At 66.3% G+C, this 55,634-nt stretch carries 56 protein-coding genes, 2 tRNA genes and 2 pseudogenes; 31 read left to right on the top strand and 29 right to left on the bottom strand.

Translation table 11 applies throughout. The features are described 5' to 3' along the window. The 8 genes from AB0J71_RS43640 to AB0J71_RS43675 form a co-directional block, all read left to right on the top strand. On the top strand, nt 1-560 hold a 560-nt coding region (locus AB0J71_RS43640; RefSeq protein ID WP_364420062.1), incomplete at its 5' end, for an FtsK/SpoIIIE domain-containing protein. Nucleotides 561-564: 4 nt separating this feature from the next. Then, the gene (locus AB0J71_RS43645) at nt 565-1,257 is read left to right on the top strand and encodes a DUF2637 domain-containing protein (protein ID WP_364420064.1); all 693 of its coding nucleotides are present in this window, start codon (nt 565-567) and stop codon (nt 1,255-1,257) included. Nucleotides 1,258-1,270: 13 nt separating this feature from the next. Then, nucleotides 1,271-1,603, top strand: coding sequence for a hypothetical protein (locus tag AB0J71_RS43650; RefSeq protein ID WP_364420066.1), 333 nt, complete (start codon nt 1,271-1,273; stop codon nt 1,601-1,603). A 9-nt stretch (nt 1,604-1,612) separates the two neighbouring features. Continuing rightward, nucleotides 1,613-1,774 (top strand): hypothetical protein, encoded by a 162-nt coding sequence (locus AB0J71_RS43655; protein WP_364420068.1) that lies wholly within the window; start codon nt 1,613-1,615, stop codon nt 1,772-1,774. 2 nt (nt 1,775-1,776) lie between these two features. Next, on the top strand, nt 1,777-1,935 hold the full coding sequence (locus tag AB0J71_RS43660; protein WP_364420070.1) for a hypothetical protein: 159 nt from the start codon (nt 1,777-1,779) through the stop codon (nt 1,933-1,935). Between the two features lie 121 nt (nt 1,936-2,056). After that, the gene (locus tag AB0J71_RS43665; protein ID WP_364420072.1) at nt 2,057-3,388 is read left to right on the top strand and encodes a replication initiator; all 1,332 of its coding nucleotides are present in this window, start codon (nt 2,057-2,059) and stop codon (nt 3,386-3,388) included. After that, nucleotides 3,385-3,576: a helix-turn-helix domain-containing protein gene (locus AB0J71_RS43670; RefSeq protein WP_364420074.1), complete on the top strand. Its 192-nt coding sequence runs from the start codon at nt 3,385-3,387 to the stop codon at nt 3,574-3,576. Before AB0J71_RS43665 ends, AB0J71_RS43670 begins: the two co-directional genes overlap by 4 nt. Continuing rightward, a complete protein-coding gene (locus tag AB0J71_RS43675; RefSeq protein WP_364420076.1) occupies nt 3,573-4,937 on the top strand; it encodes a tyrosine-type recombinase/integrase in 1,365 nt (454 codons plus the stop codon). The genes AB0J71_RS43670 and AB0J71_RS43675 overlap by 4 nt, the downstream gene beginning before the upstream one ends. Before the next feature lie 129 nt (nt 4,938-5,066). On the opposite strand, the gene AB0J71_RS43680 is transcribed toward AB0J71_RS43675, so the two are convergent. From AB0J71_RS43680 to AB0J71_RS43690, 3 genes are read right to left on the bottom strand one after another with little or no spacing between them, the layout of a single operon-like run. Beyond that, nucleotides 5,067-5,882, bottom strand: coding sequence for a PfkB family carbohydrate kinase (locus tag AB0J71_RS43680; RefSeq protein ID WP_364420078.1), 816 nt, complete (start codon nt 5,880-5,882; stop codon nt 5,067-5,069). Beyond that, nucleotides 5,875-9,522, bottom strand: a complete 3,648-nt coding sequence (locus AB0J71_RS43685; protein WP_364420080.1) for an ADP-ribosylglycohydrolase family protein — start codon at nt 9,520-9,522, stop codon at nt 5,875-5,877. The genes AB0J71_RS43680 and AB0J71_RS43685 overlap by 8 nt, the downstream gene beginning before the upstream one ends. 39 nt (nt 9,523-9,561) lie before the next feature. Further along, nucleotides 9,562-11,430 carry a DNA/RNA helicase domain-containing protein gene (locus AB0J71_RS43690; protein WP_364420082.1) on the bottom strand — a complete coding sequence of 623 codons (1,869 nt, stop codon included), beginning with the start codon at nt 11,428-11,430 and terminating at the stop codon, nt 9,562-9,564. 361 nt (nt 11,431-11,791) lie between these two features. Here AB0J71_RS43690 and AB0J71_RS43695 point away from each other — a divergent pair, with 361 nt between their 5' ends. The 3 genes from AB0J71_RS43695 to AB0J71_RS43705 all read left to right on the top strand — a co-directional run bounded on the left by AB0J71_RS43695 (nt 11,792) and on the right by AB0J71_RS43705 (nt 14,607). Continuing rightward, nucleotides 11,792-13,717, top strand: coding sequence for a DUF6571 family protein (locus AB0J71_RS43695; RefSeq protein WP_364420084.1), 1,926 nt, complete (start codon nt 11,792-11,794; stop codon nt 13,715-13,717). Nucleotides 13,718-13,994: 277 nt separating this feature from the next. Then, complete coding sequence (locus AB0J71_RS43700) at nt 13,995-14,303, top strand: hypothetical protein (protein WP_364420086.1); 309 nt, start codon at nt 13,995-13,997, stop codon at nt 14,301-14,303. A 4-nt stretch (nt 14,304-14,307) separates the two neighbouring features. Further along, a complete protein-coding gene (locus tag AB0J71_RS43705; RefSeq protein WP_364420088.1) occupies nt 14,308-14,607 on the top strand; it encodes a hypothetical protein in 300 nt (99 codons plus the stop codon). A 123-nt stretch (nt 14,608-14,730) separates the two neighbouring features. On the opposite strand, the gene AB0J71_RS43710 is transcribed toward AB0J71_RS43705, so the two are convergent. After that, nucleotides 14,731-15,075 (bottom strand): nucleoside triphosphate pyrophosphohydrolase, encoded by a 345-nt coding sequence (locus AB0J71_RS43710; RefSeq protein ID WP_364420090.1) that lies wholly within the window; start codon nt 15,073-15,075, stop codon nt 14,731-14,733. A 31-nt stretch (nt 15,076-15,106) separates the two neighbouring features. Here AB0J71_RS43710 and AB0J71_RS43715 point away from each other — a divergent pair, with 31 nt between their 5' ends. Next, entirely contained in the window at nt 15,107-16,123 is a 1,017-nt protein-coding gene (locus AB0J71_RS43715) for an HNH endonuclease signature motif containing protein (protein ID WP_364420092.1), read from the top strand. A gap of 32 nt (nt 16,124-16,155) precedes the next feature. Here AB0J71_RS43715 and AB0J71_RS43720 read toward each other — a convergent pair whose 3' ends face one another. From AB0J71_RS43720 to AB0J71_RS43735, 4 genes are all read right to left on the bottom strand, one after another. After that, nucleotides 16,156-17,229 carry a DUF3883 domain-containing protein gene (locus tag AB0J71_RS43720; protein ID WP_364420095.1) on the bottom strand — a complete coding sequence of 358 codons (1,074 nt, stop codon included), beginning with the start codon at nt 17,227-17,229 and terminating at the stop codon, nt 16,156-16,158. A gap of 186 nt (nt 17,230-17,415) precedes the next feature. Continuing rightward, nucleotides 17,416-17,991 carry a dihydrofolate reductase family protein gene (locus AB0J71_RS43725; RefSeq protein WP_364420097.1) on the bottom strand — a complete coding sequence of 192 codons (576 nt, stop codon included), beginning with the start codon at nt 17,989-17,991 and terminating at the stop codon, nt 17,416-17,418. Between the two features lie 621 nt (nt 17,992-18,612). Further along, nucleotides 18,613-20,508 carry a DUF2075 domain-containing protein gene (locus AB0J71_RS43730; RefSeq protein ID WP_364420099.1) on the bottom strand — a complete coding sequence of 632 codons (1,896 nt, stop codon included), beginning with the start codon at nt 20,506-20,508 and terminating at the stop codon, nt 18,613-18,615. 690 nt (nt 20,509-21,198) lie between these two features. Next, a tRNA-Arg gene (locus AB0J71_RS43735) sits at nt 21,199-21,271 on the bottom strand. A gap of 192 nt (nt 21,272-21,463) precedes the next feature. Between AB0J71_RS43735 and AB0J71_RS43740 the strand changes: the two genes are divergently transcribed. Beyond that, nucleotides 21,464-21,889 (top strand): hypothetical protein, encoded by a 426-nt coding sequence (locus AB0J71_RS43740; protein ID WP_352326228.1) that lies wholly within the window; start codon nt 21,464-21,466, stop codon nt 21,887-21,889. A gap of 1,086 nt (nt 21,890-22,975) precedes the next feature. Further along, nucleotides 22,976-24,004, top strand: coding sequence for a D-alanyl-D-alanine carboxypeptidase family protein (locus tag AB0J71_RS43745; protein ID WP_352326226.1), 1,029 nt, complete (start codon nt 22,976-22,978; stop codon nt 24,002-24,004). Here the strand turns inward: AB0J71_RS43745 and mscL are convergent. From mscL to AB0J71_RS43760, 3 genes are read right to left on the bottom strand one after another with little or no spacing between them, the layout of a single operon-like run. Further along, nucleotides 24,001-24,399 carry a large conductance mechanosensitive channel protein MscL gene (gene mscL / locus AB0J71_RS43750; protein ID WP_352326225.1) on the bottom strand — a complete coding sequence of 133 codons (399 nt, stop codon included), beginning with the start codon at nt 24,397-24,399 and terminating at the stop codon, nt 24,001-24,003. The genes AB0J71_RS43745 and mscL overlap by 4 nt on opposite strands. Nucleotides 24,400-24,432: 33 nt before the next feature. Further along, entirely contained in the window at nt 24,433-25,014 is a 582-nt protein-coding gene (locus AB0J71_RS43755) for an RcpC/CpaB family pilus assembly protein (protein WP_352326224.1), read from the bottom strand. Next, nucleotides 25,011-25,820: an S-methyl-5'-thioadenosine phosphorylase gene (locus AB0J71_RS43760; protein ID WP_364420101.1), complete on the bottom strand. Its 810-nt coding sequence runs from the start codon at nt 25,818-25,820 to the stop codon at nt 25,011-25,013. The genes AB0J71_RS43755 and AB0J71_RS43760 overlap by 4 nt, the downstream gene beginning before the upstream one ends. 133 nt (nt 25,821-25,953) lie before the next feature. Between AB0J71_RS43760 and AB0J71_RS43765 the strand changes: the two genes are divergently transcribed. Next, nucleotides 25,954-27,921, top strand: a complete 1,968-nt coding sequence (locus AB0J71_RS43765) for an MFS transporter (protein WP_352326221.1) — start codon at nt 25,954-25,956, stop codon at nt 27,919-27,921. A 31-nt stretch (nt 27,922-27,952) separates the two neighbouring features. Here the strand turns inward: AB0J71_RS43765 and AB0J71_RS43770 are convergent, their stop codons facing one another. From AB0J71_RS43770 to AB0J71_RS43780, 3 genes are all read right to left on the bottom strand, one after another. Further along, on the bottom strand, nt 27,953-28,249 hold the full coding sequence (locus AB0J71_RS43770; protein WP_352326220.1) for an FmdB family zinc ribbon protein: 297 nt from the start codon (nt 28,247-28,249) through the stop codon (nt 27,953-27,955). 69 nt (nt 28,250-28,318) lie between these two features. After that, complete coding sequence (locus tag AB0J71_RS43775) at nt 28,319-29,824, bottom strand: potassium/proton antiporter (protein WP_364420103.1); 1,506 nt, start codon at nt 29,822-29,824, stop codon at nt 28,319-28,321. 23 nt (nt 29,825-29,847) lie between these two features. Next, entirely contained in the window at nt 29,848-30,417 is a 570-nt protein-coding gene (locus tag AB0J71_RS43780) for a 5-formyltetrahydrofolate cyclo-ligase (protein ID WP_358301060.1), read from the bottom strand. 24 nt (nt 30,418-30,441) lie between these two features. On the opposite strand from AB0J71_RS43780, the gene galU reads away from it, so the two are divergent. The 7 genes from galU (at nt 30,442) to AB0J71_RS43815 (ending at nt 34,990) form a co-directional block, all read left to right on the top strand. Continuing rightward, on the top strand, nt 30,442-31,344 hold the full coding sequence (gene galU / locus AB0J71_RS43785; RefSeq protein ID WP_352325742.1) for a UTP--glucose-1-phosphate uridylyltransferase GalU: 903 nt from the start codon (nt 30,442-30,444) through the stop codon (nt 31,342-31,344). Then, nucleotides 31,331-32,506, top strand: coding sequence for a gephyrin-like molybdotransferase Glp (glp, locus tag AB0J71_RS43790; protein WP_364420105.1), 1,176 nt, complete (start codon nt 31,331-31,333; stop codon nt 32,504-32,506). The genes galU and glp overlap by 14 nt, the downstream gene beginning before the upstream one ends. Next, entirely contained in the window at nt 32,503-32,979 is a 477-nt protein-coding gene (gene moaC / locus AB0J71_RS43795; protein ID WP_352325744.1) for a cyclic pyranopterin monophosphate synthase MoaC, read from the top strand. The genes glp and moaC overlap by 4 nt, the downstream gene beginning before the upstream one ends. Then, the gene (locus tag AB0J71_RS43800; protein ID WP_352325746.1) at nt 32,976-33,455 is read left to right on the top strand and encodes a MogA/MoaB family molybdenum cofactor biosynthesis protein; all 480 of its coding nucleotides are present in this window, start codon (nt 32,976-32,978) and stop codon (nt 33,453-33,455) included. Before moaC ends, AB0J71_RS43800 begins: the two co-directional genes overlap by 4 nt. 58 nt (nt 33,456-33,513) lie before the next feature. Next, complete coding sequence (locus AB0J71_RS43805; protein ID WP_364420134.1) at nt 33,514-34,167, top strand: GNAT family protein; 654 nt, start codon at nt 33,514-33,516, stop codon at nt 34,165-34,167. 124 nt (nt 34,168-34,291) lie between these two features. Next, nucleotides 34,292-34,864, top strand: a complete 573-nt coding sequence (locus tag AB0J71_RS43810; RefSeq protein ID WP_352325747.1) for a hypothetical protein — start codon at nt 34,292-34,294, stop codon at nt 34,862-34,864. A 49-nt stretch (nt 34,865-34,913) separates the two neighbouring features. Next, nucleotides 34,914-34,990, top strand: a tRNA-Ala gene (locus tag AB0J71_RS43815). A 101-nt stretch (nt 34,991-35,091) separates the two neighbouring features. Here the strand turns inward: AB0J71_RS43815 and AB0J71_RS43820 are convergent. From AB0J71_RS43820 to AB0J71_RS43845, 6 genes are all read right to left on the bottom strand, one after another. Continuing rightward, nucleotides 35,092-36,273, bottom strand: coding sequence for a site-specific integrase (locus AB0J71_RS43820; protein ID WP_364420107.1), 1,182 nt, complete (start codon nt 36,271-36,273; stop codon nt 35,092-35,094). Between the two features lie 4 nt (nt 36,274-36,277). Next, a complete protein-coding gene (locus AB0J71_RS43825) occupies nt 36,278-36,430 on the bottom strand; it encodes a ribbon-helix-helix domain-containing protein (RefSeq protein WP_347624618.1) in 153 nt (50 codons plus the stop codon). A 101-nt stretch (nt 36,431-36,531) separates the two neighbouring features. Then, complete coding sequence (locus AB0J71_RS43830) at nt 36,532-36,708, bottom strand: helix-turn-helix domain-containing protein (RefSeq protein WP_364420109.1); 177 nt, start codon at nt 36,706-36,708, stop codon at nt 36,532-36,534. A 133-nt stretch (nt 36,709-36,841) separates the two neighbouring features. After that, complete coding sequence (locus AB0J71_RS43835; RefSeq protein WP_364420111.1) at nt 36,842-38,668, bottom strand: cell division protein FtsK; 1,827 nt, start codon at nt 38,666-38,668, stop codon at nt 36,842-36,844. Continuing rightward, entirely contained in the window at nt 38,665-38,994 is a 330-nt protein-coding gene (locus tag AB0J71_RS43840) for a hypothetical protein (protein ID WP_364420113.1), read from the bottom strand. Before AB0J71_RS43840 ends, AB0J71_RS43835 begins: the two co-directional genes overlap by 4 nt. A gap of 31 nt (nt 38,995-39,025) precedes the next feature. Next, nucleotides 39,026-39,214 carry a hypothetical protein gene (locus tag AB0J71_RS43845; protein WP_357999186.1) on the bottom strand — a complete coding sequence of 63 codons (189 nt, stop codon included), beginning with the start codon at nt 39,212-39,214 and terminating at the stop codon, nt 39,026-39,028. A 461-nt stretch (nt 39,215-39,675) separates the two neighbouring features. On the opposite strand from AB0J71_RS43845, the gene AB0J71_RS43850 reads away from it, so the two are divergent. Together AB0J71_RS43850 and AB0J71_RS43855 are read left to right on the top strand one after the other, a co-directional pair. Next, on the top strand, nt 39,676-41,277 hold the full coding sequence (locus tag AB0J71_RS43850; protein ID WP_364420115.1) for a DUF262 domain-containing protein: 1,602 nt from the start codon (nt 39,676-39,678) through the stop codon (nt 41,275-41,277). Next, on the top strand, nt 41,277-42,518 hold the full coding sequence (locus tag AB0J71_RS43855; protein ID WP_364420117.1) for a type II toxin-antitoxin system HipA family toxin: 1,242 nt from the start codon (nt 41,277-41,279) through the stop codon (nt 42,516-42,518). Before AB0J71_RS43850 ends, AB0J71_RS43855 begins: the two co-directional genes overlap by 1 nt. 794 nt (nt 42,519-43,312) lie before the next feature. On the opposite strand, the gene AB0J71_RS43860 is transcribed toward AB0J71_RS43855, so the two are convergent. Further along, the gene (locus AB0J71_RS43860) at nt 43,313-44,035 is read right to left on the bottom strand and encodes a hypothetical protein (RefSeq protein WP_364420119.1); all 723 of its coding nucleotides are present in this window, start codon (nt 44,033-44,035) and stop codon (nt 43,313-43,315) included. 25 nt (nt 44,036-44,060) lie between these two features. On the opposite strand from AB0J71_RS43860, the gene AB0J71_RS43865 reads away from it, so the two are divergent. From AB0J71_RS43865 to AB0J71_RS43875, 3 genes are read left to right on the top strand one after another with little or no spacing between them, the layout of a single operon-like run. After that, complete coding sequence (locus AB0J71_RS43865) at nt 44,061-44,747, top strand: Tn3 family transposase (RefSeq protein WP_364420121.1); 687 nt, start codon at nt 44,061-44,063, stop codon at nt 44,745-44,747. Continuing rightward, nucleotides 44,699-45,019 carry a Tn3 family transposase gene (locus AB0J71_RS43870; protein ID WP_364420136.1) on the top strand — a complete coding sequence of 107 codons (321 nt, stop codon included), beginning with the start codon at nt 44,699-44,701 and terminating at the stop codon, nt 45,017-45,019. The genes AB0J71_RS43865 and AB0J71_RS43870 overlap by 49 nt, the downstream gene beginning before the upstream one ends. 31 nt (nt 45,020-45,050) lie before the next feature. Further along, nucleotides 45,051-45,185: a hypothetical protein gene (locus AB0J71_RS43875; protein ID WP_364393327.1), complete on the top strand. Its 135-nt coding sequence runs from the start codon at nt 45,051-45,053 to the stop codon at nt 45,183-45,185. 229 nt (nt 45,186-45,414) lie between these two features. On the opposite strand, the gene AB0J71_RS43880 is transcribed toward AB0J71_RS43875, so the two are convergent. Beyond that, complete coding sequence (locus tag AB0J71_RS43880) at nt 45,415-46,602, bottom strand: aminotransferase class V-fold PLP-dependent enzyme (protein ID WP_364420123.1); 1,188 nt, start codon at nt 46,600-46,602, stop codon at nt 45,415-45,417. 56 nt (nt 46,603-46,658) lie between these two features. On the opposite strand from AB0J71_RS43880, the gene AB0J71_RS43885 reads away from it, so the two are divergent. The 3 genes and pseudogenes from AB0J71_RS43885 to AB0J71_RS43895 all read left to right on the top strand — a co-directional run. Continuing rightward, the gene (locus AB0J71_RS43885; RefSeq protein ID WP_352325753.1) at nt 46,659-47,312 is read left to right on the top strand and encodes a GntR family transcriptional regulator; all 654 of its coding nucleotides are present in this window, start codon (nt 46,659-46,661) and stop codon (nt 47,310-47,312) included. A 23-nt stretch (nt 47,313-47,335) separates the two neighbouring features. Continuing rightward, nucleotides 47,336-47,698 (top strand): annotated as a pseudogene (locus AB0J71_RS43890) (SDR family NAD(P)-dependent oxidoreductase); the annotation flags it as partial. 61 nt (nt 47,699-47,759) lie between these two features. Beyond that, nucleotides 47,760-47,879: pseudogene (locus AB0J71_RS43895) on the top strand (helix-turn-helix domain-containing protein); the annotation flags it as partial. Nucleotides 47,880-48,342: 463 nt separating this feature from the next. On the opposite strand, the gene AB0J71_RS43900 reads toward AB0J71_RS43895, so the two are convergent. The 4 genes from AB0J71_RS43900 to AB0J71_RS43915 form a co-directional block, all read right to left on the bottom strand. Then, nucleotides 48,343-48,924, bottom strand: a complete 582-nt coding sequence (locus AB0J71_RS43900) for a recombinase family protein (RefSeq protein WP_364420138.1) — start codon at nt 48,922-48,924, stop codon at nt 48,343-48,345. 74 nt (nt 48,925-48,998) lie between these two features. Next, a complete protein-coding gene (locus AB0J71_RS43905; RefSeq protein ID WP_352325754.1) occupies nt 48,999-49,436 on the bottom strand; it encodes a DUF6640 family protein in 438 nt (145 codons plus the stop codon). Continuing rightward, nucleotides 49,436-50,539: an FAD-dependent monooxygenase gene (locus AB0J71_RS43910; protein WP_364420125.1), complete on the bottom strand. Its 1,104-nt coding sequence runs from the start codon at nt 50,537-50,539 to the stop codon at nt 49,436-49,438. The genes AB0J71_RS43905 and AB0J71_RS43910 overlap by 1 nt, the downstream gene beginning before the upstream one ends. A gap of 19 nt (nt 50,540-50,558) precedes the next feature. Then, a complete protein-coding gene (locus tag AB0J71_RS43915) occupies nt 50,559-51,302 on the bottom strand; it encodes a siderophore-interacting protein (protein ID WP_364420127.1) in 744 nt (247 codons plus the stop codon). 167 nt (nt 51,303-51,469) lie between these two features. Between AB0J71_RS43915 and AB0J71_RS43920 the strand changes: the two genes are divergently transcribed. Continuing rightward, the gene (locus AB0J71_RS43920) at nt 51,470-52,201 is read left to right on the top strand and encodes a WHG domain-containing protein (protein WP_364393333.1); all 732 of its coding nucleotides are present in this window, start codon (nt 51,470-51,472) and stop codon (nt 52,199-52,201) included. A gap of 655 nt (nt 52,202-52,856) precedes the next feature. On the opposite strand, the gene AB0J71_RS43925 is transcribed toward AB0J71_RS43920, so the two are convergent. From AB0J71_RS43925 to AB0J71_RS43935, 3 genes are all read right to left on the bottom strand, one after another. After that, complete coding sequence (locus AB0J71_RS43925; RefSeq protein WP_364420129.1) at nt 52,857-53,240, bottom strand: hypothetical protein; 384 nt, start codon at nt 53,238-53,240, stop codon at nt 52,857-52,859. Between the two features lie 81 nt (nt 53,241-53,321). Continuing rightward, the gene (locus tag AB0J71_RS43930) at nt 53,322-54,467 is read right to left on the bottom strand and encodes an aminotransferase class I/II-fold pyridoxal phosphate-dependent enzyme (protein WP_364420132.1); all 1,146 of its coding nucleotides are present in this window, start codon (nt 54,465-54,467) and stop codon (nt 53,322-53,324) included. A gap of 165 nt (nt 54,468-54,632) precedes the next feature. After that, nucleotides 54,633-55,610, bottom strand: a complete 978-nt coding sequence (locus AB0J71_RS43935) for an aldo/keto reductase (protein WP_364420140.1) — start codon at nt 55,608-55,610, stop codon at nt 54,633-54,635. Between the last annotated feature and the right edge of the window lie 24 nt (nt 55,611-55,634).

The following is a 55,634-nucleotide window of genomic DNA, read 5'->3' on the forward strand; positions in this document are numbered from 1 at the left end:
CTCGCAACATCTGGCAGTTGGTGGACGAGCAACGGCCTGTGCCCATCGTTGTCCTGGTCGACGAGTTGGCCGAGCTGTACCTCATGGCCGACAAGAGCGAGAAGGACGAGATCGCGAAGACCTCGACCGCGCTGCTCAGGGTCGCGCAGCTCGGGCGGGCGTTCGGGATCTACCTGTTCTGCTGTGGTCAACGGATCGGCTCCGACCTAGGTCCTGGGGTCACCGCTCTTCGTGCTCAGTGCTCAGGGCGGATCTGCCACCGGGTCAACGATCCCGAGACCGCCACCATGACCCTTGGCGACCTCGACCCCGCTGCCCTCGCCTCGGCGCGGGCCATCCCCGCCGAGACGCCGGGCGTCGCGATCGTCGCTTCCCAGGACGGCCAGTGGTATCGGGCCCGCTCCTTCTACGTCAGTGAACAGGCCGCTGAACATGCCGCCACCACATACGCCGACCGAACGCCGCCCTGGGAGAACGTCATCTCCGGTCATCCCTCGCCGATGACCGACGCCGACCTCGCCGAGCTCCTCGAGTCCATCCCGGACCCGCGAAAGGCTTGAACCGATGCGCTGCCTCGCCCGCTGGCTGCTCGACACCGGCCCTGTCCTCGTCCTGGCCTTCATCGCCGGAGCCGGGTCCTTCACCCACATCCGCGAGACCGCCATTGATCACGGACAGTCGGGCTGGATGGCCTGGGCGATCGCCGTCTGCGTCGACCTCACCTGTGTCATGGCCGCCCGTGAACGCCAGCGTGACAAGAAGGCCGGCCGTCAGCGACGCGGACTGGTCTCCTGGCCCGTCCTTGTCCTGTCTGGAGGCGTCGTCCTGTCCCTGGCGGCCAACCTCGAACAAGCCGACCCAACCGTCTGGGGGTGGATCACCGCGGCGACTCCGGCGGCGGCATTCCTCGTCGCGGTCTCGATGCTTGAACGCCGCACCTCCTGCCCCCGTCCTGATCCGTCCCCAGAAGCCTTCAAAGTGTGCCCGATCGACGTCCCGCCGCGTCCTCGCCCCGCCGAAACGCCGGCCGTACCGGCTGGTGATCGTCCAGCACTCGTCCCGCCCGAGGACGACCAGGACGACAGACCAGGACCGTCCCCAGCTCTGATCGACTACGCCCGCCGCGTGGCTGATGAACATCACGCGAGGCATGGCAAGCCCATCACCCGCGACGTTCTTCGCGCTCGCCTGGGCGTCTCCGACCAGCTTGCTTCCGATCTACTCCGCAACCTGCGAACCATCTCAGAAGTCACTTGAAAGGCAAATCGTCATGCAGAACGACAGAGACGCCCTTATCGCCGGACTCATCGCCATGGCGGGCTTCCTCAAGGCCAACTCCCAGATACCGATCTCCATGGCACCCGTCATCATCCGCGCCTTTCCCAGCAGCGGCCCTGACGACCAGATGTGCGCTGAGGTGGACCAGGTCGCCGCGCTGCTCGGTACGGAGATCGACCCCGACAACGTGCTCCATGGCCACTACATGACCTGCATCGACTTCGGGCCGGTCCGCTACGAGTTCATCGCCATCCTCGCCGCTGCCCGCATTCGCCACGCCGCCGTGCACAGCTACCGCGACTGCATACAGACCGACAACACCTAGGAGAAACACATGCGCATCCGCCTCGAAGGCAACCGCGCCGAACTCACCCTCGGCATGATCGGCCTACGTCAGCACTTCACCGTCACGTCCATGTCGCGAGCCTTCCCTGACCGAAACCATCCGCGGCGCTACCGCCTCTATCTCACGATCACGCCACGCAAGGGCTGCTGACGATGAACCCCGAAGAGCCTTGGGCCGGCTGGCCCGAAATTCTCGCCGCCGTTCCGTTCGCCCATGGCTGTTGCTGCACCTGCAATGGCTCCGGTCTCGACGGAGACCGCGCAACCTGCCGCGACTGCCACGGCATCGGCATCGACAACCACGGCGAATAGCCGAGATCCCCTCACCTGGCCACACAACCGCCAAGTTCCGCGCCAGGTGAGGGGCCATCCCACCCAGAGCACATCCGGATAGGACGGATCCATCTTGCACCACCCACACGCCATAGCCGGGATGATCTCCCGTCTCCATGACCCCGACTACGACCGCTGGGCTTGCCAGATCAAGCGCACCGGCGGCTGTCGTCAACCCATTCACCTGCGGGGCAAGGTCGAACACTACGACCAAGCAACCGGACACCTTCTGCATCGCTACAGCACCAGCATCGAGCCCAACGGCATCCTTCGCGTGCCGTGCAAGACCCGCCGCGCTTCCCGCTGCCCTGCCTGCGCGGAGGTCTACCGTGCCGACACCTACCAACTCGTTCGTGCCGGTCTCGTCGGTGGCAAGGGCGTACCAGAGACGGTCAGCTCGCATCCGTGCCTGTTCGTCACGCTCACCGCACCGTCCTTCGGAGTCGTTCATGCGCGGCGGGAGAAGAACGGCAAGGTCCTGCCCTGCCACCCTCGTCGCGACGCTCAGACCTGCCCGCACGGGCGGGCGATGTCGTGCACCGATCACCACAGCGCGGACGATCCCCAGCTAGGGGAGCCGCTGTGCCCTGAGTGCTACGACTACGACGGTTCGGTCCTGTTCAATGCCATCAGCCCGGAGCTGTGGCGCCGGTTCACCCTCGCCCTGCGTCGCCGCTTCGCCCGGCTCAACGGCCTGACCGTCAAGGCGCTGCGCGAGCACGCCGGCATCGCCTTCGCCAAGGTCGCCGAGTACCAGCGCCGCGGCGTCGTCCACTTTCACGCCGTCATCCGCCTCGACGGACCCGACGGTCCGAACTCGCCCCCACCACCATGGGCCACGACTGAGGCTCTGACCGATGCCGTCGACCACGCAGCCACGGCGGTGACCGCTCAGATCAAGACTCTGGAGCGGACCTTCCGATGGGGCACGCAACTCGACATCCGTTGCATCACCATGGACGGCGACCTCACCGAACAGGCCGTCGCCGGCTACGTCGCCAAGTACGCCACCAAGGCCGCCGAATGCACCGGCACTCTGGATCGGCGCATTCAACCCTTGGACAACCTCGACGCGCTGCCCATCCGTGATCACGCCCGACGTCTGATCGGCGCATGCATGCGCCTGGGCAGCCAGCCCAGCCTGGCCGAGCTCCGGCTCACTCACTGGGCTCACATGCTCGGTTTCCGCGGCCACTTCTCGACCAAGAGCCGCCGCTACTCCACCACCCTCGGCGAGCTCCGCGCCGCCCGCGAAGAGCACATGCGCACTGAAGATTTCTCCACTGGGCGCCTTCCCCTGTTCAAGGAGGACACCGTCCTTGTCGTCGCTCACTGGCAGTACGCCGGACAAGGGCTCTCCATAGGAGAACAGTTCCTCGCCGCGGCCCTCACCGGCGTCCGACTTCCAACGATCAGCGGTGATCCTCGATGAGCAGAAGCGACGAGCTGCTGACCGTTCCTCAGGTTCTCGCCGAACTCGGCGGAGTCTCCCGTCGCACCTTCTACCGCTGGCGTGAGCTCGGCCGCGCGCCGGTCTGCGTCCAGCTGCCCAACCTCGAACTCCGCGTGTGGCGGAGCGACCTCATCGCCTGGCTCAACTCTCGACGGGAGGCTGCGTGAACACCACCTACGACGTCAAGTTCAGCCAGATCCAGCAGCGCTCCAACCGCGGTACGCCGGTGTACGTCGCGCGCTGGAGGGTTGCCGGCAAGGAGAAGTCCAAGAGCTTTCGGACCAAGGGATTGGCCAACGCCTTCATATCCGATCTTCGGCAGGCGGCCAAGACGGGGGAGGAGTTCGACGTCGCCACGGGGCTGCCGGTGTCGATGCTGGCCCCGGAATCCCGCGGACCGACCTTTCTGGAGTTCGCCCAGGAGTACGTTCTCCGCCGGTGGAGCACGTCCGCGGAGCGTACCCGAGAGACGGATGCTTACGCGCTCTTGTCGCTGATCCCTGCCTTGGTGGCGGACGTGCCGCGCCGTCCCTCTGATGGGGACCTGCGGGAGGTGCTCAGAGTCCATGCGCTGCTTCCGGAGAAGCGGCGAGTGACACTGACCTCGGCACAAGCCGCAGCGCTGAGCTGGCTGGAAAGGGCTTCTCTTCCGCTGACAGCCCTGGGAGAGGCTCACATCCTCCGTACGGCCCTCGCATCCATCTCGGTCACCTTCGCTGGTACACCCGCAGGCGCCAATACGGTGCGACGTAAGCGCGCCATACTGCACCACCTGCTGGAACACGCGGTGGAGCAGAAAGCCTTCAGCAGTAACCCGCTGGACGGGATCAAGTGGACTGTGCCCAAGGCTGTGACGGCCGTCGATCCTCGTACGGTGGTCAACCCGGTCCAAGCACGGCAGCTTCTCGACGCCGTTCCCAAGGTCGGGCGCAAACGCGGTCAGCGACTCAAGGCATTGTTCGCATGTATCTACTACGCCGCCCTCCGACCGGAAGAGGCAGCCGACCTACGGCTGAAGAACTGCACTCTGCCGGAGTCGGGCTGGGGTCTCATCGTCCTGGAGAAGGCGCGCCCCCAAGGGACGAAGCGCTGGACCAACTCGGGTGAAACCCACGAGCCACGCAGCCTGAAGCACCGTGCGGACAAGGAGACGCGGGAGATCCCCATTCCGCCCGTGCTGGTCGCCATGCTCCGCGAGCATGTCGCCGACTATGGCACTGCCGAGGACGGCAGGATCTTCGCAACAGGCACCGGCGGCACCTACTCCAGCTCCGCGCACTCCTATGTCTGGCAGGAAGCCCGCAAGCTTGCGCTCACTCCGGAACAGATCGCCTCGTCGCTAGCTGCTCGCCCGTATGACCTCCGCCACGCGGCGGTCTCGCTCTGGCTGAATGCCGGGGTCCCGGCCGTCGAAGTCGCCAAGCGCGCCGGACACAGTGTGGACGTCCTGCTCCGGGTCTATGCCAAGTGCATGGACGGCCAGCAAGAGCAGATCAACAACAAGATCAACGATGCCTTGAGCGATTAGTCGACGCCCATCCACTCTCGGCCCCGGATCTCTCCGGGGCCGTTTTTACATCGTGCTTCACGTTGATGTCGCTGGAGACCTCGGGCGCTCAACATCGGCCGGGGGAGCACGGGCGTTGCCAGGTGGGTCCTATGCCTTCGGGTCCCTGCTCCCCGGCCGGCGCGGCTGCGTTCTGGCGGGCATGGAGGATTTTGCTTGGACAGCGGCAGCCGCCCAGGCAAGCCCGAGCTGCACACCGTCGACGAGGGACTGTCCCTTGCCGATCTCCCAGAGCAGGCCGGCGGCGAAGGCATCCCCAGCCCCCGTCGCGTCGACCGCATCTGTCGGAAGGGCAGGGAAGTGATCGCTTCGGCCTTCCGCATGGACAGTGACGCCCTCGGCGCCTTCGGTCACGATGGCGGTCGTTCTTCCGGGAATGGTGGTGAAGTCATTCTTGGACCCGATCAGATACTTCATGGCCGGGATTGTCCCTGGTGGAACGCCGGTAACCAGTGCTCCAGCGGCGGCCATGGCTTGCGCGGCAGGAACGAAGGCGTCGTGCCAGGCGGCGAAGTAGACCACGTCACCTGGTGCCACCGCTGCGACTGGGATTGTGACGGTGTGCAGCAGGTCAGGATGGATGCCAATGATCGTGCGCTCACCATCGGGTTCGATGAGCAGAACCACAGAAGACGTACGGCCGGGTAGGACCTGAACGTAGTCAACGTCTACGCCGGCCGTGGCCAGCGCTTCGGTCATGTTCCGTCCTGCGGCGTCGGCACCCACGTAGCCGACCATGTGGACGCATCCGCCGGCATGGCTTAATGCGGTGGCGACATTCGCGCCGGTTCCACCCGGACGCTCGACGCTCTCCGTGGCTTGGACGAAGTTGCCACTTGCAGGGATGCGGTCGACGTATAGGGCGAGGTCCCAGGCTATGGGGCCGATGATCCAGAAGTCAGGCATACGTCGCCTGTCGCATTGCTCTCAGTCCGCGCGCAATCGTGTACAAGGATGCGGGGAGAACGACTTGCGGAGCCCAGGGGATGTTCACGGTGTCTTGGCGGCAGCTCAGGATGCCTCCGACGATTGCAGCCACGGTGTCAGTGTCACCGCCAAGGCTGACCGCATACCGCATGGCGTCGACCGGGTTCTGGTGACGGCTGAGCACGTGCAGGACCGCTCCCAATGTGTCCATGACGTCCAGAGATACTCCGGTGGTGCTGAGAGCCCATCCTTCGGTGCGGGGAACGCCGAAGTGATCGAGTTCCTCGTTGGCGGTAGCGATCAGTTCTTCGGGGGCACATGTCTCAAGCGCCCATGAGCCCATCGCGGCCACCGCGCAGGCGGTGGCGATGGCCTTCACGTCGGCATGGGTGGTCTTGGTCATGCGCACGACCAGTTCGCGGCGGCGTTCGGTCGCGGTTGCGGGCAGGGCCCAACCGAGTGGAAGTACGCGCATCATGGCGCCATTGGTCGCGCCTCCATCGGCAGCGAGCGATCCGGTCGCCTCGAACCGAGCTACTGCTCGTCGAGTGGTGGGGCCGGCGCCGCGCATGGTTGGCAGTGCCCTGGCGAGGGCGGTCAAGAAGGTCTGTTCCGTGCCTCCGTTGTCGATCAGATCTGCCGCGAGCAGGATGAGTTGTTCGGTGTCGTCCGAGGTACTGCCAGTCGGCCACTGCTCGCGCGCGCTCAGCGTGTCTGTGAGCGCAATGTCCTGAGGAGGCTTTCCCTCCCACGGCACTCCGAGTGCGTCACCACAGCAAAAACCGATGAGCCCATTGTGGATCCGGTCCGCAGAGGGGACGGCCTGCTCAGGGAACAACCGGTTCAGGACACCAAATCCACCTTGGGCAATGGCACGCCGTCCACGGTCGGCAAAGCGAACCCGCTCCCGACCACCCGCGAGCCGCGCGATCGAGAGGCACGCGGACGCCACGTCATAGGGAGTGCCGTGGTGCTCGAACTCCGTCAGCGCCTGATGAGTCAGTCGCCATGCACCGGCGTGATCGCCGTTGGCCTGGCGTGCGTCGGCTTCACTGTGGGTGACCTTCGCCGCCAGCAAGCCGTCGCCGAGATCCCGAGCGATGCGGCCAGCTTCGGACAAGGTGTGAACAGCCTCCTTCAGCAGACCGAGCCCGCATTGGGCCTTGCCAAGCCCGTGGAGAGACTGGGCGATCCCGCGGACGTCTTCAGACGCCTTGCGGATGGCGAGTGCCTTGTTCTGGCTGGTCAGCGCTATTTCCCAGGCGCCGTTGGCCTCGGCAACGAGCGCGGCGTCCTGCAGCAGGCCGGCGTACAACGCCTGGTCCTGCACCTGGATGGGGCGGGTAGCGACGTCCTGCAGGGCCTGGTTGATGAGCGCATGCGCACGGTCAACGTTCCCGGAGAAGTACTCGATTTCGCCCAGCAACTTCAGCCAGGGCGCCTGGTCGGTCGCGTTGGTCATGCCTTCGGTGGCGTGCCGACGCCCGTCGGCGAAGCGTCCTTGATACAGCTCGATCTCCGCCAGCCGGAACAGGAACCCTTCCCGGGCATCTCCTTCCGCGAGATCCAACGCCGTCCGCGCCAGGTGCTCGGCGCGGTCGAAGTCGCCTCTGCAGAACGCCACCTCAGCACGTACGAGTTCAGCATGTGCTGACTGTTGAGGTAGGCCGTTCAGGAGGTTCTCCGCTTGGCTCCAGCGACCCAGACCGAGGTACGCGCGGGCCACCCGATACAGGCAACGACCTCTGTCTTCGTCGCGGTCGATTCGTAGTTCGCCGAGCAGGCCCGCGAGAGCGCGGCACTGGTCGAAGCGGCCTGTGGCCAAACCGCGGTCCATGAGCGCCACCCAGGCAGCCACGCCTTGCGCTGGGTTCAGATGGTTCAGGTGGTAAGCAGCATCCAACTCGGCGGTGAATTCCTTGCGCCCGCCGTAGTACTGCGCCAGCAACTCGTGAGCTCTGCGGACCTCCGACGGGCGGACGTTCTGGAGTGATCGGCGCAGGATGTTGTGCATCGTGTACGCGCCGGAGCCACTGGCCGTACCGCCGCGCAGCGGAGCGATGAAGGAGAAGGCCGTCAGCCTGCTGAACGCGCTGCGGTCGCAGGGGAAGTCGAGCGCCTGGCCCAGATGACGAAAGGTCTCGGCTGTGAAGGCGCGGCACGCGCTGACCGCCAGTATGCCGTACTCGGCCTCGGCCGGCGTCCACTGCAGCAGCCGGTGCGCCAGATCGCGTTCCTTGTCCACCAAAGTGGTGAAGTCCCCGGGAGTCAGACGCGGTCCTGCGGCCAGTGCGACATCGGCGCACAGGCCCAGGAAGTAGGGGTGCACTTCGTCGGGCGCGGTGGAGGCGTACTCCACCAGGGCCGCGCGCATGGATCGATCGGCAATGCCCGCCAGGGTGAGGTACTGGCTCGCGTCGGCGTTCGTAAGATGCCCGACCAGCCGGAGGTCGATATAGCGCTCAGGGATCGGGAGGACGGGAGCGGCTGACCACGGAGGGCGAGTACGGCCTGCCACGATGGCGACTATCCCGGTTCCCAGATCGAGGTGGCCCAGGAGGCAACGCAGCCACTCGTCGCGCATCAGCTTGTCCGCGTGAATCAAGCTGTCAGCATCGCCGATGGCCTCGCCAAAGAACGCCTCGTGGGTGTCGAAGAGCAGCACGATCCGAGCATGCTCACCGGCAGCGTCGTTCAGATCTTTGGCGAACAGCCGGGGCAGCGCATGCAGGAGGTCCGGTTCGGGCACCAGTGTGAGGATCTGCTCGGCGTCCTCCTGCGGCACTCGGCGCTGCATCCGCCTGCGGGTGAACACTTTGTCCATCCGCGAGTTGACCAGCTGGAAGAGTTGCTGCCCCACCCGCAGAACGGGCAGCGTGAGCACGGCATCGGCGAGATCCATCGCGATGCTGATCTCGCCTCGGGGGAACAGCTCGGGCACCCGATGGGCGATGTCGAACCCGAGCTTGTGGAGATAGGTGATGGCGGCGAAGTCGAAGCGCGGGGTTGCGATCCCGTAGTGAGAGAGCTGGCGCTTGAGCATGAACAGTCCCGAGAACGCCTCTTGTGGGCGGTTCTCTCCCGCAGGTCGCGCTCCGAAGTCGATCCTGGCCATCGGCACCTGCTGGCCCTGTTCAGTCAGCTGCTCCAGCAGCTCGGCGTCAGAGGCGTTGCGGACGGTCTCCCACTGGTTCGTACGCAGGCAGCAACGCGTCTCCAGGTGCCGAAGCAGCAACGACTTGCCGTTGCCGCCCAAACCGTGCAGGTAGAGGATCCGCTCAGCGGGAGGGTCCTCGTTGATGAGCGAGACGACGTGCCGGGTCAGCTCGAAGCGGTTCGCGAACAGATCCAGCGATCGATCAGGCGCCACCACGGACCTGGTTGGCCCCTCGTTGAAGATCGGCACTGTCAGCCCTGCATGGGCGTACATCGCATGTGGTTCTCCCAATGACGAGCTCGCGACGACTCGCGATGGTTGCCGGGTGTCGTAGATCGCGTTAAGCGCAGCCGTCGTCATCGGTTCTACACCGAGTTGTTGTTCGCTTCCACCTTGTAGGTCGAGGTGGTAAGGCAACCACAGAATGTTGTGCTGTTTGTCCGGAGCCATGGCGATCGACAACTGCCATGGCTCGGCTCTTGCCAATAAGCTCGAGGCGCCTTAAGTCCTTGCAGTGCGCATCAAGCCGGCGAGGTGATTCCGCAGCTCGGGATCGACCGCGTAGATCACCGTTCCTCGCATACCTCTTGTAAGTAGGACTTTGTACACGTTACGCACAAGCTGGTCGAAATCGCTATCAGGAACGGATTTACGGCTCCTGAATGCAGGGTCCTTGTTCTCCTCGCGCACAGTAGCCAGCTGCCCATCGCGGACTGTGAGGTCCGGTCCCAGGATGACGCCGTTCCAGTCGTACTCGAAGCCCTGGGCGGTATAGACGCAGCCCACCTGCCCGAACCCGTTCGGCTCGCTGGCCCACAGCGCGCTCGGCGGGTAGTCGCCGACAGCCCGGTCGTTCTTGACGTTCCACGGCCGTGCCCAGTCGCCGATGACGACGTCGTTCACGAGCGTGTCATCGGGGCGCGGGTCGCTCCATCGCCAGCAATAGCCCGCGGTCATGCGCGCGGTTCCGGTCTTGGTGCTCAGGTAGGCCTCAAGGTCTTGCGGTGACTCAGCGAGTTGTACCTCGAAGTCCTGATCTCCGTCCCACTCCAGCGGCCCTCCGTCGGCCAGGCCCAGCAGCCGGAGCACCCACTGCTCGTACTTCCGGCTGCCCCCGCATCGAAACTGCTCATCAAGCGATACGAGCCGTACGTCGTGCCCCTTGGCACGTGCGTAGCTCTCGATGCTGTGCACTGTGCCGAGTTCGCCGGGCCGTACCACCTGATGCTGGTCAAGGAGAAAGACCGGGACCCGGGCCGCGGACAGCAGCTCGTCGAGCTGACTGCGTCCCGTCCGCTTCGGGGCGGGGGTGAAGCGGTTGGTGGACGTCTCACGGATGCGATGGGCTTCATCGCAGATCAGTACGTCCATACCGTTCTGCTCGGCGTCGGTGAAGCTGTTGAAGTACTTGAACAGGTTCTTGATCCGGGAATTGCCGCGGCCGGGGTAGCGGCGCATGGACTTGGTGAAGGACTGCGAGCCGGTGGCGTGCAGGGCCGAGCGGCCTTGCCTGTACAGCTCGCCGAGCAACGACAGGGCGATGACACTCTTCCCGCTGCCTGGGCCACCTGTGACGATGACGACCTGCTTGGAGTCCGCCCGTCGTGCCTTCTCGACAGCCCCCATGACGAGCTCGTACGCGACCTGCTGCTTGTCCAGCAACGTGAACTGCTCGCGTTCGCGAATCTCTTGGGAAGCGTAGGTCATGAGCTGCTTGCTCGGAGCAACTGTGCTTCGTAGGAGTCGGTCGGCGGCGTCGGCACCTGGCTTGTCGGACAGCCGCTCACTCAGGTACCGAAGGAACTCGCCGCGCCGTTGCTTGGTGAACAGTCGGCTGCGCTGGTCCTGGACCTGCTCCGACAGGCCGTCGACGTCCAGGTCCATGGCGTTGTGCAGGTACGCGGCTCCATACACGGCATTCGGCTTGCCGTTGAGCACGCCGAGGAAGTCGCACATGTACTCGCAGTACCGGCGTACCTGCTCGGCCGGGTGCAGCGTCTCGCCGCCCGGCATGCCTTCCACGATGACCAGATGCTCGCCCGACTCGGATGGCTCGGCACGGCTCCACTGCTTGAGCTCGACGACGACATAGGAGTCTTCGCCGGTACGCGGATGCACGCCGGCGAGGACCACGTCCACACGCCGGCTGGTCAGGGGGAGCTTGTACTCCACGAGCATCTCCACCCTGTGCAGCCCGGCGTCGGCAAGGTCGCGAGCGAGGACCGGCAAGCTGCGCTGCCAGGACCTGAACTCGGAGGGGGAAGGGCGGCGTCCCGTGCTCGCCCGCACGTGTTCAGCGATCGCTTCCGCCAGAACGGCCTCGTTCGGAGAGGTGAGCAGGTTGTCGACAGACAGCCGCAGAGCCGTCACGGATTGTCCCCCAGGCAGCACGATTGAACTCGTGCGGGTGGGGGCCTATCCGCTCCGGCCGAAGCCGTACGACTGCGGAAGCCCGTCGGGCCGCATCACATGGTCACCGAAAGCGTAGCGGGGAGGTCACGTCGGCGGAATCATAGACGGACCTTTACCTGCTCGCAGGCAGAAGCTACAGGACTTGCATGTGTGCGTGCTCGCCGCCCAGTGGTTGAACCGAAGGTGGGCCGACATGCGTACTCCTGGTCGGAAACGGCATTCGCCATATCGGTACTGCAGGGATCCTTAGACAAATGTCAGGCTGAGGCTAGGCTGATTGGCGGTCCGAACGTGTTCCCCCGAGATCTCGGAAACGCTTATGACCCAGCCGACCGATCTACCATCGAAGCCGTTCGACGATGGGTACTCCGGAATCAATCCATCATGGATGGATCAGTTCGAGAAGGCGCTTGGCCGGGCCGGAGACCTGTTCCGGAGGAACGAGCCGCTGGTCCGGCGTGTCATGGAGAAGCTCGAGCTGGACGTCTCGGGACTGGGCGCCATGCGGGAGGCGGGGAGCTGGATCCACGCCAAAACTCCTGAGCTTCGTCGTCGGAACGATGCGATCCAGGCGGTGAATGAAATCTGGGGACCCAAGGGGGCGGGCGCACTGATTGAGCTCGACGAGGAGATACACAAGAAGGTCTCCTACGACCCTGATGCTTATGCGGCGGCGGCGTACCTCAACGGGGCGGCGGATGCTGAGGAAGTCGACGACAAGACGCTTGACCAGCTGGAGAAGCATGCGGGAGACGCGAGTTTCGCGCTCAAACTGATGAACGCCATGGGCCCGGAGCGAGTCCGGCGACTCCTCGCCAGGACCGACCGTCAGGGCAAGAAGCCTCAACGGCTGCAAGGGGCCCTGGGCAAGGTGCTAGGTAGTGCCAGCGCACAGCTGAGCACGCAGTGGCGTAACGACCTGACGACTAATCTCGCACGCACCACCCAGGCGGGGATTGCCGCGGCACTGAAACACGGGACCTTCAACAGCTCTTTCCTGCTGGAGGTAGCCAGGAAGCTGGATGACGCCGAGCGGAAGCAGGCGATGCACCACGGCGTCGAACGCCATCCGATGGCGGACGTGATGGAGGCGTTGAGCAAAAATCCGGAGGCCGCTCAGGGCTTCTTCGCCGACAACGACAGACTGAAGTACTACACGACCACACTTCCCTTGGGAGATGGTGGCGTGGCGGTGGGCAAAGCGTTGGAAGCGGCCACGATGTCCCTCCGGGACCGCGCGGGGTCGGCCGCGCAACCGTCGTCCGGATACCGATCGGCTGATCTGGCTTCAACCCTCATACATCTCGAATTCGACCAGATCAACGCCGGCAGACCGCAGGAGTCATTCGTCGCTCCAGCCTCTATCGGACGGATCCTGGCAGCCTACATTCCTGATGTCGACCGGGCCGCGACGGGGCAGTTCGCCAAACCTGGCGTATATCAAGAAGACCATCCAGGCATGCCCGGGAAGGAGCCATGGGGAGCGAAGTTCGACCGTGAAGAACTGAGCGCGGTGATGAAGGACGTCTTCACCAAGGACGACAAAGCGTTCGGAGTCGTCATGGCGGCGCAGACGGCCTGGAGCGGTGCCCTGTTCGATCACGGTGCCGCCCGCATCGCGGCGACTCGCAACAAGGGCACCCTGATCACTGCAGCGACTGAGGCGGGAACTGCCTTCGGGATGCTCGTGCACGCCGCTGGAATCGGAAAAATCGAGGAGGGGCGCGAACTGGATGAGACCCAGAAGCGCAACATGAAGATCCTCATGGCGGTCGTCAACACGGGTCTGTCCTTCCCCCAGACGGGAGCATGGCCAATCACGGCGGGCGTCGTTGGCGCGTGGGGAGGGCTGATTGAGGACAGTGTCCAGGGCGCAGCGGAGAAGCAGGCTGTGTCGTCCGCCAACTTCACGTCTCGACAAACTCGCGAACTGGTTCGTCAGCTTGGAGTACAGGCCATGTTCAACCATGGCATGTTCGGCTCCTCGGATCCGCCGGCGAAATCGCACCCCTGGGCGTCATTGACTGATTTAGCGCCCGGTGCGGATCCTCGCAACGCGTCGAACAATTTCGTCGAGGACGACGGCAAAACACTGAAGACGCTGGGAGAGATGATGAAATCAGATCAGCGACCATACAATGCCTATAACGCATGGTTACGACGCCCGGAGAATAACCCCTGGGTAGATCTTGAGGTAGGGCAGAGCCTCGACCAGGCTTTCGACAACGGTTTCCCGGACTTCTAGTCGCATGAGGACATCTGTCGGGCGAGCGGCTGCCCTGCTCATGTGTGCACTGACCTTCACAGCGGGGTGCCAGGAGACTCCTTCAGCGATCGACACGGCCCCACTGCCGTCGGTCGCGTCGTCTCCCTACCTTTGCGGGCATATTCCAGCAACTGCTGCCAAGCTGATGACCGGCTTGAGTGACCCGATCGTGAACGGCTCGCTCAAACCGTGGCAGGGTGGTGAGGGTTGGGGAAACTGTGCGTTATATAGGTCCGGCGGAGAGAGTCGACAGCAAGTGCTGCATGTCATCCTCGACTCCGGTGGAGTCCGTGGCCAGGTGGATGAATATCTCAAGGACGGGGGGAAGCTGCTTCCTGAGATCGTACCGGGCGGCTACGGCGCTTACATGGTGGACTTCGATAAGACGAGTCGCGTGGGGGCAATTATGGTCATGGGGAAAGGTCGCCTACTAGTCGAGCTCGTGCAAGGCGTTCAAGGGCGAGACAACGCCGCCGACATGGTGGCTTTCATGAAGCTGATAGCACCGAGACTCCTCGTTGGCGACTCGCCGTCCCCCACTCCGTCTCAGAAAGAGGAGGGATGAAGCGATGCCCGACATGGTGTCCAATCCCTTACGTGAGGCGCTGCAGAACGCGCTGAAGACGATAGAGCCGTTGATTCACGATATGCAGGACGCGCTCAACACTCCTGCCAAGAACTTCCACACTGGCAGGGTCTGGACGGGCCCGGTCGCCAAGACCTTCGACGGAGAGCTCGATCGGCACAACGGGCGAGTCCAGCACGCGGGTGAAACCATCCTGAACGATCTACGCTGGCAGATTACCCGTACCGCGGTTGAGGTCACTGAGCAACAGGCGCTGGAGATAAGCCGCCGGTACGACCTGTAACCGGTCCAGCAGTGCTGCCGGCCTCGGCCTTCTCGTGAGGGACATCTCGGGGCGGCCTCGTCGAGGATCGATGGCGCTGGCCTGGGAGGCACCGGAAGTCGGCTGAGCACCATCTACCTCGCATCACCGTTCGGCTGATCTCACCTCGTCCAGCCAGAGCCGGCGTCTGAAGCCGCCTCGCTGGGTGCGCTTGTGACGTGCGGCCTCCTTGACTTCCTCGTCGGAGTGTCCAAGCGCTTCGGTCAAGGCCATCAGAACCTCGTAGATATCGGCGAGCTCTTCCAGGCGATCATGCGGTTCGGCACGGCGCAGCTCCTCGGCCTCCTCAGCGAGCTTGGCCGTCAAGGCGGGCAGCACCTCGGACTCGTCAAGCACACGCACCGTGGCCTTCCCGCCATCGGCCTCGATGACCTGTGGGATCTGATCACGGACCAGCTTGCCGTAGACGATCCTCTGTTCCTCGCCCAAAATTGTCGCCCCCTTCGCCGATACTGCTCACATGGACTTCCGCCGCGGTGTGGTCACCGGTGAAAGCGTATGGCGAGCCATCGTGTTGTACGGCGCCAACTCGGCCACCTACAAGTTCGCCTTCGGCGCGACGCTGCTGGAGATCGCTGCCACCGGCCGTGACCGCGTCGCGCTCGAAGAACTGGCACCGCGGTACTCGGAACTCCTGTGTGAGGCCCTTCAACGTCAGCCCCGACAGGGAACCTCGGCCCGAAGTAAGTTCCTGGACGCCTGCCGCGCCTTCAACGCCGGCGAGCTCGACCGTGACACGCTCCACCGGCGAACCGTCCAGCTTGGCTTCAACAATGTCATCGACGCGTTCCCCAAGCTGGGTGGCGACCAGGCGCCGGTCAGGTATTACGAGGATCAGCGCAAGAACTTCACCGCTCCCGGCCTCGTGTTGCGCGACGAATTACTCGAACTCGCCCGATCGGTGCACGCTCAGGACCTGGACGCGGAAACCGTCGCCCGTTGGCGGCTGGTGGAGACAGCGTGGGCCACTGGCATATCCGACGGAGTCCTGGGCCCCTCCCTTGTTTACGACCCTGACAAGCAGGCCCTGGTCCTCCAGTCCAAGCAGCGTCGGCGAAGCGTGACCGGGGTGGTCGCCGCCCTCAACGGATATCAGGATGGCCGCTGCGCCTACTGCAACGAGCTCATGACGCAGAACGCAGGCTCTGGACCCATTGTCGAGCACGTTCTGCCCTGGAAGCTGCTCACTCGTCTTTGGCGTGGCCCCGACGTCGATGCCATCTGGAATCTCGTCCTGGCCTGCTGGTCCTGCAACAGCGCCAAAGGCGGCCGTGCTCCGCACGAGACGTGGATGCCGTGGCTCGAACAACGAAACAACGACCTCATCGAATCACGTCATCCGCTTCGCGAAGTGCTCATGGCCCAGACCGGCGCCACCGTGGCCGAGCGGCATGACACTCTCAAGCATGCGTACCGAAGGGCGACAGAGCTCCTACCTGCGGTCTGGACGCCGCCTGTAGCTGGCTACCTCGCATAGACATGGTTGCGGCACACGTCACGATCCGCTCGTCAGTCCGTCGATACCTCGGCAATACCAGACAGCCGGTACTTGTACCCGATAGGCGACAGCAGACTTTGATCTAGGGACCAGGGGCGGAAGATTGAGGATTCGCCCCCGCTCGTAGCGATCTCACCCTGGTCGTCGCGACTAACGGTGATGTTGCTGAGCACGAACAGGGCCACGTGTGGGTACTCCTTGGCGTGCTGGACTTCGTTCGGCGTAAGGAGAATCTCCTGCGGGTCGCCGGTCGTCCCCTTCACCTCGACATGCCAAGCGACCCCTTCGATCTCGACCACATAGTCAAAGCTCTCGGTACGAGAGGTGTCCGTGACCTTGCCGAGGCTGCTGTAGTGGAGAAGGGCCTCGTTCATCGCGTAAGTCTCGACCGCTACCTTCACCTGCTGGTCCACGGAGAAACCTTGGCCCTTGTGGGATTTTCGCGGGCGACCAGCGGCGGCGACGACCTGACGTTCGGCCTCCTCGACGCTATCCCGGGAGAGGACCGTAGGAGACTGCTGTCCGATGAGTGCGTCCACGGCTTCCTTCACCTCAGGAAGCACGTCAAGCACTGCTTTCGGGCACTTGGCGAGGTAGGTCTGCCAGGTTCGTAAGGAGTCCTGGTACTGGATCCACGGGAAGTAGAGCCGTTGTCCTGGGAACTCTGCCTGCAGGGCATCTCGGACTGCGAACAGGGCTAATCGGCGCTGACGGAGTACCGCCAAGGGCAGTGGCTCGGTCAGAGGGTGATAGTCCGCCAGCGCAATGACGAGGCCAGGAAGCCATCCAGGCTTGGCGCCGGCCCTTCTCGCGTAGGAGCCACGTGCGACCCACCAGATCGGCTCGTTGAAGCGCTCACCTGTCGCGCGGCTCACGCCTACAATCTGCTCTGCCGCACTGTCGTAATGAATGATGAGGCTGTTCGCCTGGACCGCGCTGACCAGCGCGTAGCCTGGCGTGCTCACACCGCCTCTTGCGGCGAGGGGCGCCTTGAGGTCGCCGCTGATGTCGTCCCGTCGCGTGATCTCCATGAATAGGTTCTCGTCGGACCGCTGTGACCACCAGTGCGCGACCATGGCGTCCATCCTGCCGCAGCTAGATCTTGGACTCCATAGGACCATGCTGGGCCGCTGAACTTAGTGCTCTTGGTGCCGGGCGTTTTTGTGCTACCTCGTCTTCGGTCTTGTGGGCGTCAGGAGCGCAGCGCGGCACACCACGCATGCGGCGGGGATGAGGAGCCCGGGATGGGTTTCGACGCCGCCCGTCTCCGATTAGCCGTGTCGGGTTGGCCGATAGGTCAGCACCTGCGTGTGGCCATCGAAGGTCCGGGCCCTGAGCAGCTCAAGGTCGAAGTCGTCCGCGCCGTCGAAGATTCGGTCCACACCGGTCTTCCCGGAGATCACTGGGAAGACCGTCACCTCGATGGTGTCGATCAGGCCGGCGTTCAGCAGTGCCCGGTTTAGCGTCAAACTGCCGTGGGAGCGCAGCGGCACATCGGATTCGGCCTTGAGGCGCTTGACCACCTCGACAGGATCGCCGAGCTCGATGGTCGTGTCCTGCCACTCCAGCGGCTTGGTCAGCCGGTTGGAGAGCACCGTGACCGGGGAGTCGAACATGCGGGCGATCCACTCGTCGTACAGGCTTCGGTCGAAGCCTGTATTGAGGAACGGTGCGTTGGACGTGTAGGTCTTGGCGCCCAGCACCATGCGCAGCGGGTCGTGGTAGGCAGCGGCTCGGTAGGCGAGGAATTCGGGGCCTTGCTTGCCCCAGTAGCCGCCCCAGTCGCCGTTGTGGTTGGCGAAGCCGTCGAGCGTGGAGAAGATGTCGAAGGTGTAAATGGCAGTCATGGTGTCTCCTTGTGGGACCTTGGCCACGTACAACTTGTGGCGGCCTCACTCCTGCTACGAACACCACCGCCCCGATCCGACACATCTCTCGGACTTCTTTCAAACTTTCCGGACTGATCCGATCTGAGTGTGTAGTTGTGGTCTGAACCCGCCGGCCTCGAGTAGTGATCTCGCAATTAGTCGGCGAGGTTGCGCAGGCCCAGCTCGCTCGCAGTCGCCGGGACCGCCGCGCTGATGACGGTGATGATCTTCGCCAAGCCGGTATTCGAGCAGGCTCGACCCTGGTCGCGCTAGGTGGCGATGATGCGTTGGTAGACGTCTAGGTGGCCCCGACTCGACGTGCAGCTCGGTTGGCGAACACGGCGGTCAGTCTGGTGGTCGGTTGCTAAGCAGCTCGACGCCGGTGCGTAGTAAGCAGCGGATGCCTCAGAGCGGGTCATCGGTACGCCTGCGGTGCCCGCACGTCTGTTGCTGAACACGCTGCTTCGGCGTCGAGCCAGATCTGGGCACTGCTTTGGAGCGGGCGCTGATCAGCACGTGGCGACCTTGGGTTAGCACGTGACATTGAGGCTGTGGTAGCTCCGTGTTTGGCCGGGCGCGCTGGTACGCGAAGCATCTGAGTCACAGTATGGGTATGCCGAGCTCCGAGAATAAGCGGTTGGTTGATGGGTCGGTCGAGTACAGAACTGCGCCCGACATGCCCCTGGTCGCCAGCACGCGGTAGGTGTTGCGCACCAGCTCGCCGAACCGGGGAGCGCCCTGCACCTCCCTGTCCTGGTTGGCTCGGCGGTTGGCTTGCCAAGCCTGTCCTCTCCAGACCAGGTCGTCGCCGAATATGACGCCAGCGTAGTCGTATTCGAATCCCTGCGCGGTATAGATGCATCCAATCTGGCCGAATCCAGCCGGATGTGTGGCCCAGAGGCTAGATGGAGGTATGCCGTTCCTCTCGCGCTCAGCCCGGGAGTTCCAGGGCCGGTGCCAATCGCCGATCCGGACATCCTTGATCAGAGACCCGTCAGGGCGAGGGTCACTCCACGGCCAGCAAAAGCCCGCGGCGATCCGAGCGCTGCGGCCCTCTGCCTGCTTGCCCCGCAGAAATTCCTCCATTGCCTCAGGAGTACGGGCCGCGTACAGCTCGAAGGACTCCAGATGCTGCCACGGTTGCGGGCCGCCTTCCCATCCCAGCCCCAGCAGTTGCTCCACCCATATGACGTACTCGGGACAACCGCCGCATCGAAACTGGTGCTGCAGATTGATCTGCTGAACCTTGATTCCCAGGCTGGCTGCGGCATCGCGGATCAGCTGAACGGAGCCCACCTCGCCCGGGCGGACGAGTTGGTGTTCATCTAGGAGGAACACTGGAACCGCGGCGGCCTCGATCAGCTCTTGTACTTGAGGTTTGCCCTGACGGCGATCGTGCTCGCCGTCCCATGTGCTGCGGCGACGGTCCGACGTCTCACGTATCCGGTGGGCTTCATCGCAGATCAGGACATCAACATTGTGCGCAGTGGCGTGAGTGTAGCTGTTGAAATAGGAGAAGCTGCGGGCGGCACGCCGGTCCACCCTCTCGACGTTGTCACGCAACGTAAGAGTAAAAGACTTGCTGCCAGTGGCGTGAACGGCACGAATGCCCTGTCGATTCAAGGAGCCCAGCAACTCCACGGCGATGACGCTCTTTCCTGTGCCCGGCCCACCCACGATCAGGACGGCTTCTTTAGGAGCTCCTTGCTTGCTGGCGTTCACAGCTGCTTGGACACACTCGTAAGCGTCCCTCTGCTCATCGAGCAGAGGGAAGACCGACCGTCGGCACACGCTCTCGCTCACCACTGTCATCAGGCTCTCGGTCGGCAGTACCGGGGCTTCCAAAAACTCCTGCGCGTAGCGGGACGCCTTGTGAGGCGAGAGCAGGTCACGAAGTGCACGCTTGAAGTAGTCGCGATGATCGGAGCAGAACATGCGAATCAAGGAGGAGTCGTATTCGAGACCGACACGGGCAGGACGGATAGCCGCCAAGTTCTCGCTGACAGCATTGTGCATGTTGACCAGGCAATGAACCTTCGCGGAGTTTCGCACCAGAGGGATGTAATCGATGAGGACTTGATGGTAGTCCCACACCTGTCTGATGGGGTGCGTGTACGGCCTTGGGTTCGTTGAGTTGGACAAGTAGACCAGCTCTGGGCTCGGCCCGGGACGGGCCCACTGCCACTGCTTGTTCTCCACGACGACCAGCGACATCCGGCCGTCTTGCGGGTGGGAACCGATCAGGACCATGTCCATCCGCACGTCGCTGATCGGAGTCTTCAGCTCGATCAGAACCTGGATGTCCCCAAGACCCTCTTCTAACAGGAGATCAATGACGGTGGGAATACTGTTGCGCCACGATTCAGCCTCCTGTGGGTTCAGCACGCCGCCGATCAGATCGTCGTAGCCGCGCTTGAGCTTCGGTAGAAGCCTGTCTGTCGAGATAAGAGTGTCGAGTTCGCTAGCGGTCGCCTGATACAGACATCGTGATGCCACGGAAGCTGCTCCTTCGCAATGGCCCTCTCCCGACTTTAGATAGGCATTGATAACGTGTCGTATCTATCCTGTCAAAACGGACAAAAATGCCCAAGGTGGATGATCGAGCGCTGGAGAGAGCTAATGCTTCCTGCGATAGAAGAATCGGATTCACGGTGTGAGGATTGGTGGTGCCAACACCACGCTCGTCGCGGCATCTGTTCGCGGCCGGCCGTGGGCTACGGTTCCCGGTGGCGGGCAGGCGGCCCTGCGAGCGATGCTTGACGTCCGGGCGTGCTGATCGCTGTAGCTGAAGTCCTGCAGTAGTTGATGCGGTCCTTGATCTGCTGCTGCTTCAGCCGGGGTAGCGGTGCTCGCCGGGGTGAAGGATTGCGAGCCGGGGTGTAGGCCGACCGACCCTGCCTGTCAGCTTGCCGAGCAGCGCCACGGCGATGCCGATGACGGCCTGCTCGTAATCCGCCCCACGATGAGCACCTCGTACGTCACCTGCTGTGCGTCCAGTAGATGTCAGAGGGCGGAATTCGTTGCTGAGCTGGGGCTACGCCCTCAAGATCATCCCGCAAATCTCCCGCGATCAAGGTCCTACGGCTGCATACGGGTGCCCTCGGCGACCTATCAGGGGTCAAGAAAACAAAAGACCCGCGGTAGAGAAACCGCAGGTCAGAGGCTGATTTGCCTGGTCGAGATGAGTGCCCCCGGCAGGATTCGAACCTGCGGCACCCGCTTTAGGAGAGCGGTGCTCTATCCCCTGAGCTACGGAGGCGGACTCTCGTAAGCCTAGCGAAAGTTGGGCAGTGCGTGGGCCGCCGGGCAGGGGTCAGTTTGGTGAGGTTGGTTATGGGTGCTCTGAGCTGCGGTAAAGGCATGGCAAGCGGTCGGATTCCTGCGCTTCGTGCGTGGCTAGCTTCTGCCTGTGACCAGGAGGCGATCCACGCAAGCTCGTAGGCGGCCCGTTGTGTTGTTCGGGGCGTTGCTGGCGCCGGCGATTCTTGCCGGCGGGCTGTTGGCGGGGGAGATGCGTGGGTTCGAGGGAGTTGGTGCGCCGGTGGGGATGGAGGAGCGGAGGGCGGTGCGGTTGGCGTTCGAGCCCGTGTGGGTGCCCGCGCCTGCGCATCCTGATCGGCGGTACGAGGGGGTGATTCCGGCGCCTGTGCGGAAGGTCTCCGAGGTGTCCGAGGCGGTGGAGGTGCGCTCTTCGGTGCCCACGCTCGCGCCGGAGCCGGATCCTGTGGTTGAGGAGGAGCCGTACGCGCCTGAGGCTTCGCGGTCCTCGCCCGGGTGTGCGGGGGAGTGGGAGGACACCTGGCTGTGGGACATGTGCCGGGAGCGGGAGCAGGAGGTGGCACAGAATGCACGCTATGGCTGGTTGTCGGGCTTGTGAAGTGGACGAGGGGGCGTTGGCTGCGGAGGGTGTGGTCATGGGGTGTGGCGGCGCCCAGACCGCTGGCGGGATAGACCAGTGTCTCTTCTCCCTGTGATGGGGTTGTCTCGGGGCACTCAGGCGGTGGAGTGGCTCGGGTGTTGGTTGCGGCCGAGATTTCCCGGTCAGAGGTCAGAGGTCAGAGGTCAGGGGGCACTGCGCTGCTGAGGCAGGGGCGCCAACTCCGGTGGCTCTTGATGGCGGACCTGCATGTGACTGCGTGGCTGGGGTGAAGGCTCTGGAGCGAAGGGCTGGGAGGAGGTCATGAGGGGCCCGGCGACGTTGCGCATCATGTAGAGACTGCAAGTCGGGTGGCGCAGCCAGATGGATGACCTCCCGTCGTGCCCGCCAGGCCGCGACAGACTCGGAGGTCTGAGGACGCTGTCGGCGTTGATCTCGGGAGGGCCTTGCCCCGAGGGAGCGGTGAACCCTGTTCCTGAGGGAGGCCGAGTCGCCGAAGCCCGGACGAAGAGGGTTCCGCAAAGGGGGCGTCGCGGGTCCTCGTAAGCGGCCGCGGGGCCTCGTGACAAGAAGACGCCGAAGGCCTCGGAGAGGTGAGAAGGGGTGCTGTAGCGGACGGGGCATCGGAGGAGAGCCGCCGCAAGGAAGCTCAGGGCGGAGTCGTGCATGGGGCCATGCAAGGCCAGGGCGGTTGCACGCCTGGGGGCATGCAGGGCGACGGGTGCATGGGGGTGCAGGGTGCATGACGGGCAGGGGACGTTGACCCGTATGGCCAGTGTGCGCACTCTCGCGGCCGTCTCCCGGCTGTGCAGCGACAGTGCCTCGCGGGCCGCCAGAACCCCGACACAGAGGTCCACGAAGGCGCACGTTCGCGGGCGAGAGGGACATAGGGCTGCGATGCCGCTGGTGGGGAGGGGGAGCCGTACATAGTGCGCTTTTTGTCTCATAGCAGCTCTTCGGAGTTCGGTCCGGACACTCGGGGGGCTGTAGTAACGTGCGTGCCTGACCCGGGTAACGAGTGTGCAAACGGAGGAGTCGAACGTGCCATCCCCTCGATCAGCGGGTCTGATCGCGGTCGTCATGGCGATGGCTTCTCTCTCCGTGCCGTCAGCGGTTCAGGCGCAGGCGCGGACCCAGGTGGAGCGGCGGGATCCGAGCAATCTGGCGGAGCTGCGCAAGGAGGCCGAGAAGTCGGCCAAGGAGCTTGAGGACGCCACCAAGGCGCTGGAGAAGCGGCGTGCCACGATCGCGGCGTCCGAGAAGGAGCTCAAGACCAAGCTGAACGGGCTGCAGGACTTGGAGCGCAGGCTCGCGGTGATCCGGCAGCCGGTCTCGCAGCTTGCGGAGCTGCTCTACGAGCAGCCCGTCGGGGCGGACGGCGTGGTGCCGTTCCTGTCGGGGGACGCCGGCGTCGGCACCCTGCGGGCGCTCTCGGACTCGACCGAGATGGTCCGGGTACGGCAGCAGGCCGTGGAGCAGACCAGCACCCTGTACAAGGAGGCCGAGCGGCTGGCCGCCGAGGCTCAGGAGCTGAGGGCGGGCAACCTGCTGGCCGAGGCCCAGATGGCGGCCGAGATCGACACGCTCAGGCAACGTTCGGACAAGATCGTCAAGTCGCTCACCGCGGCGCTGGTGAAGCTGGGCATCAAGATCGACAAGGTCGGGCGGGCGGCGCTGGGGTGCAATCCCCTCCAGGCCGCCACGGCCAACAACTACCCCAACGGCCTCATCCCGAAGAGCATGCTCTGTCCGCTGCAGCAGAAGGGGTTCAGTCTGCGGGCGGACGCCACCATCGCCTTCGTCAGCCTGAACGAGGCCTACCGGAGGCGGTTCGGCAAGGCGATCTGCGTGACGGACGCCTACCGGAGCCTGGCCGAGCAGCAGTCCGTCTACTACCGGCGGCCGGGGTTCGCGGCCGTGCCGGGGCGGAGCAATCACGGTCTCGGGCTGGCTGTGGACCTGTGCGGCGGCGTGGAGCGGTTCCGGTCCACGGAGTTCGTGTGGATGGAGAAGAACTCCAAGAGGTATGGGTGGTTCCATCCCGCCTGGGCCTACAGCAGCCCGTTCGAGCCGTGGCACTGGGAGTACGACCCGAAGATCGACTCGCAGCTCTAGGCGGGCACGACCTCGGCGCTGCAGAAGGCGCAGCGGGAGGCGGCCTTCGGGATCTCCGACAGGCATTCGGGGCAGTCGCGGGTCTTGGCCTCCACCTGGGCCGCCGCGCGCTCCTTGAAATGCGTGTACGGCTTGACGACCAGGAAGTAGATCACCGCTGCGATCATCAGGAACGAGATCACCGCGTTGACGAACTTGCCGTACATGAAGTGGGACGCGCCGACGGTGACCTTCAGCGAGGAGAAGTCGGGCAGGCCGCCGAAGGCCGAGATCAGTGGGGTCAGCAGGTCGGCGACGAACGACTGCACGATCGAGTTGAAGGCCGCCCCGATGACCACCGCGACGGCCAGGTCCAGGACGTTGCCCTGCATGAGGAACTTCTTGAATCCGTTCATGGGCCAGAATCGTAGTCGAGCAATTACTTTCAGTTAACTCTTGAAGGTGATGGAGAGGCGGCCCGATGTCTGGGCGCCCGCCAGCTGGGCCGCCTGGTACGGGGTGGCCGCCAGCACCACCAGCGCGCCGCCGGTACGCGAGTCGTCGGCCGGACGCGGGATGGTGATCACGCGGACGTCGTCGGCGATGAGCCGGGCCGGCTGGCCGCCCTCCCAGGCCGCCAGGACGCCGACGGTCGAGCCGGGGGAGATGAGGGCGACGGCGTCGGGGTCGGCGATGCGCACGGGGGCGGCGACCGTGCCGGGCGGCAGCGGCACCGGATGGAGCAGGCGGGCGTCGGTCAGCGGTTCGCCCCGGCGCATGGGGCCGGCGAGGTAGCGGCCCGCCGCGTACGACCGGACGGCCCCGTCGGGCGGGTGGGCGAGCGGCGCCGGACGGAGGTCGCCGGGACGCAGCGGGCCGGGCGCCAGGTCGCGGGCGGCGACGAGGACCTCGGGGCCCGCGGCGGGACGGAGAGCGACATAGGCCGCCAGGACGCCCACCGCGGCCAGCGCCGCCGCGATCGGACGACGCCGCCGGGCCCACGGCCGCAGCCAGGCCGGCTGCCTGCTCACGGCAGCTCGAAGGGCAGCTTGATGCCGTCGAGGGCCGAGCCGCAGGAGCACGTGCGGTCGGTGGGCAGCGCCCGGACGGTCTCGGCGATCAGCGTGCGCATGCGGGTGACGTTGCGGGCGAAGAACTCCAGCACCTCGTCGTGGGTCACGCCCTGGCCGGCCTCGACCCCGGCGTCGTGGTCGGTCACCAGGGAGAGCGAGGTGTAACACAGGGCCAGCTCGCGGGCCAGCACGGACTCGGGGTAGCCGGTCATGCCCACGATCGACCACCCGTTGGCGGCGAACCACTGGGACTCGGCCCGGCTGGAGAAGCGGGGGCCCTCGATGACCACCAGCGTGCCGCCGTCGACGACGTCGCCCCAGCCGGTGGAGCGGGCGGTGGCCACGGCCGCGGCCCTGCCGGACGGGCAGTAGGGGTCGGCGAAGGAGACGTGGACGGCCCCCGAGACGTCGTAGTACGTCTGCGGCCGGCCCGAGGTGCGGTCGACGATCTGGTCGGGCACGACGATGGCGCCGGGGCCGTACTCGGCCTTGAGTGAACCGACGGCGCTGGGGGCGAGCACCTGGGTCACGCCGAGCGAGCGCAGCGCCCACAGGTTGGCGCGGTAGGGGATGCGGTGGGGAGGGAAGCGGTGATCCCGGCCGTGCCGGGGGATGAACGCGACCGAACGCGAGCCGATGCGGCCGACGGTGACGACGTCGCTGGGCGGCCCGTAGGGGGTGGAGAGCTCGATCTCCTCCGCGTCGTCGAGGAGGGAGTAGAAGCCCGAGCCGCCGAGGACGCCGATGTCTGCGCGAGTGACCATGGCGCCGAGAGTAGCCGGACGGCCGAGGGGTGCGAGAAGGCCGAACGCCGTTCTGTGGATAACCGTGCCGGCGTGCGCGCGCCCGCCCGAACGCGGAGCGTGCGCACACCAGTACGAAGAGTAGGATCGCCGCATGCGGCAAAAAGGGCTGGGCCTCATCATCCTCGCGCTGATGCTCGGCATGCTGCTGGCCTCGCTCGACCAGACCATAGTCTCCACGGCCCTGCCGACGATCGTGAGCGACCTGGGCGGGCTGGAGCAGCTCTCCTGGGTGGTGACAGGCTACATGCTCGCCTCGACCGTCTCCACGCCGTTGTGGGGCAAACTGGGCGACCAGTACGGCCGCAAAAAGCTCTTCATCGCCGCGATCGTCATCTTCCTCCTCGGATCGGCCCTGTGCGGGCTGAGCCGGAACATGGGGGAGCTGATCGGGTTCCGGTCGATCCAGGGGCTGGGCGGCGGTGGGCTCATGGTGCTCGCGCAGGCGATCGTGGGTGACGTGGTCTCGGCCCGCGAACGAGGGCGCTACCAGGGCTTCTTCGGCGCCGTCTTCGCCGTCAGCAGCATCGTGGGGCCGCTGCTCGGCGGGCTGTTCGTCGACCATCTGTCCTGGCACTGGGTGTTCTACGTCAACCTGCCCCTGGGCGCGATCGCCCTGGGCGTGATCGCGGCGGCGCTGCCCGGCGACGACACGCGCACCAGCCATCGCATCGACTACGCCGGGGTGGTGCTGCTCGGCGGCGCGACGTCGTGCCTGGTGCTCATCACGACCTGGGGCGGCACGACCTATCCCTGGGCGAGCCCGGTCATCGCCTGCCTGGCGCTGGGGGCGGCGGCGCTGGTCGCGGCGTGGGTGGCGGTCGAGCGACGGGCCGCCGAGCCGGTGCTGCCGCTGGGGCTGTTCCGGGTGCGGGCGTTCGCGATGTCGTCCGCGGTGGGGTTCGTGGTGGGGTTCGCGATGTTCGGGGCGCTCACGTACCTGCCGCTGTTCCTGCAGGTCGTGCATGGGGTGAGTCCCACCTTGTCCGGGGTGTACCTGCTGCCGATGATGGCCGGGATGCTCACGATGTCCATCGTCAGCGGGCTAGTGATCTCGAAGACCGGCAGATACCGCTTCCTGCCCATCGCGGGCACGGCCGTGGCGACGGCGGGGTTGTTCCTGCTGTCCGGGCTGAGCGAGCGCAGCAGCCTGCTGACGATGGGCGGCTACCTGCTGGTGCTCGGCGTCGGGCTCGGGATGACCATGCAGGTGCTGGTGATCGTCGTCCAGAACGCCGTCGACTTCAAGGACCTCGGCGTGGCCACGTCGGGGGCGACGTTCTTCCGGTCGATCGGCGGGTCCTTCGGGGTCGCCACGCTGGGGGCGGTCTTCACCGGCACGCTCGACGGCGAGCTGCGGGAGGTGCTGGCCAGGGCCCGGTTGCCGGCGGGGTTCGACCCGTCCGGAATCCAGCGCGACCCGACCGTCATCCAGCGGCTGCCTCCCGCGCTGGCCGGTCAGTTCCTCCATGTGTACGCCGACGCCATCGCCACCGTCTTCCGCGTGGCCGCGCCGGTGATGCTCGGCGCGTTCGCGCTGAGCTGGTTCATCCCGCAGACGCGGCTCAGGGAGACCACCAAGGCGGCCGACCTGGGCGAGGGGCTGGGCGCCACGTCGGCCGAGCGGTCGTCACTGGAGGAGGTCGAACGGGGGCTCATGCGGCTCGCCGACGCCGACCTGCGCAGGGGGTACTACGAAAGGCTCGGGGCGCTGGCGGGGCTGAGCGGGCTCGCGCCGCAAGGGGTGTGGGTGCTCGCCAGGCTCAACGGCAAGGGCTGGGTCGGGGCGGGCGAGCTGGCCGAGTGCGCCAAGGTGAGCAGGGCACGCGGACGGCCCCACGTCGACCGGCTGGTGGACGAGGGGCTGGTGGAGCGTTCGGCGGACGGCGAGCGGTTGCGGCTCACGCCGGAGGGGGACCGGGCGGCCCTGGGGCTCGTGCGCTGCTCACGCGAAGGGCTGAGCAGGCTCGTGGCCGACTGGGGGCCCGATCCACAACTGACGCGGCTCGTCGATCGCATCGCGCCGGAACTGCTCGGCGCGTACGCCGACCGGCCTCGATGAGGCCCCCGCCCGTGCGGGCGGGGTGACGCGCCTAGCTGGAAGCCGCGGCGGACGCCGGCGCCGGGGTGGACGACGACGAGGACGACGACTCGCTCGACTTGCTCTCGGCCGGCTTCGACGGGGTGGTCGAGGCGGTGGAGGACGTCGAGGACGAGCGGTTGTCGGTGCGGTAGAAGCCCGAACCCTTGAACACGATGCCGACGGCGGAGAACACCTTCCGTAGGTTGCCCTGACAGTTGGGGCACACCGTCAGCGCATCGTCGGTGAACTTCTGCACGACTTCGAGCTGCTCGCCGCAGTCGTTGCAGGCGTACTGGTAGGTCGGCACGCGCTCCTCCTTATACGTTCTGGCACTCGAGCGATGCGACTGCTAATGCTAACCGATTGGGCCAAACACCTATTCCAACCCCCGCTCCCCGTACCAACCGGCCAGCTTGCCGCTGCGGCTGACCGCGCGCAGGCGGCGTTCGACCTGGTCACGGCAGGCGGCCGTGGTGACCACCAGGAGCTGGTCGTCGGCCCGGACGCGGGTGCTGTTGTCCGGTACGAACGATTTGCCGTCGCGGACCACGAGCGTGACGGCGGCTCCGGCGGGCAGGCGCAGCTCGAAGACCTCCACGCCGTGCAGGCGCGACCCGACGGGCACCTTGACCTGCAGCAGGTCCGCCTTGAGCTCCTCCAGCGGCGCGGACTCCACCTCCAGGTCGTGCGCCTCGCCCGGCGCGCTCACCCCGAGCAGCCGGGCCGCGTACGGCAGGGTGGGCCCCTGCAGCAGCGTGAACACGATCACGATCACGAAGACCTGGTTGAAGATCTCCTTCGAGCCCTGCACGCCGGACGCCCATGGGATGGTCGCCAGCACGATGGGGATCGCGCCGCGCAGCCCCGCCCACGACAGGAACGCCTGGTCGCGCCAGCTCACCCGATCCAGCCGCAACACCCGGGCCACGGTCGAGCTGACCAGCACCGACAGCGGACGGGCCACCATCACCAGCACGGACCCGGCGATCACGCCCGGCACGATGGCCGACGGCAGCTCCTTGGGGGTGGCCAGCAGCCCGAGCATGACGAACAGCCCGATCTGCGCCAGCCACGCCGCGCCCTCGGCGAACCCTCTGGTCGCGGCGCGGTGCGGCAGGCGTGAATTGCCCAGGATGAGGGCCGTGAGGTAGACGGCCAGGAAGCCGGAGCCGTGCAGCAGCACCGCGCCGCCGTACGAGACGAAGGTGAGGGCGAGCACGGCGATCGGGTAGAGGCCGGAGGCGGGGAGGGCGACGCGGCGCAGCGCGTACGCGCCCGCCGGTCCGACGGCGAGGCCCACGGCCGCGCCGATGACCAGCTCGATGGCCGTCTCCAGCAGGAACGTTCCCACGGACGCCGGCCGCCGCGAGGCTCCGCTGAGCAGTACGACGGCGATGACCGTGGGGGCGTCGTTGAATCCGGACTCCGCCTCCAGGACCCCCGCCAGCCGGGTCGGGAGCGGCAGTCTGCGCAGCACCGAGAAGACGGCGGCGGCGTCCGTGGAGGCCAGCACGGCGCCGAGGGCCAGCGCCGCGGTCGGATCCATGCCGAGCAGCCCCTGGACGGCCAGCGCCACGACCACGATGCTCACCGTCACGCCGACGGTGGCCAGGATCAGGGCGAGGGGCACCGACTTGCGGACGTGCGACCAGGTCGTGGTCAGACCGCCCTCGGCCAGGATCACCGCCAGCGCGATCAGGCCGATCTGCTGGACGGCCTGCGGGCTCTCCAGCTTGGCGCCGAAGCCCGAGGCCCCCAGAACCAGGCCGAGGGCCAGGAAGAGGAGAAGACTGGGCAGACCGCTGCGATGTGCGATGCGTACGGACGCGATGGCCGCGATGACAATTCCGGCGCCGATCAGGAGCCAGACATCAAGCGTCATCCAGCCCCCTCTCGTCCCTTCGGTCACATAAGCCTAGTGAGTCCGCGCGGGGTCATCGCAAAACGGACCCGGTGGTCGTGCGGCTCGGCGGGCACGTCGTCGATCAGCTCGCCGTCGTGCAGCAGGGCCACCGTGGGCACGTTGGGCCCCACCCTGGCCAGCGCGCGGTCGTAGGAACCGCCGCCGCGTCCGAGGCGCACCCCCGTGCGGCGGTCGACCGCGAGGGCAGGCACGATCACCAGCGCGGCCGTGCGGACGGCGTCGACGCCCCGGCGCGTGTCGACCGGTTCCATGATGCCGAAGCGGCCAGGGGCGAGCGTGTCCGGGCCGTCGTAGACCGCCCAATCCAGGTCATTGTCCTCTTTCAGCACCGGAAGGATCACCGTCGCGCCGTGTTTCCACAGAGCGAACACGAGACCGTGCGTTTCCGGCTCCGACCCCGCTGACCAGTAGCAAGCCACCAGACCGGCCATCTGGACCCAGGGCTGTTCGAGCAGCGTCTCGCGGACCTTGGTGGCGTTTGCCCGCAGTTGTTCGGGGGGCAGAGCGGTACGCGCCGCGAGCAGTCGGCGACGCAGGTTCAGCTTGTCCACAGGTACCTCCACTAGGGTCTACTCATGGCTGACTTCGACCCTGTGACGAAAGCCGTCGTGCCCGCCGCGGGTCTGGGCACCCGGTTCCTCCCGGCGACCAAGGCGACACCCAAAGAGATGTTGCCCATCGTCGACAAGCCCGCGATCCAGTATGTCGTCGAGGAGGCGGCCTCCGCCGGGCTCCTCGACGTCCTCATGGTCACCGGCAAGAACAAGCGGTCCATCGAAGACCACTTCGACCGCGCGTTCGAGCTGGAAGAGGCCCTGGAGGCCAAGGGCGACGAGCAACGGTTGTCCCAGGTCCGCGAGCCCGCCTCGCTCGCCACGCTGCACTACGTGCGGCAGGGCGAGCCGAAGGGGCTGGGGCACGCGGTGTTGTGCGCCAAGCAGCACGTCGGCGACCACCCGTTCGCCTGCCTGCTCGGTGACGACCTGATCGACTACCGCGACCACCTGCTCAAGCGCATGATCGAGGTGCGCGACACGTTCGGCGGCAGCGTGGTGGCGCTGATGGAGGTGCCGAGGGAGCAGGTCTCGCTCTACGGCGTGGCCACCATCGCCGGCACCGTCGAGGACGACGTCGTGCGCGTGACCGACCTGGTGGAGAAGCCGCCGGTGGACGAGGCGCCCTCCACGTGGGCGGTCATCGGGCGATACGTGCTCGATCCCGCCGTTTTCGAGGTCCTGGAGAACACCCCGCCCGGCCGCGGCAACGAGATCCAGCTCACCGACGCGCTGCGCACGCTGGCCGGCCGCGGCTCCGAGCAGGGCGGGCCGGTGCACGGCGTGCTGTTCCGCGGGCGGCGGTACGACACCGGCGACAAGCTCGACTATCTGCGCACGGTGGTGAAGTTCGCCGCCGATCGCGAGGATCTGGCGCCGGAGTTCGTGCCGTGGCTGCGGGAGTTCCTCGATGAGATCGGTTGACGCGCATCTGGCCGAGATCCTGGCCACTGTGCGTCCGCTGGCGCCGCTGGAGCTGGAGCTGGAGCGGGCGCTAGGCACGACGCTGGCCGAGGACGTCTCCTCGCCGGTGCCGCTGCCGCCGTTCGACAACTCCGCGATGGACGGCTACGCGGTCAGGGCCGAGGACGTCCCCGGCACGCTGCCGGTGATCGACGACGTCGCCGCCGGGTCCGACGAGCTGCGGGCGGTGGGCCCCGGGCATGCCGTCCGCATCATGACCGGGGCGCCCATGCCGGCCGGGGCGGACTCCGTCGTGCCGGTGGAGTGGACGGACGGCGGCACGGTCTTCGTCCGGATAAATCGTGATGTCCCGGTTGGTAACGCGATTCGCCGGGCGGGCGAGGACGTCCAGGCGGGCGAGGTGGTGCTCAAGGCCGGCACGGTGATCGGGCCGGCCCAGCTAGGGATCATCGCCGGTGTGGGACGGCGGCGCGTGTGGGTGCGTCCGCAGCCCCGCGTCGTCGTCATCTCGACCGGCGCCGAGCTGGTCGAGCCGGGGGCGCCGCTGGGCCGCGGGCAGATCTGGGAGTCCAACAGCTTCACCCTGACGGCCGCGGTGCGCGCGGCGGGCGCCGAGGGGTTCCGCGCGGGGTCCGTCGGCGACGATCCCGCCGTGCTGCTCGACCAGCTCGACACCCATCTGGTGCGCGCCGATGCGATCATCACCAGCGGCGGGGTCTCCATGGGGGCCTACGAGCCCGTCAAGGAGGCCCTGGCGCCGCTCGGCACCGTCCGGTTCGAGAAGGTCGCGATGCAGCCCGGCATGCCGCAGGGGTTCGGCGTCCTGGGCGACGACCGGGTGCCGATCTTCGCCCTGCCGGGCAACCCGGTGTCCTCCTTCGTGTCGTTCATGCTGTTCGTCCGCCCCGCGCTCGACAAGATGCGCGGCCTGCCCACCGACACGGCCCCGGTGACCGCCTACGTCACCGCGGCGCTGCGCTCGCCGTCGGGCCGGCGCTCGTACCTGCGCGGCGTGCTGGCCTCCGACGGCACGGTCGCGCCGGTCCACGGGCAGGGCTCCCACCAGCTCGCGGCCCTGGCCTCGGCGAACGCGCTGATCGTGGTGCCGGAGGACGTGACCGAGGTGCCCGGCGGGTCCGAGGTGGAGGTGATCCGGCTGTGAGCGAGTTCACCCATCTGGACGAGACGGGCGCGGCCCGCATGGTCGACGTCTCGGCCAAGGACGTCTCCGCCCGTACCGCGACGGCGACCGGGCGGGTGTTGTTGTCGCCGGAGGTCGTGGCGCTGCTGCGGTCGGGCGAGGTGCCCAAGGGCGACGCGCTGGGGGTGGCCAGGATCGCCGGGATCATGGGGGCGAAGCGCACGCCCGACCTCGTCCCGCTCTGCCATCCGATCGCGTTGCACGGCGTCAAGGTCCTGCTCGACGTCGAGGACTGGGGGGTGGCGATCACCGCCCGGGTGCGGACGGCCGACCGCACCGGGGTGGAGATGGAGGCGCTGACCGCCGTCACCGTGGCCGCGCTGGCGCTGATCGACATGGTCAAGGCGGTCGATCCGGCCGCCGTGATCACCGACGTCCGGGTGGAGGAGAAGGTGGGCGGCAAGACCGGCCTGTGGACCAGGGAAGCCACGTGATCAGGGCGCTCGTGGTGACCGTGTCGAACCGCGCGTCCGCCGGGATTTATGCCGACAAATCAGGGCCGTTGCTGGCCGAGCTGCTGGCCTCCGACGCCGGCTGCGAGGTCTCGGGGCCGGTGGTCGTCCCCGACGGCGACGCGGTCGAGGCGGCCTTGCGGGACGGCGTCGCGCAGGGTTACGACGTGATCGTCACCACCGGCGGCACCGGGCTCACGCCCCTCGACCTGACGCCGGAGATGACCGCCCGCGTGATCACCAGGGAAATTCCCGGTATTGCGGAGGCCATTCGCCTGGCGAATCGCGACAAGGTGCCCACGTCGGTCCTGTCCCGGGGGCTGGCCGGTCAGGCGGGTGACACGTTGATCGTGAATCTGCCCGGCTCGTCCGGCGGCGTCCGGGATGGGGTGGCGGTGCTCGCGCCCGTCCTGCGGCACGCCGTCGAGCAGATGAAGGGCGGCGATCACCCCCGCTGACCAGGTTTCGGTCTGCCGATCGATGATCCGTGGCGACATCGAGCCCGATGGGGGGATGATGAGAGGCGTGGATCGACTTCGTGGCTGGCCGGCGATTCTGAACGAAGGCCCGGTAGGCCTGCGGCCGCTGCGGCTGAGCGACGTACGCGTCTGGCGCGAGACCAGGTTGCGCAACGCCGACTGGCTGCGCCCCTGGGAACCGAGCAACCCCGAGACCCCGCTGTTCAGGACGGGGCTCGGCCCGTACATCTCCATGGTCGGCACCCTGCGCCGCGAGGCCCGGCAGGGGCTGGCGCTGCCCTGGGTGGTCACCTACGGCGGCCGCTTCGCGGGGCAGCTCACCGTGGGGGCCATCGTGTGGGGATCCGCCCGTTCCGCCCAGATCGGTTACTGGGTGGACGGCGCGCTGGCCGGGCGGGCCATCATCCCCACCGCCCTGGCCCTGGCCGTCGATCATTGCTTTTTCACCACCGGATTGCATCGGCTAGAGGCGAACATCCGTCCTGAGAACCAGGCCAGCCGTAGGGTGGTGGAGAAGCTCGGGTTCAGGGAAGAAGGCATTCGGCGTCGCCAACTCCACATCGACGGGGCCTGGCGCGACCACATCTGCTACGCGCTGACCGTCGAGGACGTCCCCGGCGGCCTGCTCGTACAGTGGCGGCGCGCCCGTGAGGCGGCCGCTCACGGCGGTTCTCCGATCGAAGAGGTTTGACGATCTCGCGACACACCGCACCGAATGCTCGTCAATCAGTGACACACGGTCTTACGGTGCGTGACGTGAGCACAATGAAGGCGCGACGAGCACAGACGCGCTTTCGTGCTGCCCGGAGGTGGTCGTGAGCAGCGCCTTCCTCTATGTCGCCATTGTGGTGATGTGGCTGTGCGTCCTGATCCCGATGTGGTTGCGCCGGGACAAGACGAACCTCCAGGAGCTGGCCGAACTCGAAGAGCACTACACCGGCGAGCACGCCCTGCCCGACCTGGACAACCTCGACGCCACCCTCGGCGACGAGGACGCGCCGGAGGTCGAGAAGGTCGATGTCCGGCAGTTCCGGCTTCGGCGTAGGGCGATCATCGTAGCGCGCCGCCGGAGGTTGTTGTTCTTCACCGCGCTGCTCGTCCTGGCCTCGGTGGTCACGGCCGGGGTCGAGATGATCCCGTGGTGGGGCGTGGCGCCGTCCGTGGTCGTCATGCTGTCGTACATGGCCTTTCTGCGGATCGCCGTACAGGTGGATCGCGAACGCCGGGAGCGGGCGCTCCAGGCGCGCTCTGAGCGGCTGCGACGGGCCCGCGAGCGGCGTCGGGCGGCGGCCGAGGTGGAGGCCGAGGTGATCGACCTGACCGCGCTGCACGCCGACGTCCTGTTCGACCAGTACGCCGAACCACCCAAACGGGCGGTGGGGGACTGAGAGGATGGCGCGAGGACCCTTGGGAGTTTGCTAATCTGGTCGAGTCCTTGGGGATGTAGCGCAGTCCGGTAGCGCACTTCGTTCGCATCGAAGGGGTCAGGGGTTCGAATCCCCTCATCTCCACCAGGAAGTTGCAGGCGAGAAGGGTCTTTGGAGCAATCCAGAGGCCCTTTTCTCATGTCTGGAAGTCGATGGGAGCCAATCGGGGAGCCATCTCACTCGGATTCTCAACCCGTGGGCTTCTCGCCGAAGATGGTGTTCATGGTCTGGGCACCCTTGGTGATCACTGGCCGTAGCTGGTGCCGGTAGACCGCTTCTGTGACGCTGGTGCCGGCGTGGCCGACGAGATCGGCGATGGTCTCGATCGGTACGCCCTGGTCACTCATGATGGAGACGAACGAGTGACGGAGTTCTCTGGGACTCCAGGTGGTGCCGAGTCCCGCTCGATTGGTGATCCTGCGGAATGCCCGCCGTACGTTCGATGCGTCGAGTGGGGTTCCGACGCTTGTACAGAAGAGCAGGTTGTGGTCTTGCCACGCCTCGCCGGCCTTGAGCTTCTGGGTGGCTTGGCGGGTGTGGTGCTGCCTTAGTGCTTGAGCTGCGAGGGTGGGCAGTTCCAGCGTTCGGCGTGACTTGCGGGTCTTGGTGTCTCCTCCTACTCGGTCGGCTCGCCACACGTAGATGGCGAATTTCTTGTGCTTGAAGCCGGCCTCGGTGACTGGATGCCACTGCTTGAGGCTCGGGATCCAGGCCACGACGTGATCCCACCGCAGTGCGCGGGCTTCTTCGGTACGGATGCCCGTCGTGAGGCTCAGCACCACGTAAGCGTGGAGTTCGGAGAACTCGGCGGCCTTGAGTACGGCCTCTGCTTGCTGTCGGGTGAGTGCCTTACTGGGGCGTCCGTTCGTGCCCTTGGGCGTGGTGACCAGCTCGGCGACGTTCCTGAGCACCATGTCACGGGCTTGAGCTTGCCGGATGGCTCGCTTCAATACGCCGTGGATCTCGCGCAAGGTGGTAGTGGCTAGTTCTTCGGCGAGTTGGTCCAGCCACGCATCCACATGATCGGCACTTAGCTGCTTGAGCTTGATCTTCCCTAGTTTCGGGATGACGTGCGTCTCGGCGAGGATGCGGAGCTTGGTGGTCGTGTTCTCGGATCGGCCCTTGAGGCCCTTGGTGAGCCAGTCGTTGACGGCATCGCGCACGGTGTAGGTCTCCGATGCACTGACACCTGCCTCAAGGTCTTTGACCGCTTTGATCAGCTTGTCCTTGACCGCTGTCTTGGTCTTGGCCTTCCGCTTGAGGCGCTGGCGTCTGCCGTCCGGGCCGAACCCGAGGGAGATGGCTCCTGTATAGCCGTCTCCCTCGGGGTAGATGGTCGCTTCGTACTTGCCGATCAGGATCTTGGCCAAGGGATCACCCCTTCTCGTGACGGTTGAGGTACTCCTCGATCGCCTTCCTGATCACCCACGACACATCTCGCTCCTGCGACTCGGCGTACCTGCGGAGACGGTCTTTCAGCTCCGTGTCCACCCGTACGGGAGGCAGGGTTGTTCGGTCGCTCGTCATTGACGGCTTCCTTTCGTGTCATGCAGTTATCAAGAGGCGCTCTGCCGGTGGTGCGGCGAGTGCTGCACCACCGGCTCTGTAGAACGCTGTAGCACGGTGCTCTACGCCTCGTCTGTGGCTTCGAGGTAAAAGACGAAGTCGCTGAGTTGTCGATCGGTGATCCGGCGAAGCTTGCCGATCTTGATGCTCTTGAGCTGGCCGGTGCGGAGAAGGAAGTGGACCTTGTCGCGCCCGATGCTCAGCATCTCCGCAACTTGCTCGACCGTGTATGCCTGCATGCGGCATCCCTCCTCTCGCTTGCCTGCTGCGGGAGTTACGGATTGTGATCGTCCGCTCGTTCGTCCGTCCGCGTCTGTCACGCTCTCTACACGCGTAGACGCGCGGACGGACGCGGACGGCGGACGCGGACGATTACGAGCTGTCATCTTCGGAGAGGGCACGCCAGCGCCCTCGTGAGACCTGTTCGACCTGGTCTGCGCGACTCAGCTCTTGGAGGCGTTGGTAGACCCACGTGCGGCGCATGCCGGTCTCGCGCATGAGGTCGCCGATGCTGGCTCCGTTGCTCGACGCCTGTCGCAATGACGCTGTCAACGCCTCTTCGGCCCTTCGTGCCGCGTTGTCGCGAGCGTGGCGAGGTGATGGTCGGAAGGCAGGCTCAAACGGTGCAGCGGGTCTTTCAGACGCTTCTTGCAGGGCTTGAGCCGACACCTCATCCAGGGGCGGGCGGTGTTGTGCGTGCCGTTCGGCAGTGGCTTGTACCCCTTGGTCGTCGAGGAGGTAGGTGCGGGCTCGGCGGGGGATGTCGTGTTCCGGGGAGCTGATGAGGAACTTGCCGGGGGCGTCGAGCTTGTGGGCGTGCCAGCCGGCCTTCACCATCCCCTGCCCGAGGATGAGATCTCTGGCGCGTGGTTCCCGGACTCGGAAGCACAGCCGGACATCCATCTGCGAGCGGACCGCGCTCTTGCCCATCGCGTCCTTGGACGGGCGTTGCGTGGCGGCGATCAGGTTGACCGCCGGGGCGCGGCCTCGCCTGGCGATCGAGTCGGCGTGGTCGATGGCTCGTGGTGCCTCGCTGGCCAGTTCGGCGTACTCGTCGATGACGATGAGCAGGGCCGGCCGGTCGGGGGAGGGTTCCCAGACACGTTCGCTACGTCTGGTGAGGTCGTCGGCGCGTCCGTCGAGGATGACCACGGCGTCGGCTAGCAGGGCCTCTGCCTCCTGCGGGGTGGTGGCCAACCGGTCGATGCACGATGCCCACGGCTGTAGCTCCATGCCGCGCTTGAGGTCGATCGCCCACAGGATCACGTCCTGGCAGGCGGTCAGCTCGCCGAGCAGGACGTTCACCCCTCCGGACTTGCCTGCCCCCGACATGCCGGCGAACAGTCCGTGTCTCCGCAGGAGGGGGACGCGGACCGGCGTGCCGTCCTCGAACAATCCCAGCTTGACGGGCTGGGTGATCGAGGTGACGGACGGGCCTGGCCAGGTGATGGCGTCGGCGTGCGGGTCGGTCTCGATCACCCGGATGTCGGCGCGGTTGGCCTTCTTGCTCGCTACCGGTTGGACGCGGATGCCGCCGCGCGTGGTGCCGAGCGCCGATTCCAGGCGAGGGACGGCGTTGACCGCGTCTTCGACGGTTTGGCCGATACCCAGTCCGAGGCGGAACCGGTAGCCCCACAGGTCGACCATGGCCGATTGGACGCGGGAACCGGCCAGTCCGACGGCCTTGGCAATGTCGGGCCAGGCGGCCAAGGTGCGTTCGACGCGGACGCGGGCACGTCTGCGACGGTGCGCCCACCAGGGCAGGGCCAGCACGAGTGTGCCGATGCCGAGTGCGGCGGGCAGGGGCGTGGTGAACGGCCCGAGACAGGCTGCCAGAGTCAGCCATGTTCCCGCGAACGCCGTGGCGGTGGCGGCGTAGCCCCGTTCGATGGGACGGGGAAGGTTCACCCAACGTCCCCAGACGGCCAGTGCGGTAGCAGCCGTGGCCGTACAGGCGATCAGGGCCGGCCACCACTCCGGGCACCAGCGCCGCAGGATCACGCCCGTCAGCAGGACGGCCGTGGCCAGGCTGAACGGCGCGAGTTCGGAGCGGTAGCGCCAGGCCAGACGGGCGAGGCTGGCGATCGCCAAAGGTGCCAGCTCCAGGTCGTCGATCATGGCGACGGGCTGGACCCCGTAACGACGCATCCGGCGCGCGTTGCGGCGCATCTCGTGGCGCGTCGTGCGGTGCCTGTTCATCGGCCCTCGCCGGACATCTGAGCATGCAGCTCGTCGCGTACGTAGTAGAGGGGGTCGTCGTCGCCGTCGTGGTGGGCCGCGAGGGTGGCGCGTACGGCGGCCAGCAGGTTGGCCCGCTGATGGCGGATGAGTGCCAGCTCGGCGCGGAGGCCGGTGATCTCGTCGATCACGGTGTCGATGTCGTCGAGGGCGGCGATCACATGCGCCCAGACGGGGAGTAGAGGGAGAGGGTCTCGGGTGAGCGCTGCCAGGAGTTGAGCGGCGGTGATGTTGCGGTGAGCGACCTCCTGGAGATCAGTGTGCGGGTAGGGGTGGCGGTGGGTCATCAGGCATCACGTCCTTCGGTCGGGGACAAGGTCAGTGGCTGGAGATCCAGCGCAGAGCGCCGTGGAGAAGGGCGCGGATTTCGGGTGCGAGCGTGGTGGCGGCCAGTAGGAAGCCGAACAGCAGCGTGATCAGCGCATGCCACAAGCGCAGTCCCAGGTAGCGCCAGGCGATGAACACCATCGCGCCGAACACGAGCACCAGCGGGACGGTCACGGTCATGGGGCTTCACCTCCTCTCGGGTCGATCGGCGGGGCGGATCAGATGCCGTCGTGGCGGGACTTGCGGCGGAGCCAGCGCCGGCGAGCGCGGCACTTGCGGCAGAGACGGCTTCCGGACGCGGCGTCGGCGCCGCACAGGCATCGCAGGGGGACGAGGCGAGTGATGCGCGATGCCGGCCACGTAGTTCAGTGTTGGATGCGACAAATCGACGGCAGCACGATAGAAGAGCATCCGAGCCCCTGGTGGTGACGGCGTTGACTGTGATGATCCACCCGTCTACCAGGGATTCTTTACGTCTTCAGGCGAGCGCCGGACTCGCGATCATGCTGTGATCAGCCGGTGCCCACCGAGGATGAAAACAGCTCACTGCGGAGCCGTCCTTTCGTAGTATCACGGGTACCATCGCTGAGATCCTGTATAGGATTGTGTTCCGATGGACCCTTCGGATCGGAGACTGACTCATGACAATCGCGCCGCTTGGGGGATCAGGCTCATCCAGCTTTTCCATTCCCGAACTTGTAGCAGCGGCCGAGGTAGGAAAGATTCGCGTTCCTACCTTTCAGCGCCAGTTTGTTTGGGACGCTGGCGATGTTCGCAATCTGTTTGACAGTTTGTATCGCGGTTTTCCTGTGGGAACGCTGCTGATGTGGGCTCGGCCTTCCCTCGCGGAGTTGGTTCAGCTGGGTCCGATCCAATTCAATGCCGAAGAGAGAAATGACGCACTCTGGGTCGTTGATGGCCAGCAAAGAGTAACCACTCTGTTTGCATCGCTTACAAAGAAGTTCGAAATCGATGATAGTCGATTCCATTTGAGCTTTGATCTTACGACGCAGAAGTTCGTTACACAGCGCAAGGGAGTCGTGAGCCCACGACAGATCCCTGTCAGGGAGGCCATGGAGACGCGCACCATGCAAGCATGGCTGCGGCGTCATTGGGACGAATTCACCTCTGACGACTTCGATTATGCGGATCTACTTGTGGGCCGTCTGCGAGATTATAGGATTCCCGCATATATCGTCAACGAGCAGGACCAAGCACTTCTCCGCGAAGTGTTCGACCGCGTCAATTCTGCCGGCAAACCAATTAGTAGGGCGCAGGTTTTTCACGCTCTATTTGGTGGCGAGGAGGACCTCGGGAGTCCCGCATCCGTGGTCTCCGAGCTGAGGGATCTGAACTTTGGCGCTCTTGAAGAGAATCGTATCGTTCAAAGTGTTCTCGCGCTCCGGGGTGGAAATATTCAGCGCGACATCCATGACGAGTTTAGAAGTGGTGAGGACCCGGCAGATTGGTTCGATAAAACCGAAGAGGCCCTACGGCGCGCTATCAAATTCCTTCGCGCAGAAGGTATTCCGAACATCCGGCTCATGCCAGTCACGCTGCCGCTGCCCATCCTTGCCGCCTTCTTTCACCTGCACCCGACCCCGGAGCCTTGGATTCTTCGCCTCCTGAGCCGGTGGCTTTGGCGAGGTTGGGTGCATGGATTTGGTCGGGAGGCAGGGCAAACGCCGGTTCTTCGTCGTGCGATTCGTTCAATCAATCCCGACTATCGGAAACCGGAGAATGCTCCAAGTCCTTTCGATGCGGTTAAATCGCTACTTGATTATACTCCGGATCGAGATGCCCCCAATTTCGACTTGCACTCTTTTAACACTAAAGCTGCCAACGCGCGGCTAATTCTCCTCGCCTTGGTCTCACTTGGTCCTCGTGACCATGAGGGCAATATTATTGACCTTGCAGGGGAACTGGAAGAAAAGGGTATTGACGCGGTCACAGAGTTCGTCCGTCGCAACGCTGCGCGCGCTGGGGCGCGTGGGTTCTGGTTGGCTTCCTCGCCTTCCATCACTACCGTCTCTGACGAGTCAATCCTGACGAGTCATGCTGTTACCTCGGCTGCACTTGCGGCCCTGAAGGCCAACGACAATGAGAATTTCATGAGGCTCCGGGAAATCGAAATCCAGGCGCTAGTAGCTGAATTCCTCAATAGCCGTATTGAGCCCGGATCGCCCATCCGCCGATCCCTCTCGGAGCTTGTCGAGCTGGCAACGGAAGAGGATGACGACTGATGGGGCCGAATTCGTCGTTGGCCATCCAGCTTCAGCGTCCGGATGGAAGCTGGGTCGACGTTGGCTGGCTTGAAAGACGTGACCAGACGAATTGGTTTTCTTTTTCGGAACAATACTGGCGCGTTGGTAGCCGCCCGGTTCTGGGACAAGTCTTCGAGGAAACTGGTTTTCGCTGGAAAAGCCAGTCAACTGTAGCTCTTCCAAGATGGTTCTCACACCTGCTACCTGAAGGTCGGCTGCGTGATGCTGTCGCGCGAGCAGCGCAGATAAACGCAGCTCGTGAATTTGAGCTGATCTCGCGACTCGGTTTGAGCGATCTCCCAGGCGGCATCCGTGCTTTCGCAGTCGAGGGCAGGGAAGAAGTGCCTGTACCACCTCCCGCCGAAGATGATCCTTATAGCGGCAACGCTCTTTTGAAGTTTAGCCTTGCCGGAGCCCAACTTAAATTTTCGGTGTCTGGAGACTTCAAGAAGGGGCTCACGGTACCAGTAAGTGGGCAGGCTGGAAACTTCATCGTAAAATTTCCAGATAATCGCGCTGGTTTCGACAATGTACCCGAGGCGGAGGCGGGAAGCCTTCGTCTCGCTCAAGCGGCAGGGATCCCTACCCCGGAATTCTTTCTGATCGACCCCGCTACAATTACAGGGCTGGAAGATTGGGCCTCTAAATCAGGCGCCCGGCAGGCGCTAGCGGTCCGAAGGTTTGATCGGTTGAACGGACAACAAAGAGTCCATATGGAGGAACTTGCTCAAGTACTAGATATACCTACCGTCAATGAGAATGCAAAGTACGAAAAGGCAAACTTTGAGGTTGTTGCAGTCGTGATTGGTGGTGTAGTCGGGGTAGACGCCGTCGGCGAGGTCATCGATAGGATCGTCTTGAACATATTGCTCGGCAATGGCGACGCGCATCTGAAAAATTGGGCTCTTATCTATAAGGATGGAAAGAGTCCTGAGTTGAGTCCAGTTTACGATGTTCTACCGACTGTCTTGTATGTTTCAGATGAGGACTTAGGGCTTAATCTGGGTAAAACGAAGAACTTCTCAATAATTGGGTCGTCTCATTTTAAGGACTTAGGGAGGCGCTCTGGGTTTGGTGAGTATGAGGCGGCTGATAGAGCCAAGATGGCTGTCGAGAAGATTCTGGGTCATTGGCTGATTTTGAAGGATCATTTGGGCAAGGAGGCTTTTGCCAAGCTAGATAGACGGCTGAAAACTCTCCCATTGACTAGGCCCACTTAGGTCCCGTCTGGGCAGGCGGCGATGTGGCTCGATGGATGTGCGACGGGTAGTCCAGAGTCACCGCCCGCCTGGACCGGCCCCAGGTCGCATGCTCAGCCGGCGAGCGGCGCATGGCGCCGCCTTGATACCTATGAGAACAATTCAAGGATGCTGGGGTCAGATATGGTCCAGCGCGGTCCCGACGACTCGCCATTCGGTCGGGACCGCGCTGGGCCAGGACCGTGCCCGATAGCCATGGCCACGGGTCGCGATCGTCGTTCTAGTCATCGCGCAGAGGCACCTTGCGAGCACTGGGCCGTCCTCGACGAAACCTTCGTCGTTGGGCGTCAGAAGGTACTCGTTGATCAAAGTATGCCCCTCTCACTCGGGGAGGGGCCACGGGAGCCGATTTGGGGAGCCACCGCTTGGCGACTCCCTCAGACTCCCCGCGTCTTCCCTGGAGCGTTCTGTAAGGTGAGAGGCGCCCGATCGACTCAGATCGACATGATCAGACTTGCCTGTGTTCCTTCGCATCGAAGGGGTCAGGGGTTCGAATCCCCTCATCTCCACCCAAGGCCGTTCTCGAAACGGCTGGACTGAAGTTGACGGGATCCCGTCTGATCATCGCGATCAGGCGGGATCTTGTCGTTTCAGGGGTTTCCGAATCGGGCTCGTCCTGGTTTGGGGACCGCGGAGCAGGTGTCCGGGAAGGCCTGGGGGTGTCAGCCCGCTGGTGGAGGACAGAGACCCGGCCGTTGGGCATGGCGAAGCCGACGGTGGGCTGGGCGCTGCGGTGGGGTGGCGGGTTTTGCGGCTTATGGGGCGGGTGGTGGTCTGCTCTGGCCTGTGGGTGGCGTGCCGTCGAAGGGCTCGACTGGAGTCTGCGGGGTGTCGGCGGGTGTGATCGGCTCGTTTTGGAGCTGGTGGGTATAGCGCCACTGGTCGAGAAAGTCGTCGTTGGCGACCGTGACGAGCAGGGCGATCAGGATGGTCTGGGCGACGCGGCCGTGGGCGAGCCGGTTCTTTGGATTGCCGAGGTCGGGGCCATGTCCCTTGAGCCGGCCGTTGATGCCTTCGATGTTGGCGCGGACGGATTTGTAGGTCCCGATCCAGGCGGGACTCAGGTAGGCCAGGTCCTGGCGGAATTTGTCGAGGTGGCCGAGGTCGTCCTTGCGGACGGTGATGGTGTGCTGGTGGCAGATCTTCGGCAGTTCGCCGGTCTTGTGGTCGGGTGCCGGGGGCAGGACGCGCGGTTTGGCCGCAGGGTGGGCGGCTCGTTGTCGGGCATCGGTCAGGTCTACCGCGGTGGGCCGGCTGGGCCCGTGCTGGTGGAGGCGGTCGAAGCGGGGGCAGGTGACCGCCGGGGAGGTGCCTGCTGCCGGGCAGTGGAAGCGGATGGCGCCGTCTGCGTTCGCGCTCTGTTTGAGGCGCAGCAAGTACGGCTCTCGCGCGGCGATCAACGCGACGAGTTCTTCCGACGGCGCGCGGATGGCGGCGTCGTCCAGGCCGGTGGTGGCGTGGGCGAGCCGGTCGGGCATCAGTGGACAGGCTGGGGGGCTGTCGATGAACAGGGTGCCGTGGACGCTGCCCTGCACTTCCCGCTGCCGGACCATGGTCATTCACGGCGGCCAGGTGCTGTCCACCTACACCCACGTCTCGGATCAGTGGTCGACGTACGGCACAACGATCATCGTGCCGACGGCGCGGAAGGCACACTATGTCCTGGACGACTTTCTGGGCAACGCGACCGACCTACCGACACACAAAGCCATGCTCATTAACTTTGTCTTGTTCGACCTGGTCGGCAAGGCGCTCACTCCGCGGTTGCGGGATCTGACCCGGGTCACCCTGGTCCGTGACGCCACTCCGACCGAGATCGCCAAGCGTTACCCGCCTGCCGGGCCGCTGCTGGGGGCGCGCTGGAATGAGGACCTCATTGCCGGCTGCTGGCCCGACCTGCTGCGGATGGCCGGGTCGCTGAAGTACGGGCAGGCCACCGCCTCGCTGATCGTCGGCACGTGGTCGGCCGCATCCCGGCAGAACGCCTTGGCCGCCGCGCTGAAGGAGTGGGGCATGCTCAGAAGGACCGTCCACCTGGCCGAATATCTGTCGGACCCGGCCTTCAGGCGGAAGATCGCGGCAGCTGAACAAGGGAGAGCCTGCACGCGCTGTGCCGCGACCTGCTCGCCCAGCAGGGCACGATCACCCGGCCGCACCTGGAACAGCAGACCGAGCAGGCGTGGTGCTTGACCCTGCTGACCAACGCGGTGGCCGCCTGGACGACCGAATATTACTCCAGGGCGGTGCTGGAGTTGCGTTCCCAGGGCCGGGATGTGCCGGACGAGATCCTGTCGCACATCTCGCCCGGCCACAGCGACGACATCAACTTCTTCGGCGTCATCAACGTCGACGTTGAGGCGGAACTGGCCGAGCTCGACACCAGCGGATGGCGACCGCTGCGGCCCGCGCAACTGCGTGAGCTGGGACTGGCTCCCGGAGCAGCCATCGCGTCGTGCCGTTAAGGGAGGCACGGATGGGGTGAGAAGGGGTGAGTTGGCCCGTGCCCGACGACGGGCCACGTGCTGCCGACCGGCCGAGTCGGAGTATGCCATCGTCCGGCTGCTGGAGGCCAAGTCCGTCGATGAAACGCTGGAGCTGCTCGACCTGCTGATGGAGACCAGTTGCTGAACAAGGCGCAGGCTGTGGCGAACAAGGAGAAGGTCCGCAAGCATCCGAAGCCGGCGAAGGCCTCGCCCCGCCCTCTACCGTCAGCGTCACGCTGTGGAAATGTGGCATCAACCAGCTCAGACGCAACCGCGCCACGGCCACCCGGTATGACAAGCTTGCTGTCCACTTTGTCATCGGCGCGAAACCCTGGGCGGGTGCCGGCCCAGGGCGCCGCCATGCGTGAGTGAGATCACTGGTGCCCTAGGCGTCGAAGTCCGTCGACGGTTTCGACAAGCCGGCGCAGCTCTTCGTCGGTGTTGTAGTAGTGCACCGAGGCGCGGACCAGGTCGGGCAGGCCCCGCGCGCCCATGTCGTACCGAGCGTACTCTCGCAGCGAGACCGACGTGTTGACGTCCAACTCGGCGAGCCTGCGGTGAACGTCGGCCGAGGGCATCCCCGCGACGGTGAAGGTGACGATGCCGCACTGCCGTACGCCTTGGTCGTGGACCCGTACGCCGGGCACCTGCCGCAGGTCCTGCCGGAGCCGCCGCGCCAGGTCGCGCACCCGCTCCTCGATGTTGCCCAGCCCCAGGGACAGGGCGTAATCGACAGCGGCGCCCAGACCGAGCGTGGCGGCGACGTTGCGCTCCCACGTCTCGAACATCCGCGCGGTTTTGTCGATCTCGTAGCTGTCTGGGCCGGTCCAGGCGGCGGAGTGTAGATCCAGTACGGCCGGCCGGATCTGCTCGCGCAGCCGGGGCCGTACGTACAGGAAGCCCGTGCCACGGGGGCCCCGCAGGTATTTGCGGCCCGGGGCGCTGAGGGCGTCGCAGTGCAGCCGCTCGACGTCCAGGTCGAGCTGGCCGGCCGACTGGCAGGCGTCCAGCAGGAACGGCACGCCGGCCGCCTCGGCCAGCCGCCCCACCTCCTCGGCGGGGTTGACGAGACCGCCTTGAGTGGGGACGTGGGTGATCGCGATGAGGCGTACCCGCCCGTCCATTCGGCGCCGCAAGTCCTCCACGTCCATCTGGCCGCTTTCATCGTCGTCGACCACCTCGACGCGTGCCCCGGTGCGCTCGGCCACCTGGAGGAAGGCGATGACATTGCTGGCGTATTCGGCGCGGCAGGTCAGGATGCGGTCGCCGGGGCCGAACGGCAAGGCGTAGAACACCGCCTGCCACGCTCGAGTCGCGTTGTCGGTCAGTGCGATGTCTTCGGCGGCTGCGTTGAGCAGGGCAGCGACGGAGGATCGGACCGCGGCGAGCCGGGGCGCCGCATCAGCGGCCGCCCGGTAGCCGCCGCGCAGTGCCTCGGCGCGCAGGTGGGCGATCACCGTGTCGGTCACGATCGCGGGAGGCAGCGAGGTGCCCGCGTTGTCCAGGTGGGTCACGTAGGTACAGCCGGGCGTGTCGGCCCGAGCCTGTTCAACAGCTTGCATGCAAAACATGTAAACTGAATACAGTAGTGAGGCATTGTATGCAAACGAGGGGGCGAATGAACCACAGCGACACGGCTCCGCTGCGGCGCGACATATCGGAGCAGGTCACCGCACGCATTCTGGACGGTCGCCTGCCCGCCGAGGGGCGCGTCAACGAGGTCCACCTGGCGGCCGAGCTGGGGGTCAGCCGCACGCCGCTGCGGGAGGCGCTCGTGGAGCTCACCGACCGCGGCCTGCTGGTCGCCCAGCCGCGGCGTGGCTTCCGCGTGCCGCCCCTGGACATCGACGAGGCCCGCAAGCTGTATCCGCTGGTAGGCGAGTTGGAGGCCCTCGCCCTGCGGTGGACCGCGCCGCAGGACCTGCTCGGACTCGTTGACCGGCTGGAGGAGCAGCTCGAGGAGATGCAGGCCGTTCTGGAGCAGGGGGAGGAGTTGGCTGCGCTCGACGACCGCTGGCACGACCTGTTGCTCTCGGCCTGCGCCAACGCCCCCCTCATCCGGATCATCGCCCAGACGAAGCCCCTGCTCAAGCGCTACGACGTACTCTATTTCGGCGGCCCCGACCGGGCTCGGCGCAGCATCGACGAACACCGCCGTATCCTCGCCGCGATCCGGGAGGGAGACCTCACCGAGGGAGCGCGATGGCTCGTCCAGAACTGGGTCAACGGAGCCGCCTATCTCGGCCAGGACCCGCACCGGCCCACCCGGTAGATCGCGGCTCGGAAAGGGAGATCATGACCGGGAAGACACCGGCCTGCCGCACCGACCTGGACGGACATGTGGCCATCGTCACCGGCGGCTCCGCAGGCCTGGGGCACGCCATCGCGCTCGCCCTCGCGGAGGCCGGCTCGACGGTCGCGCTCGTCAGCCGGCGGCGGGAGGCCGGCGAGCGGGCCGGGGCACGCATCACATCCCGCACAGGCCGGGCCGCCTCGGCGTTGGCCTGCGACGTCAGCGACGAAGCCGGCGTCCACCGGGCGGCGGGTGAGGTCGCCGAGCGATTCGGCCGCCTAGACATTCTGGTGACCAGTGCGGGGATCCAGGCCAGGGGCGACGTCGGCGAGCTCGGCGCGGCCCAGCTCCGGCGCTGCCTTGAGATCAACGTCGTCGGGACCTTCCTGGCCTGCCAGGCGGCCGTCCCGTTCATGCGAGCCGCCGCTCGGCGTCTCGACCAGGGCCATCCGCAACGACGTCGAGCGCCTGCGCTCGCCCGGCTACCCGGTGCACGCCACGCCCAGGGGGGCCGGCGGCTACCGCCTGGGCGCGGGCGCCGAGCTGCGCCGGCTGGCCCGCCAGAGCGCAGGCGACCCGGCGGCGTGGACGCCCGACCTGGCTTCCCTCGTCGCCGGCCTGTTCGAGCAGTTGGCGTCCGCCTGGGACACCGAGCACGCCACCGGCCGGCTGGACTTCCTCACCGACACCCTGGCCCGCGCGGCGGTCCGCTGCCGTCCGGGACCTGCTGGAGCTCGGCTCGGGCACCGTGGCCCTGGTCGACGCGCTGCTGTTCCGGCCGAGATCACCCGGGTGCTGACCGCCGACGGCCTGCTGATCTGGGCCAGCCAGTTGGGCGCCGACAGGCCGCTGTTCCTGGACACGCCTACCGCTATCACCGCATCGGGTAGCGCCTGGAGCGCGGTCCAGGCCGAAGCCGGCTGGGCAACTGGGCCGTGCTGCGCCGAGCCGGGACGCCTCGGCCGAAGACAGCGGCCTCTCCAGGCAGCTGAGGCCCGAGGCCGCGCAGTCAGGCGCCGGGCCCGTCGTTGGCCAGCACCCGGTAGACACTGGACAACGACGGGTGACGTCCCTTGTTCTTGCCCGTGGAGATGACCAGCCTGGACGCGATCTCCGGCACCGGGACCCCGCGCTCACGCAGGCTGCGCGCATAAGCGACCATGTCGTCGTCGAACACCCTCGGTCGGCCGCCATGGCGGCCGCGCTCGCGGGCTGAAGCCTGGCCCTCGAGAGACTTCTCCCGGATGTACTCGCGTTCGGATTCGGCCATGCCGGCGAAGAACGCGAACAACGCCGCGCCGTGCCTGGACGGGTCGTACACCCCCTGCAACGGGCCCGTCAGCAACTCCAGCTGGATATCAGCCCGGCGCAGCTCTTCGGCGATGGTCAGCAACTCGGCCGCGCCGCGCCCCAGGCGCTTCATCTCATGCACCGTGAAGATCACCCGCTGGTGCGGGACGGCAGACTTGATCGTGCGGACGTACTCCATGGCCTTGGCGAACTCCGGCCGCACCTTCACACGCGTGCTGATCTTCTCGGAGGAGATCGGCTCACATCCTGCCGCCGCCAGGGCGGCTCTCCAGCGGGTGATCTAGCCATTGCTTGCTGATCGTCGGGACGCCGGATCTGTTGGGAGCCCCTAACCAGGCAGGGCTGTGCCGGCCCTCATGGCCGGGCGGCGGAGACCACGGGCATGCGCAGTGTCGCCGCTGTCGCGACCAGCAAGGCCACGAGCAGGACGATCGCCATGAAGACCTGCCCGTGCAGACCGAGGACGAAGACAGTGCGGTCGGCGAACTCCGGGTCGTAGGTGGCGGTGCCGGGGAACAGGAGCGCACCGATCATGCCGAGCCACGGGATGGACAGGACGGCGGCGGCGTGCAGCAGCGTGTTCCGGGCCGGCCGTAGTGCGAGGGCCAGCCCGGTGAGGCCGAGGAGCACGGTCATCACCATGTATTGGGCGTCGTGGAATTTGGCGTGGGGCGGCCAGGCCGGGTTGAAGGCGTGCTGTGCCGCGAGGCCGGGGATGGCCAGGTCGGCGAGTACGGCGCCGACCGTCGTGATCGCTGCGACGGCGATGATCAGGATTCGTGGGAGGGGCATCAGATCGTCCAGGTGTAGGCGGGGGTGAGCGAGCGGGCGAAGAGCACGTTCGGGAGGAGCGGGAGGACCGCGTCCCGCAGGGTGGTCATCGGGGTGGAGGTCCAGTGCGCGGCGGCGCCGGCCTGGCGGGAACGGCGGACGATCAGCTGGGTACGCGGCCTCCGGATGCGGTCGTAGGCCGCCAGCCCTGCGCGTACGCCGAGGGTGTCCACCGCGTGCGCGAGCGTGACTGCGTCCTCGAGCGCCTGGCAGGCGCCCTGCCCCAGGTTGGGGGTCATGGCGTGGGCCGCGTCGCCGAGGACGGCGACGTTCCCGGAGACGTACGTCGGCAGCGCCGGCAGTTCGTGGGTGTCGTGTTGCAGCACCGCCTCCTCGTGCGTGGAGTCGAGGAGCTCGGGGATGGGCCGGTGCCAGCGGGCGAAGCGTTCGCGCAGCTCGTTCAGGCCGACGTGGGAGCCGGCCGGGGCGTTGGCCATCACGTAGCAGTAGATGCGCCCGTCGGGCATCGGCACCTGCCCGAACCGTTCGCCCCTGCCCCACGTTTCCACGCTTCCCTCGACGGGCTGAGGCGGAGCGATGAGACGCCAGGTGGTGTAGCCGACGTAGCGCGGCCCGGGGAGCTCGGGCCAGAGGGAGCGCCGGGTCACGCTGTGCACGCCGTCGGCGCCCACCACGAGATCGGCGGTGCGGGCGCCGCCGTCGTGGCGGATCGTGCCGTCGGGCCGCACGTGCTGGACGTCGATGCCGGGCCGCAGAGCCTCCGGCGGCACGGCTGCTCTCAGCAGGTCGACCAGGGCGGCTCGGTGCACGGTCACCCACGGGCCGAAGCGGCGCTTGAGGCTGCCGACGTCGTTGCGGATCAGCCAGTCACCGCGCCTGCTGCGGATCCCCGCGAGGGGGTCGGCCGAGCCGCCCGCGCGCAGGCGGTCGCCCAGGCCGATGGCGTCCAGCGCGCGCAGGCCGTTGGGCTGGATGGTCAGTCCCGCGCCCACCTCGGTGAACTCGGCGGCGCGTTCGAGGACCTCCACCTGCCAGCCGCGCCGTTGGAAGGCGACGGCCGTGGCGAGCCCGCCGATGCCGCCTCCTACGATGGTCACTTTCATGTTCAGGTCTCCTTGAGGGTCAGTGCAGGCCGCGCTTGCCCGGGGCCCAGAACGGCTTGGTCTTGATCGAGGCTCGGGGCCAGTTGCGTTCGCGTATCAGGAAGTCGCGCACCAGCTGGCAGGTTCTGGCCTCGCCGGCCACGTAGGCGGCTCCGGCGTTGCCCGGCAGGTCGAGCTCGGCCACGGCGGCGAGCAGCACCGGGGAGGCGACGGCGGGGGCGCCGTGGCGGTGGACGCGGCGCAGCGGCGGCGTCCCGGGCATGGCTAGGTCGTGCTCGGGGGTCTCGCTCTCCAGGACGCCGTACACCTGGGCCGGGGCTCCCAGTGCTCTGATCATCGGCCAGAAGGCGGCGCCGGCGGTCTCCTCGCCGATGAACACGTGGTAGCCGGCGTCGCGGATGAAGAAGTCGGCTTGCGGCCACCAGAAGGTCACGCGGTTCCCGGGCCGCGCGGCCTGTGCCCACTGCAGTCCGATGCCGTCGCCCGCGTACAGGTGGACGCGCAGTTCGATCGCCTTCCTGTCGGGGGCGAGGTCCCAGATCGTGTATGTACGCAGCGTCTCGGCCGGACGCAGGATGCCCGACACCGACAGCGGGTCCCGCAGCTGGATTCTGACGTGCTGGCCAGGCGTGTAGGGGAAGGCGACAGGCTGGTCGGTTTCCAGCCGGATCCGGCGCATGGCCGGGTTGACCTGCTCGGCGACGGTGACGGTCGCCTCCATGGCGTACTTGCCGGACAAGCGGTCGCGTATCGGGCGGGCCATGTCAGGAGTCCTTGCGTCGCCGGACGTGAGCGGATCTGGACATCCGCCACCACACGGCCGCGATCAGCACCATCACCGCGAGAAGGATCCACCACATATCGCTCCTTACAGGCTCTAGATTATTTAGAGCCATTAAGGAAACATAGATGCCCTAAGATGTCAACGGAATGACAAGAGAGGTGATGATGTCCGCAGACACCAGCAGGCGGGAACGGCTGCGCCAGGCCACCCTGGAGGAGATTCACGCGGCCGCGCGCAGGCTGCTGGTCGAGCAGGGATCAGCCGCGGTGACCATCAACGCGGTCGCCCGGCAGGTCGGCATGAGCGGTCCGGCTCTCTACCACTATTACGCCGGCCACGACGAGCTGGTCGGCGCGGTGACCGCGGACTTCTTCCGCGAGCTGGCCGCCGTCATGGAGCAGGCCCGCGACGCCCGCGCCGGCGCGCCGTCCGGCGACCGCCTGCTGGCCGTCTGCCGGGCCATGCGCGCCTGGGCCGTCGCCCATCCCGCCGAGTTCGGCTGGATCTTCGCCAGCCCCATCGCCGCGCCGAACCGCGGTGCCGGCTCGGTGCGTCACCAGGCCGCCCTGCGTTTCGAGCAGGTCCTGCTCGACCTGACGGTCGAGCTGTGGCGAACACGGCCGTTCCCGGTGCCCGACCTGGCCGACCTGCCCGCCTCCCTGCGCGAGCAGTTGACCGCCTACTCCACCGCCATCGACGGGCTACTGCCGCCCGAGGCCGCACACGTCTTCCTGTCGTGCTGGATCAGGCTGTACGGCCTGCTGTGCATGGAAGTCCTGCACCAACTGGACTTCGCCTACACCGACATGGAGCCCGTCTTCGAAGAGTGCCTGCACGACCTGGCGGTCACCCTCGGCATCGACGACGCGGCGGCATAACTCCGACCGGTCGTCGGGAACGCGCCAGGAGCCCGTCACCTGGACGTGGTGCGCAGGGTGCTCTCGTCGGCGGGTGCTGGTCGGCTTGGGGCGGGCGTTGCGCAGTGCGGTCTCGACGCCGCGGTTGGTGGTCATGGACGCGGTGACGACGGTCATGGGGAGCAGGAGGCCGGCGACGGCGTAGAGCGGAGTGTGCAGGTCATACGAGGTGGCCAGCCAGCTGCCGAGGAAGGCACCGCACGGCGCGGCGCACATGGCGAGCATGCGGGAAGTGAAGGCCACGCGGCCCATCAGATGGGCCGGGACGATGGCCTGCATTTCCTACGGCGACGGCCCCTACGCCAACACCAGATGGAAGGGCGTCGTGATCTCCCGGGGCGACGGCAGCAGGAAGTCCAGCGACGCCGGAGACTACAAGTACTACGCCGGGTCGGTGTGCATCTCAGCACCCGGCCAGTGCCTCGATGTCGAGGGTAACTCGCCGTCATGGACGAGCGTCAAGCTCAACAACGTGCACTGCGGCTGGACCACACCCACACCTGACTCCGCACACGACAACGCCCGGTCCGCCTCAGGCGGGCTGGGGCGCTGTGTGTTGGCCGGCGGTTCCGCCAACCGCTACAAGGGGAAAAGGGCGGGGGCGTTTCGGCAGGAGTCACCGGACCGGGCGCGGCGCCGGACCGCGGCGTCCCCCGTGAAGCGCGCCGTCTCGGGCCTGTTCGACAGCTTCCGGGTACGCCTCCCGCTTGGCGTGCTCGGCCAGCGCCCGGTAGATCCTGGCGATGGATGGGTTCTGGCCCTTGCGTTTGCCGGTGGGGATGATCGCGCACATGCCGGTCGGCGGCGTCGGGGGCAAGTCATGGCCGGTGGCCCACGAGGTGAGCGCGGCGAGGTAGGCGGTGAGCGTCCCGGTCAGTGCGGAGAAGACGTTGAAGACGCCCTCGTCCGTGACAGGGAGCGCTCCGCCCAGCTGTTCGAAGAGAGAGTCCACCATCGGGTGCGAGGGGCAGGTCACGGTGACGGAGCGGCGCTCGCGCACGGCGGGCAGCGGATCGCCCCGCCCGCGAGACCGATGACGACTCGCGTGGGGGTCCGCGGCCGGCTCGCCCGGAGGGCGCGGTCAGCCCACGGCCTCGCGCATACGGCCCAGGATGTCCCGCAGGAGGTCCGGTGACGTACCGAAGTTGAGCCTGACGAAGCCCTCGCCGCCGGGACCGAAGGTCCGGCCGTCATTCAGCAGGACACGGGCCTTGTCCAGAAAGAATGTGTGCGGGTCGGTGGGGAGATCGAGGGCGCGGCAGTCCAGCCAGGCGAGAAAGCCGGCCTCCGGGACGCGGTATCCGATGCCGCGCGGCAGCCCCTCATGCACCAGCGCGGCGTTCCGGTCCAGGACCGGCCGCAGCTGTGACAGCCAGGAGTCACCGTCCTGCCAGGCTGCCAAGGTGGCGGCTACGCCGAAGGTGTTGGGCTCGCCGTACAGATGGGTCGGGTGCGAAAGGGCCGCTCGCACGTCGGCCGCGCCGATGTGCGCGACGGCGCAGCGCACCCCCGGCACGTTGAACGCCTTGGTCGCGGAGGTCAGAGTCACTGTCCGGGCGGCCGCCTCGGACGACAGGGAGGCAAAGGGGATGTGCCGGTACGGGCTGTGCACCAGGTCGGCATGGATCTCGTCGGAGATGACCAGCAGGTCGTGGCGCCGGACCAGTTCGGCGACCGTCACCAGCTCCTGGCGGCGCAGCACGCGCCCGGTCGGGTTGTGCGGGTTCACCAGCAGCAGCACCCGGCAGCCGCCATCGGCCAGCTCCCGGTCGAGCCGCTCGGCGTCGAAGACCCAGCCTTCGTCCTGAAGGAGATACGGGACGGGGTACAGGCGCCGCTCCATGCCCGTCACCGTTTCCAGGAAGGGCGGATACGCCGGAGTGTGCAGGGCGACGCCGTCGCCGGGGCGCGTGGCAACGCGCAGGACGGCCTGGAGCCCCTGGTTGATATCGGTGAACTCCCGGACGTGGCCGGGGTCGAGCACCCAGCCGTGGCGTTCGCGCATACGCTCGGCGAAGGCGGCCCGCAGGGGGATCTGCTCGGGGCGCCCGTCCCACGAGGGGTATCCCAGGTCCTCCTGCACACACCGCAGGAGGGCCTCCTGCACGGCGGGGGCCGGCGGGAAGTCCATCTCCGCGATCCAGGCCGGCAGCACACCCGGCTCGGCCCGGCTCCACTTCACGCCGGGGCGACGGGCCAACGATGAAAGGTCAAGGTCGTCAAACATGGCTTCTCCTGTCCCTTAGGGCCGATAGAAGATGTGATCGGCCAGCGGGTGGGTGGCGTCGCGGTCGACGTACGTGGCGATCGTCGCGAGGACAGTGAGCGCAAGGCCTGCGACATCGTTCTGAGCGGTGATCGTGCATGGCTGGGTTCGTCGGTGCTTCTCTCTTCACTGGTCGATCAGGGCGATGCCGTGGTCGCTGTATCGGGCACCCTGGGCCCCGGTGTCGGGGACGGCGACGTCGATGGCGGCGAGGTCGGCGGCGGTCAGGTGCAGGTCGAGGGCGGCCAGGTTGTCGCGCAGGTGGGGGCGGCGGGAGCTGCCGGGGATGGGGATGACGTCGTTGCCGCGGGTGAGGAGCCAGGCGAGGGCGATCTGGGCGGGGGTGGCGCTTTTGGTGGCGGCGAGGTGGGTGATGGCGTCGACGATGGTCAGGTTGGCCTTGAGGTCGTCGCCGTTGTAGCGGGGGGCGGTGGCGCGGAAGTCGCCGGGTTCGTAGCGCGTGGTGGCGCGGACGGCCCCGGTGAGCAGGCCGCGGCCAAGAGGGCTGTAGGCGATCAGGGTGGCGCCGAGACTGCGGATCGTGGGCAGGATGTCGTGTTCGACATGGCGTTCCCACAGTGAGTACTCGGTCTGGACGGCGCTGATCGGATGGATGGCATGGGCGCGGCGGAGGGTGTCGGCCGAGACTTCGGACAGGCCGATGTGGCCCACCTTGCCCTGGGCGACCAGGTCGGCCAGGGCACCGACGGACTCCTCGACGGGGACGGCGGGGTCGATGCGGGCGAGGTAGTACAGGTCGATGTGATCGGTGCGCAGCCGGCGCAATGACGCTTCGCAGGCCCGCCGCAGATCGCCTGGTGAGCCGGCTGGGACCAGGCCCTCGGCGGTGCGGCGGACTCCGGTCTTGGTGGCCAGCACGACGCGGTCGCGGTGCGGTGCGAGGGTCTGGCCGAGAAGCTCCTCGTTCGCTCCGTCACCGTAGAAGTCGCCGGTGTCGAACATGGTGACGCCCGAATCGAGGGCCTCCAGCAGGGTGGCTGAGGCCTCGTGCGGGTCGGCGGGGCCGTAGGTTCCGGTCATGCTCATGCAGCCGAGGCCGAGTCGGGAGAGCGCCGGGCCGTCAGGTCCAAGAGTGAAGAGCATTGTTCCTCCGTCACTTTGCCAGGG

Source organism: Nonomuraea sp. NPDC049637 (assembly GCF_040675235.1).
GTDB lineage: Bacteria > Actinomycetota > Actinomycetes > Streptosporangiales > Streptosporangiaceae > Nonomuraea.

Excerpts from the sequence above, each read along its gene's own strand:
- AB0J71_RS43645 (WP_364420064.1), top strand. The coding sequence starts at position 565 with ATGCGCTGCCTCGCCCGCTGGCTGCTCGACACCGGCCCTGTCCTCGTC.
- AB0J71_RS43650 (WP_364420066.1), top strand. The coding sequence starts at position 1,271 with ATGCAGAACGACAGAGACGCCCTTATCGCCGGACTCATCGCCATGGCG.
- AB0J71_RS43655 (WP_364420068.1), top strand. The coding sequence starts at position 1,613 with ATGCGCATCCGCCTCGAAGGCAACCGCGCCGAACTCACCCTCGGCATG.
- AB0J71_RS43660 (WP_364420070.1), top strand. The coding sequence starts at position 1,777 with ATGAACCCCGAAGAGCCTTGGGCCGGCTGGCCCGAAATTCTCGCCGCC.
- AB0J71_RS43665 (WP_364420072.1), top strand. The coding sequence starts at position 2,057 with ATGATCTCCCGTCTCCATGACCCCGACTACGACCGCTGGGCTTGCCAG.
- AB0J71_RS43670 (WP_364420074.1), top strand. The coding sequence starts at position 3,385 with ATGAGCAGAAGCGACGAGCTGCTGACCGTTCCTCAGGTTCTCGCCGAA.
- AB0J71_RS43680 (WP_364420078.1), bottom strand. The coding sequence starts at position 5,882 with ATGCCTGACTTCTGGATCATCGGCCCCATAGCCTGGGACCTCGCCCTA.
- AB0J71_RS43695 (WP_364420084.1), top strand. The coding sequence starts at position 11,792 with ATGACCCAGCCGACCGATCTACCATCGAAGCCGTTCGACGATGGGTAC.
- AB0J71_RS43705 (WP_364420088.1), top strand. The coding sequence starts at position 14,308 with ATGCCCGACATGGTGTCCAATCCCTTACGTGAGGCGCTGCAGAACGCG.
- AB0J71_RS43715 (WP_364420092.1), top strand. The coding sequence starts at position 15,107 with ATGGACTTCCGCCGCGGTGTGGTCACCGGTGAAAGCGTATGGCGAGCC.
- AB0J71_RS43720 (WP_364420095.1), bottom strand. The coding sequence starts at position 17,229 with ATGGACGCCATGGTCGCGCACTGGTGGTCACAGCGGTCCGACGAGAAC.
- AB0J71_RS43725 (WP_364420097.1), bottom strand. The coding sequence starts at position 17,991 with ATGACTGCCATTTACACCTTCGACATCTTCTCCACGCTCGACGGCTTC.
- AB0J71_RS43745 (WP_352326226.1), top strand. The coding sequence starts at position 22,976 with ATGGCTTCTCTCTCCGTGCCGTCAGCGGTTCAGGCGCAGGCGCGGACC.
- mscL (WP_352326225.1), bottom strand. The coding sequence starts at position 24,399 with ATGAACGGATTCAAGAAGTTCCTCATGCAGGGCAACGTCCTGGACCTG.
- AB0J71_RS43760 (WP_364420101.1), bottom strand. The coding sequence starts at position 25,820 with ATGGTCACTCGCGCAGACATCGGCGTCCTCGGCGGCTCGGGCTTCTAC.
- AB0J71_RS43765 (WP_352326221.1), top strand. The coding sequence starts at position 25,954 with ATGCGGCAAAAAGGGCTGGGCCTCATCATCCTCGCGCTGATGCTCGGC.
- AB0J71_RS43775 (WP_364420103.1), bottom strand. The coding sequence starts at position 29,824 with ATGACGCTTGATGTCTGGCTCCTGATCGGCGCCGGAATTGTCATCGCG.
- galU (WP_352325742.1), top strand. The coding sequence starts at position 30,442 with ATGGCTGACTTCGACCCTGTGACGAAAGCCGTCGTGCCCGCCGCGGGT.
- glp (WP_364420105.1), top strand. The coding sequence starts at position 31,331 with ATGAGATCGGTTGACGCGCATCTGGCCGAGATCCTGGCCACTGTGCGT.
- AB0J71_RS43805 (WP_364420134.1), top strand. The coding sequence starts at position 33,514 with ATGAGAGGCGTGGATCGACTTCGTGGCTGGCCGGCGATTCTGAACGAA.
- AB0J71_RS43825 (WP_347624618.1), bottom strand. The coding sequence starts at position 36,430 with ATGACGAGCGACCGAACAACCCTGCCTCCCGTACGGGTGGACACGGAG.
- AB0J71_RS43830 (WP_364420109.1), bottom strand. The coding sequence starts at position 36,708 with ATGCAGGCATACACGGTCGAGCAAGTTGCGGAGATGCTGAGCATCGGG.
- AB0J71_RS43835 (WP_364420111.1), bottom strand. The coding sequence starts at position 38,668 with ATGAACAGGCACCGCACGACGCGCCACGAGATGCGCCGCAACGCGCGC.
- AB0J71_RS43840 (WP_364420113.1), bottom strand. The coding sequence starts at position 38,994 with ATGACCCACCGCCACCCCTACCCGCACACTGATCTCCAGGAGGTCGCT.
- AB0J71_RS43845 (WP_357999186.1), bottom strand. The coding sequence starts at position 39,214 with ATGACCGTGACCGTCCCGCTGGTGCTCGTGTTCGGCGCGATGGTGTTC.
- AB0J71_RS43850 (WP_364420115.1), top strand. The coding sequence starts at position 39,676 with ATGACAATCGCGCCGCTTGGGGGATCAGGCTCATCCAGCTTTTCCATT.
- AB0J71_RS43855 (WP_364420117.1), top strand. The coding sequence starts at position 41,277 with ATGGGGCCGAATTCGTCGTTGGCCATCCAGCTTCAGCGTCCGGATGGA.
- AB0J71_RS43860 (WP_364420119.1), bottom strand. The coding sequence starts at position 44,035 with ATGCCCGACCGGCTCGCCCACGCCACCACCGGCCTGGACGACGCCGCC.
- AB0J71_RS43865 (WP_364420121.1), top strand. The coding sequence starts at position 44,061 with ATGAACAGGGTGCCGTGGACGCTGCCCTGCACTTCCCGCTGCCGGACC.
- AB0J71_RS43880 (WP_364420123.1), bottom strand. The coding sequence starts at position 46,602 with ATGCAAGCTGTTGAACAGGCTCGGGCCGACACGCCCGGCTGTACCTAC.
- AB0J71_RS43885 (WP_352325753.1), top strand. The coding sequence starts at position 46,659 with ATGAACCACAGCGACACGGCTCCGCTGCGGCGCGACATATCGGAGCAG.
- AB0J71_RS43905 (WP_352325754.1), bottom strand. The coding sequence starts at position 49,436 with ATGCCCCTCCCACGAATCCTGATCATCGCCGTCGCAGCGATCACGACG.
- AB0J71_RS43910 (WP_364420125.1), bottom strand. The coding sequence starts at position 50,539 with ATGAAAGTGACCATCGTAGGAGGCGGCATCGGCGGGCTCGCCACGGCC.
- AB0J71_RS43915 (WP_364420127.1), bottom strand. The coding sequence starts at position 51,302 with ATGGCCCGCCCGATACGCGACCGCTTGTCCGGCAAGTACGCCATGGAG.
- AB0J71_RS43920 (WP_364393333.1), top strand. The coding sequence starts at position 51,470 with ATGACAAGAGAGGTGATGATGTCCGCAGACACCAGCAGGCGGGAACGG.
- AB0J71_RS43930 (WP_364420132.1), bottom strand. The coding sequence starts at position 54,467 with ATGTTTGACGACCTTGACCTTTCATCGTTGGCCCGTCGCCCCGGCGTG.
- AB0J71_RS43935 (WP_364420140.1), bottom strand. The coding sequence starts at position 55,610 with ATGCTCTTCACTCTTGGACCTGACGGCCCGGCGCTCTCCCGACTCGGC.